The organism is Haloplanus sp. C73, from assembly GCF_051195115.1.
GTDB lineage: Archaea > Halobacteriota > Halobacteria > Halobacteriales > Haloferacaceae > Haloplanus.
On record NZ_JBNTJZ010000003.1, the window covers coordinates 329,230 to 377,051 of the forward strand.

Below are 47,822 nucleotides of genomic sequence, written 5' to 3' on the forward strand. Positions count from 1 at the left end.
AACTGGTCGTTGCCCTTGCCGGTACAGCCGTGGGCGACGGCGTCGCAGTCGTTCTCTTTGGCCACGTCGAGAATCGCCTCGGCGATGACGGGGCGTGCCAGTGCCGTCCCCAGCGGGTAGCCCTGATACGTCGCGTTCGCGCGGATGGAGTCGAAACACTGCTGGGCGAACTCCGCCTTCGCGTCGACGACGTGATGCTCTAGGTCCAGTGCGTCTGCCGTCTCCGCCGCCTCCTCGAACTCCGCTTCGGGCTGGCCGACGTCGACCGTGACGCCGACGACTTCGTCGTACCCCCACTCCTCTTCGAGAAGCGGGACGCACACTGTCGTGTCGAGACCGCCGGAGAACGCGAGTGCCACACGTGTCATTATCGACTTCTCGGCCCTTAACGGACTTAAATTCTACGTTTTTGTAATTGAAATAAAATGCGAAACGGGACGCTCACCGGAAGTCGCTGGTGTCGAACACAGGGGGAAATGAGAGAAAGGTGGGCCTACCGGCCCCGTCGTCGCGGTCGTCGGACCGCAGTGTAGCGGACGTGTGCGGACGAAACTGTCCCGTCCATTATCGCAACAAACCGTGGCTCGCTACTAATATCTTGCGAACGGCCCGCTCGCGGGTCGCGCGCCGGCTTCGACCGGGTCACTCCGTCGGGACTGCGGGGTCGTCGGCTACCGGGCCGCCGGTCGACCGCGCCGTGCCCGCGGCGTTCAGGTACTCCGATACCCGGTCGCGCACCGACACCACGTCGCCGACGACGGTCACGGCGGGCGGGTCGATGCCCACCTCGCGGGCGCGCTCGGTGATGGTTTCGAGCGTTCCCGTCACCGTGAACTCGTCTTCGCGAGAGGCGCGTTCGACCATCGCCACCGGCGTCTCGGGGTCGACGCCCGCCGCTTCGAGGGCGGCGACGTTGTCCGGAAGTCGGCCGACGCCCATCAGGATGACGAGCGTTCCGCCCGCGGTGACCGACCGCCCGAGCGCGTCCCAGTCGAGTGCGCTATCCGCTTTCGTCGGGTCCTCGTGTCCCGTCACGACCGTCAGACTGGACGCGTGTTCGCGGTGGGTCGGCGGCACGCCGGCCAGCCCCGGCCCCGCGACGGCGCTCGTCACGCCGGGCACGATTTCCAGCGGAATCCCCGCCGCCGCGAGTTCTTCCGCTTCCTCGCCCCCGCGGCCGAACACGCAGGGGTCGCCGCTCTTGAGACGCACCACGTCGTCGCCGGCGGTGGCGCGCCGAACCAGTAGGTCGTTTATCTCCGCCTGTGTCGTCCGCTCGCCGTCGCCGCGCTTCCCGACGTCGATGCACTCGACCGATGCCGGGGGCAGGTCGCGGATGGCCTCGCTCACGAGCGAGTCGTACAGCACCACGTCGGCCTCGTCGAGTAGACGCCGGGCTTTGACCGTCAGTAGTTCGGGGTCACCCGGCCCCGCGCCGACGAGAGAGACGGTGCCGACGGGCATGCTATCGCCCTCGCCCTCGCGGGACGTCCTCTCCCGCCTCCGCGTTCGCCGCGTGTCGCTTCAGGTCGGCGGCGAGGCCGCGGGCCTGCTCCGGCGAGAGCGTCAGGCTGTCGGCGTGCGGTTCGACGTGCTCCATGTCGTCCCCGTCGAACTCTATCTGGAGCCGGACCGTCCCCGGCGACTCCGACGGTCGGTCGACGTCGACGACGGCGGCGGAGTCGTCTCTCCAGTCCGGGCCGAAGGCGTAGCCTTCGACGAAGTCGAACGTGGTGTAGCTCGTCACGTCGAGTAGTCTGACAGGCATCAGTCCGAGGAGATTGGGACGTCGTCGACAGTCGTCGGCGCGGGGCTCTCCTCCGTCGAGAACGGGTACCACGACTGCTTGGCGTCGTGCATGTACGGGTCCTCGTAGTCCGTCTCCGTCGGCTCACAGATGTCGACGACGGACTCGATGCCGAAGTCTTCGAGCCACTCGCGGAAGGTCTGCCCCTCCTCGCGGTGGGCGGCGAAGGCGCCGACGAGGCTCTGAATCGCGCCGGGCACCTCGTCCGCCGGCACGCGCTGACTGACCCACTCGACGAACTCGGGGTTGGGACCCATCCCGCCACCGACGCCGATGTCGAGCGCCTCGACGATTTCGCCGTCCTTCTGGGCGCGCATCCCCTGCAGTCCGATGTCGGCGGTGTAGGCCTGCCCGCAGTCGGCGGTACAGCCCGAGTAGTGAATCTTGATGGTGTCGACGTCGTCCGGCACGTCGACGTTCGCGTTGAGCCAGCGGAGCATCCGCGTCAGGCGGACTTTCGTCTCCGTGAGCGCTATCCCGCAGAACTCGGTGCCCGTACAGGCCATGCTCCCGCGCTCGAACACGGACGGCTCCGGCGTGTGCGTATCGAGCAGCGGTTCCTCGAGCAGGGCGTCGACCGCCGATTCGTCGACGTCCATGATTATCGGATTCTGGCGGCGCGTGAGCCGAAGCTCGCCCGAGCCGTACGCCTCCGCGAGGTCCGCGAGCGCGATGGTCTCGCGTGCGGTCATCCGCCCCACGGGCACGTTCAGGCCGACGTAGTAGTCGCCGCTCGGCTGTTCGTGGACGCCGACGTGGTCGGTCTTGCCCGCCTCCGGCGGCTTGCCCGCGTTGTACGTGTACTCGTCGCGGAAGTCCCGGCCGGCCCGGTGGAGTTCGAAGTCGACGTACTCCTCCTGCAGGAGCTCGCGAATCTCGTCGGTGCCGTGGTCGTCGACGAAGAAGCGACTCCGGTTTTTCTGGCGGTTGTCCCGCCGGCCGTGGTCGTGGTACAGTTCGACGAAGCCCCGCACCACGTCGTAGGCGTTCTCCGGCGTGACGAAGACATCGAGACTGCGGGCGCGTCGCGGTTCGCGGCTGCCCGTCCCGCCGCCGACGCGGACGTTGAAGCCGGTGACGACGTCCCCATCGAGTTCCTTCTCGGCGGGTTCGAGGCCGATGCCGTTGATTGAATCTTGGGCACACCCCTCTCGACAGCCCGTGACGCTGATGTTGAACTTCCGCGGCATGTTCGCCAGTTCGTCGTCGCCCCGGAGGTCCTCCTGCAGTCGTTCGAGGATGGGCTGGCTCTCGACGAGTTCCGCCGTGTCCTTGCCTGCGACGGGACAGCCGACGATGTTGCGCATCGTGTCACCGCCCGCGGAGCGGCTGGTCACACCGACCGATTCGAGTTTCTCCCAGATGGCCGGAATGTCCTCCAGTTTGAGCCAGTGGAGCTGAATCGACTGCCGAGTGGTGAAATCTATCCACGCGTCGCCGAACTCGGGGTTGTCGACGGGGCCGGTGGCGTACTCCCGGGCGACTTCACCGATTGTGCGGAGCTGCTCCGCGTTCATCTGCCCGTTGACGTTCGTCAGCCGCATCATGAAATACGACTCCTGACCGTCGCGCTGGTGGAACACGCCCCAGAACTTGAACCGGGAGAACCACATGTCCCGCTCCTCCTCGGGAATCGACTCCCAGCCTTTCTCGGCGAACTCGATGATTTTCTCCCGCACTTCGTCGCCGTACATCCCCTCTTTCCACGTCTCTTTCTTGTTGCTCATGGTCGACCCCCCATCGGACTAGCCATCTGTCCAACTTCGCTCCCGTTCGCTTCAGCAGGCGGAATGTTTGTCACGACTGAGTATCTGTTGATTGGAGATAATAAGGGTAACCGTTTACAAACGCCTATTTTCGGGCGTCTGAGTCGATGGCTGTCCGGTTTATTATGAGATATACCGGATATAAGGTTGTATTTCGTCTACTCAAATCCGAACGAGTGGACGTTCGTTGTCCGAATGCCGAAAATCAGTCGTGCAGTTCGTCCGCCGACGTCGTCGACTGTGCGCCTCAGTCGTCGGCGCTGGCCACGCTTCCCTCGCCGCCGAGTGGCTCGTCCGACGACAGGTCGATTTTGTACGACTCGTTGATGTACCAGTACGCAGCGCCCATCATGACGACGCCCGCGAAGGTGTTGCCCACCGTGACGATGGAGATGTTGTAGGCCATGTTGACCCAGTTGATTGCCGCGGGGGCGGCCTGTCCCGTCGTAATCGTCAGGAAGTTCGCGAGCGAGAGCACGGTCATGTTGGCGACGCTGTGCTCGAAGCCGGTACCGATGAACGCGAGCAGGCACCACCAAATCATCACGAGTTTGGCGATGGCGTTTTCGAGTCGGAAGTTGCTCCACACCGCGAGCACGACCAGCCAGTTACAGAAGATGCCCTGAATGAACAGTTCGAGCGGCGACAGGGTCATCTTCGTCTCCGCGACGGCGTAGACCAGCGTGGGGTCGGAGAAGACACCGCCCCAAGCGGCCATCGCGGCGACCAGCAGGGAGCCGAAGAGGTTGCCGACCCACGACCACACCCACACTTTGCCGAGTGCGCCCCACGTGGTCCGTCCTTCCAGCGCGCCCACACCCATTATCATCGCGTTACCGGTGAACAGTTCGGAGCCAGCGATGATGACGAGACTGAGCGCAATCCCGAACATCGCAGCCATCACGACGCCCCGAAGTGGCTCCAACGGCGTGCCGACCATCGGCGTCCCCAGCGCGAAGATGAGCAGGATGGCGAGGCCGATGTACGCGCCCGCCATCGCCGCGTGGATGAGGTACGCGGGAAGTTTCTTGTCGATGAGTTCAATCTGTGCCGCTGCCGCCTCACTGACGCCCTCAAGTGTGTTGTCGTACATCTTACTGCTCCTCCGTATCTACCGCAGACCGCGCTCGCGGAACGTTCGCTTCCATGCCGAGACTTGGGCGAACCGTCATCTTTGGCCGACGCGAATCTGACATCCGTCCTCCTTTTCCGGGATTAGGTCCATCTCTCTTCATGTTAGGACGAGTAATCGATTTTACTCCCAGTATATAACGCTACTCATTGGACATCTAATTTTTCACCCAACAATACTGCGATATTGGGTAGATTCTCGATTTATCTAGTGTGTTTGTCCAAATATAAGGTCTTGGGCTGAACGAAACGGATATCGGTGTTTCCCCTGCGGCGGGCGGACGCTCCCTGTTCCGCTGTCTGTGACTCCACGACGCCAGATTACGCATCCCCGAGACTCAGCTTATTGCACGAATTTCCAAAATTTCCGCATATATCTAATCTGTTCGCCTAATATATTCGGAAGTATTCTAACGAATAGGCAGATATTCAGGACAAATTCTTTATAGTGGTTTCAATTCGGTCCAGATGGGAGATATCGACAATGAACATCCCAGAACGCGAGAACAAGTTGACCAAATCCGAGATGCGGGCGAAGATTCTGACCGAGAAAGAGGAGCGTGGCCTCACCTACGAGGAACTGGCCGACCACGTCCCGGGGCGGAGCAAGATGTTCGTCGCTTCGAGTATCTTCGACGCCGCGAGTATGACGCCCGAAGACGCCGAGGCGCTCACCGACGCGCTCGACCTCGGCGAACCCGTCGCCGAGGCGCTACAGGAAGCACCGATGAAGGGCATGGAGGACCCGACGATTCCCTCGGACCCCTGTATCTACCGGTTCTACGAAGTCCCGCAAGTGTACGGGCGGGCGATGAAGGCCGTCATCCACGAGGAGTTCGGTGACGGCATCATGAGCGCCATCGACTTCGAGGTGGACGTCCAGCGAGAGGAACACGAGGACGGCGACCACGTCGTCATCACCTACGACGGCAAGTTCCTGCCGTACAAGCGCTGGTAGTCCGACGGCACGGCCCGACACTTTTTCTGCTCACCCGAGTACGCGAAGCACCAGCCAGATACCGACACACGCCGCCGGCGGAATCGTGAGGTTGTCGTCGAGGACGTAGCCGCGCACGACGGGTGTGAACCCGTCGGCGACTGTCGCCCCCGCCCCACCCACCATCGCGGCGGCGACAGCGAGGGGGAGCGAGACGCTCCCGGCCAGTGCTAGCACGCCGAGCGAGACACAGACGACGAACATCGCCGCGATAACCCCCGCTCGCTTGGCGCGACCCGCTTCGTTCGAGCCGAGGAGGCCACTCACGGGGTCGCCGATGGTCAGCATCAACATCCCGGCCACGGCCACGGGCGGGTCGAACGCCGGCACCCACGCCACCGCGGTCATGCTGAACATGTAGAGCGCGTAGCCGGCGACGTTGTCCCGTTCGTACTCCCGCGTCAGCGTCTCGTACACCTGCCAGTTCAGGCCGACGAGGAGCCGAATCGCCTCCAGCACCGCGGCGACCGATGCGGCGAGGAGGAGGAGATAGCGAAGCGCCTGCCAGTCGACGATATTCAGCATGTACAGCGCCGGAAAGCCCACGCCGCTCGCGTGGACGGCCCGCCGCCGGAGTTCCGCGCCGGTCGTCATGTCCGGCCCTCGCCCATCTCAGGAGCGGGTGACGTCGGTGTCGATTCGTTCGTACGACTCCAGCAGACGCTCGAAGCTCCCGCCGCTTTCGAGGACGACCTGTAACTCCTCCGCGAGTTCGTCGACCGGCACCCGGACCTGTGCCGTCGTGTCGCGGTCCCGCACCGTCACCGTCGTCGGGTCGTTCTCGACGCTCTCGTGGTCGACGGTCACCGACAGCGGCGTGCCGACTTCGTCCTGCCGGCGATAGCGCCGGCCGATGTTCCCCGAGTCGTCGTGAGCGACCGACAGGCCCGCGGCCCGAAGGTCCGCGACCACGTCGTCGGCCAGCGTCTCCAGCGCCTCGTCTCCCACCAGCGGGAACACCGCCACGTCCGTCGGCGCCACCTCCGGCGCCAGCGAGAGGTAGGTGCGCTCCTCGTCGTCAATCAGGTCCTCGTCGTACGCGTGCGCGAGAAGGGTGTAGACCGTCCGGTCGACGCCGAAGGAGGGTTCGACCACGTGTGGTGTGACGTGTTCGCCCGCCTCCGTCTGCTTCTCGACGCGGAAGTTGGCCACGTCGGCGTCGACGGTCACGTCCTCGCCGTCGACGCTGACGGTCACGTCGTCGCCCTCGAACGCCGACGGGTCGCGCTCGGCGAGCGCACGGAGTTCGTCCGCGATAGCTCCCGCCTGCCCGCCGTACTCCGGTCCGAGCACGCTCATGTCGGGGTCGACGACGGCCCGTTCGACCGTCTTCGGCTCGTCGTACTGCTCGAAGACGGTGAAGTCGTCGTCGCCGTGGGTGGCGTGTTTCGACAGGTCGTAGTCGCCGCGGTAGGCGAAGCCGGCGATTTCTATCCAGTCGCCGACGGTCGGGTCATCGCTCACCGCGCCGCTCACCTCGCTCTCGGCGTCCCAGCAGTCCGCCGCGTAGTGGGCACGCTCGCCCGGCAGGTGCTGACGGAACCGGAACCGGTCGCCGTCGACGCCGATGCGGTCGTACCACTCGCGGGCGACGCCGAGGTAGTACGCCACCCAGTCGCTGGTGATGATGTCGTCTTCGACGGCCTCGGCGACCGTACACTCGACGTACCCGCCATCCGGGTCCTCCTGTTCGTCGGCGGGGTAGAGCCGGAGCGAGACGTCGGCCACCCGGTCGAGGGGTGGCTCGTCCGTCTCGGGGTCGATGAACTGCTCCAGTTCGGCCTGCGTGAACTCCCGCGTTCGGACGATGCCTTTCCGCGGGCTGATTTCGTTGCGGTAGGCGCGCCCGATTTGGGTGATACCGAACGGGAGTTTGTTGCGGGCGTACTCCTTCAGGCGCGGGAACTCGACGAAGATACCCTGTGCCGTCTCGGGGCGGAGATAGCCCGGCTGGCCCGACCCCGGGCCGATGGCCGTCTCGAACATGAGGTTGAACTCCTCGACCGACCGCCCCGCGAGCGGGGCGCCACAGGAGGGACAGGCGATTTCGTACTCCGCGACCAACTCCTCGACTTCCGGAATCGGCAGGCTCTCGGCCTCCTCGATGTCCGATGCGTCCTCGATGAGGTGGTCGGCGCGGTGGCTCTCGCCACACTCGCCACACTCGACGAGCATGTCGTCGAAGCCGTCGAGATGGCCCGACGCCTCGAAGACGGGTTCCGGTGCGATGGTCGGCGCCTCGATTTCGTCGTTGCCCTCGCGGACGGTAAAGCGGTCCCGCCACGCGGCCTCGACGTTGCGCTTGAGCGCCGCGCCCTCTGGACCGAACGTGTAGAATCCCGCGACGCCGCCGTAGGCTTCGTTCGCACCGAAGAAGAAGCCGCGACGCTTCGCGAGTTCGGTGATGGCGCGTGCCTGACTCATGCTCAGATGCCCCGCAGCAGGTCGATATCGCGGACGATGCCCGCGAGCGCTCCACCGTCGACCAGCGGGACCTGTTCGATGTCGTTCGAGAGCAGGACTCGGGCGACTTCTTGGGCCGTCTTGTGGCCCGAGACGGTCACTACGTCCTCGGTCATGAACGTCGCGACGGGTTCGCGCGGAATCTCGACGTTCCGGGTCGGGAAGTAGCGGTTGCCGACGGCCTTGATGCCCTCCCACATCCACTCGTCGTCCTGATTGGCGATGCTCTCGCCGGTGTCGTCTTCACCCTCGACGACCCGTGCCACCTCGATGATGTCGACTTCGGTGAGCATCCCCGTCATCTCGCCCTCGTCGTCGAGGACGACGGCGTAGGGGACGTTCGCGTAGTTTATCTCGCGTTCGGCGACCGTGAGCGGCGTCTCGCGGTAGGTGGTGTTGACCTCGCGCGTCGCCAGCGACTCGACTGCCGTGTCGCCGTCGACGTTCCCGCGGGCGATGGCCCGCACCACGTCCGTCACGGTGATGATGCCGACGAGTTCCTCCTCGACGACGGGCACCCGACGGGCGTTCTCTGCCTGCATCACTTCGGCGACGTCGACGAGGCTCGTCTCCGGCGTCGTCGTCGGCACCTCGCGCATCAGCATCGCCAACTGGTCTTCGTCGGGGTTCTCGATGAGGTCGTCCCGCGAGATGAGACCGCGGTACGTCTCCCCGTCGTCCGTCGGCTTGACGACGGGAATCGAGGAGAAGCCCCGCTCCTGCAGATATTCCAGCGCGTCGTCCCTCGTTCCGGGGAGAGCGACGGTCACGACGTCCGAACGGGGCGTCATCGCGTCGGCTACGTGCATGTGACCCGTTCCGCCGCCCACCCTCTAATACTCTGCGAACGCCGTGTCGGCTGGCCGTCGTATCGATGTTTTTATATTCGGTTGTGAGTATCTAACACACATGGCGCTCGACGTGACCGCTGTTGGGGGGCAGAGTTCGGATGTCATGGCTTCGGTCGACGACGGGACTGGGGCTCCCGAGTTCGTCATCGCGGACGTTTCGTGTGACGACGCGTGGCTGTCCATACAGCTTCGCGACGCGTCCGGCCTCGACGACTGGCGGTAGCTCCACACCGATTCGCGGCCTTTATTCGCACGACACACCGAGAGGCTGGCATGTCGAGCGACGCCCCCGGAAACGTCCTGTTCGTCGTCATGGACACGGTTCGGGCGGACCACCTCACGCCGTACGGCTACGACCGGCCGACGACGCCGGGGCTGGCTGACTTCGCGGACGAGGCAACCGTTTTCGAGGAAGCGGTCGCCCCCGCCCCGTGGACCCTCCCCGTCCACGCCTCACTCTTCACCGGTCTCTACCCCAGCCAACACGGCGCCGACCAAGAGAACCCCTATCTCGAAGGCGCGACCACGCTCGCCGAGACGCTCTCGACGGCGGGGTACGACACCGCCTGTTACTCCTCGAACGCTTGGATTACGCCCTACACCCACCTCACCGACGGCTTCGACGCCCAAGACAACTTCTTCGAGGTGATGCCCGGCGACCTGCTCTCCGGCCCCCTCGCCCGCGCGTGGAAGACGATGAACGACAACGACCGCCTCCGCGCTATCGCCGACAAACTCGTCAGCCTCGGCAACGTCGCCCACGAGTATTTCGCCGGCGGCGAGGGCGCCGACTCCAAGACGCCTGCCGTCATCGACCGCACCCAGTCGTTCATCGAGGACTCAGACGACTGGTTCGCGTTCATCAACCTCATGGACGCTCACCTCCCTTACCACCCCCCGGAGGAGTTCGCCGAGGAGTTCGCTCCCGGCGTCGACACCACCGCCGTCTGCCAGAACTCCAAGGAGTTCAATTCGGGCGCCCGCGACATCGACGACGACGAGTGGGCGGACATCCGCGGCCTCTACGACGCCGAAATCGCGCACATCGACGCCCAACTCACCCGCCTGTTCGACTGGCTCAAAGAGCGCGGCGAGTGGGAGGACACCACCGTCATCGTCTGTGCCGACCACGGCGAACTCCACGGCGAACACGACCTGTACGGCCACGAGTTCTGCCTCTACGACCCGCTGGTGAACGTCCCCCTGCTGGTCAAACACCCCGAACTGTCCGCGGACCGCCGCACCGACACCGTCGAACTCGTCGACCTGTATCACACCGTCCTCGACGCCCTCGACGTCGACGGCGGCGACCCGGCCACGCCCGGTGACACCGCCGTTCCCCGCGACCCGACCCGCTCCCTCCTCGCCGACGACTACCGCGCGTTCGACGGCGTCACCGACCCCGACCCCGGACAGGCCGCCGCGCCCGGCGGCGACTACGGCTTCGTCGAGTACTCTCGGCCCGTGGTCGAACTCAAGCAACTGGAGGAGAAAGCCGCCGCGGCGGGCATCGACCTCCCCGAGGACTCCCGCTTTTACTCCCGGATGCGCGCCGCGCGCAGCCCCGACTCGAAGTACGTCCGCATCGACCGCATCGACGACGAGGCCTACCGCCTCGACACCGACCCCGACGAGCGGACGGACCTCGCCGGCACCGACGACGATGTCCTAGCGGCCACCGAACGCGCCCTCGCCGACTTCGAGAGCGACGTCGGCGGGGCGTGGACCGGCGCCGCCGCCGCCGACGTGACCGACGACGCCGTCGCCGACATGGACGACGAGGCCCAAGAGCGCCTGCGTGACCTCGGCTACCTCGAATAACTCACATGAAGTCGTCGAGCCGCGACGGCTTGTTCTGGTCGTTCTGGAAGACACTCTCCAGACTCTTCTCCAGCACTTCGAGTCGCTGTTTCGTGTAGGGCCGGCAGCCGAACTCGTCGGCCACCCGGATGGCGGTGTCCATGTACTTGTTCACCGACCCCTCGTGGACCGTCAGGTTGACGCGCCCGCCACACTCCCGGCAGTCGCCCGAGAGCGGCATCCGCCGGTAGGACTCCCCGCAGTCCAGACACCGCGTCTCCTGCCGGGAGAAGGCTCGGAGGTTGCCGATGAGGTCCGGCAGGAAGTGATACTCGATGATGCGCTCGGCCACGTCCGTCTCGTCGACGGCGTGGAGTTTGCGCGCGAGGCCGAGTTGGGCGTCCATCTTGTCCATCATCGACCCCAGCGTCTTGTACGCCGAGAGGTCCGGGCCGAGGGCGATGTTCGAGGTGTCGTGTGTGTGGTCGAAGCCGTGATACTCCGACTCCGTGTCCAGCGAATCCTCCGCGATTTCGATGTCTACCTCCTCGGGGTCGGCCATCTCGCGGGTCGCCTCGTAGAACTCGAGGGGGTACTCCCGGACCACGTCCATGTTGTGCGCCTCGTCGTCGATTTCGGTCGGGTCGATGCGCGAGGACATGACGAGTGGGGCGTCCATCCGTCCGCCGCGCTTGTCCGGCAGGAACTCCCGACTGAAGTTGAGGAGGCCGTCCATCAGGAGCATGACGCAATCTTCGTCACCGTCGCACTGGGCCGTGTACAGGTCGTTCGTGACGAGCGAGTGGGTGTCTGCAACCGTGAGACAGTACGTGTGCTCGACGTCGGCGCCGACGTACGAAATTTCGGCGAGTTCGTCGACGAGGTACTCCCCGCTACCCCCGTCGAAGACGCGTCGACTCCGTAGGTCTATCTCTTCGATTCGTGCCGCCAGTCGGTTCCGCTTCCGCGAGAGATGGAGGTCGACGGCGTCGGCGAACCGGCTTGCATCTTCGGAGGAGATGCGGAGCACGTACGCTTTCGCGGACATCGACTCGCAGTCTTCGTCGTAGAAGTCGGGGAACTGCTCGACGAGTGGCACGGGGTCGGTCGTATCGACGCGGGCCGTAACGCCGAGACGCGTGAGCAACGCGAGCAGGTCCTCTTTCAACTCTCTGCTGACGGTCGTGGCCGACACCTCCAGCCGGCTCTTGTCGACCGTTCCGTCTCCACTGAAGTAGCCGCTGAGATACGCGCTGACGATGTCATCCGGCGCGTCGAAAATACATGCCGGAACCCGCTTGTTCTCGGAGCCGACGCCACAGTCGAGTACCGACTCGAAGAACACCCGCGGCAGTCGTCCCGAGACAGTTACCTTCACGTCGTTCTCTCGATACGCCTCGACGCCGAGTGCCGATTCGAACGCCTCGACGAAGAACTCCCGTGCCTCGGATTCCGCTCCGGAAATAGTCGTCTGATGAACCGTCCCTTTGGACGTCTCTTGGTCGCGGACGAACCCTTCCGCCGCGTAGTACCCCAACAGCGTCGCAAACTCCTCGTCGATATCGACAACGCGGTCGATATCGACCCGGTCCCGCTTCATACCGAGCGTCACGTCGTCAGGGACCCGTTCGACGACGGCGGCTGGCGAGCCGAACACCTCGACGAGCAGAGATGCCGGGATGCTCTCCCGATAGGCGTAGTTACTCAACGCCTTCTTTGCCAGTCCGAGGTGTTCAGCCGTGCTCTGCAGGGGGTAGAATTCGCTCTCCCACTCGTCCGCCAGCGCTTCGGTGAAGAGGTCATAGAGCTGTTCCTTCGCGATTCCTTTCACCATCAGCGAATCGGTCGGCACCTCCTCGTTCGCCATGAACGCTTCGAGAAGGTCGAACTGAGCTACGGACCCAGAGACGTCGACCTGTGTCGGCGTCACCAGCGTATCGGCGGTCGTGAGTTCGCTAGCGCGTTTGGTGACTGTCTCGTCCCCATCAAAGACGTGGACCTCGTGGTCCGGCGTGACCGTTAGCTCGCGCCCACTCCGCGTCTCGATTTCGACGAGATGGTCGGGAGCCCGGTGTTTCGACACCGCTTCGACCGGCTTCAGTACCTGTTCGCCGTCGTCGTCGATACTTGGAACGTGAACGTCGCCGTCGAGTTCTTCCACGAGCGTTCCGAAGTCATCGGATTCGGGGTCGTCGAGACGCTCCTCGACCAGTCGCTCGATTCGCTCGTGGGTCCACGTCCCGTCCTCCCGATACCACACCTTCGTCTCTGGGTGGAAGCAATTCCGGCGTTTCGCGGCGTGAAAGTACGGATGCGCGTAGCCGACGGAGGCCGATGTGAACCCGACGACGCGCCCGACCACCGCCGCCGACGTGTGCGGCGCCATCCCGAAGACGAGTTCGCCGACCAAATCTTGGCGCTCCTCCACGTCGTAAAACGCCGGCAGGTCGTAGAACTCCGTCAGCAGGTCGTCGACGAAGTCGGCGGTCTTCAGCAGGTGTTCGGCGGCGCCGTCCGAGAGGACGATGTCCTGCACCCGGAGTTCGACGAGTTGGTCGTCGAACCGAAGCGGGTCGCCGTCGATGTCGGTGTCGTATCCGAGTTCGCGGAAGTCCTCTGCGGTCACGTCGAGTTCTTCCGGGCGGACGGACGTGACGGGCAGGTCCGTCATGTCGTAGCGGACGGTCCCGTCTTTGAACGCGCTGACGCCGTGTTTGGCCCGGAGGACGCCTTTCTCCATCGCCTCCGGCGTCTTGTTCGCCGAGGTGAGGCCCTTGACGCCCTTGAGAATCTCGAACGCCGCCTCGCGCTCGCCGACGGTGTCGAGCGCCTCCCGATAGCGCTCGCCGAGGTCTAACTGTCGCCACTCGACGCTGGTCACGTCCCGGTCACACCGGTCGCAGTGGACGCGCCCCGACTCGTCGGGTTCGACCACCCGCTCACAGGAGTCACACTCGAAGACGGGGTCGGTGTGGCCGCCGCAGTCGGGACACTTCGGCCGATAGGTCGTGTTGCCACAGTCCCCACACGACCGCCGGCCCACTTGGACGTCGACGATGCCTTGGCCTGCGTCCGTGTGAGCGTGAGCGGCGCTTCCCACGTCGCGCTGGCTCCCCCCCGCCTCGCCGATGGGAAAGAGGGTGTGGACGGCGGGCGAGAGGTCACGGCCCTCCGATTTCTCCGGGCGCCCCATCCGGTTGCCGATGCGGGTCGGCGCCCGTTCCCGGATAGTGACGGGCGCCACCTCGTTGACGGCGCGGATGGCGTTGTCGCCGTCCTCGTAGGTCCGGGCCGCCTCCGAGAGGTCGGCGAGCGTCCACTCGCGGCTGAGGTCGGTCGTCACGCCCAGCGACCGGGCGAGCGGTCGCCACTCGGTGATTCGAATCGTGTCCTCGCTCGCGACGTGTTCGACGAGGAGGCGTTCGAGCGCGCCCCGGACCTCGGGCCGGTCCGTGCAGTCGAGGACGAGGGCGTCGGCTGTCGCCTCGGGGTCGCGAACGCGCGAGACGCCGCCGTCGCCCTCGACGGCGATGACGCTCCCCGAACTGACGGCGTCGGCGAGGGCGTCGACGTCGTCGACGCTCACGTCGTGCCAGAGGTAGGTGTACGCCGGATGGAGCGGGCAGTCGTACTCGGTCGCCCACTCGAACGCCTCCTCGACGCTCGGGGCTTCGAGGTCGACGCGGGGGTCGTCCCGGAGTGCTTGGATGTCGGCGCCGCTCGCTTCGAACTCCTGTATCCACCACTCCATCGTGTAGGAGGCGGGCGCGAGCGGGTGGTTGTTCTCGACGAACTCGCCGTAGTTCACCAGATACTCGCCCAAATCGAGGATTTCCTCGACGCCGTTGCGCACCGCCAGCGCCTCCTCGGGGTCGTCGATGCGCCGCACCTCGCCGTTGGCCAGTCGGACCGTCGGCCCCTCGATGGTGTCGACGGGGACGACGCCCGCGGCTTTCCCCGGTCGCTCAGTCTTTATCTGTGTCCCCGTCGCGAGGAAGTCGTCGACGAGACGCATCGTCGCCGGGTGGACACCCGCCGTCGCGAACCCGTGATTTCGCGCGCGGCCGTATCGGAGTCGGAACCCGCCGGCTTCGGAGGGGTGGCCGAACACCGGGCGCCCCGCAATCAGGTCGCGCAGGAACTTCCCCGACGGCTTGACGCGGGGGGCGCCCGTCGCCGTGTCGTCGCTCTCGTCTTCGCCCGCCTCCGCGTCGCTCTCCTCGTCCGCGTCGGCTTCCTCGTCGTCGCTCTCGCCGATGGTCCCGTCGATGAGGTCCTGCAGCCACGGCCACTCCACTTCGTCCAAGTCGCGCGTGTAGCGCTGAATCTTCGGCGCCTTCAGCGCGATACCCTCCGCGAGGACGAGACACATCCCGCCGCGGGCGGCGTTGGTGTCGATGCGCTCCAAATCGCGAAAGCCCGACACCTCCTCGTCGCCGGTGGCCTCGCCGTCCAGCATTATCGGGACGTGTTCGGCGATGAACTTCGTCTCCTTGTCCTTGGGTGTGTACTGCAGTCCCGTCTCGGAGTCGTAGAGGCCCACCTCCTCGGCGTAGCGCTCGATTTCGTCGTCTCGGGGTTTGAACTGGTCGATACCCAGCAGGGAGCGGGCGTAGTCCGCCACGAGCACCGAGAGCGCCTGTGCCGTCCCGCCCGCGGAGCGAATCGGGCCGGCGTAGTAGACGTTGACGAACTCGGTGCCGTCATCGTTTTCGAGCACTTCGACGCGGTCGATACCCTCGATGGGCGCGGCGACGACCCCTTCGGTCAGGAGTGCAACCGCTGTCCGAACCGCACCCTCGATTTTCCCGGCGTCCGTGTCGTAGTCACCGACCGACCCCTCAACGAAGTCGGTGACGAGCGCCAGCGCCGCCTCCTCGCGGCTCATCCGCCCGTCGAGTTCGCGGACGCGCTCGGCCACGCCGTCGATACCGAGGATGTTCTCGACCCGGTCGGCCATGTCGCGCGCGACGGGTATCTCGACCTCACGGGTCGGGTCGTCGCCGCGCTTGCGGGCGCGCTCCGCGCGGTCGAACGCCTCGTCGAGGCGGTCTTCGATGCGCGCGAAGTACTGCTCGTCGTCCGGTGTCACGAGTCGGTCGTCGCCTCCGTGTTCGAATCCTCGAAACAGCGCAGGTAGACGGAGCCGTCGACGGCCGTCGCGGCGTTGAGATAGCCGCCGACCGCCTGCCCGCTCGGCCGGGTCAGGACGGCGTAGGGCCGCGCCGCGGGGTCGCCGTCCTCGATTGTGACGTGTCCCATGCACGCCGCGACCGACAGCGGCTCGTCGAATCTGACCGCGCGATGCTCCTCCGCACTCGGGTCGTAGTGCCACACGTCCGCGTCGCTGACCGTTCCCGTACCGGTGAACCACGCCGAGGTGACGCCCTCGGCGTCGGCAGCGTGCTCGATGGCCTCCCGCCAGTCGTCGCCCGTCTCGACGGCGACGAGGTACTCCGCACTCACGGCGAGTTCACGAGCGTCCATAGACGCGACACGACCGGGGCGGGATTAAACCTTTCAGTGGGCGCGTGCGCGGCGCGAAAAACGAGCTGTTCGTTCGGCGGCGTTAGAAGGGGGCCTGCGGGCCTTCGTCGCGGCCCTCGGCGTCGTCGCTCGTCTCGCCGGGGAACGACGGCTCCATGCCCTCGTCGTGGGCGCCCTCGCCACCCATGCCCTCCATGCCGGTGTCGGCGTGGACCTTCGTAATCTCGGGAATCTCTTTGACCATCCGGCTCTTGATTGCCTGAATCGTCATCGGGGAGATGCCACAGCCGGAACAGGCGCCGCCGAGCTGGATGCTCACTTCGCCCGTATCGAGGTCGATGTTCTGAATCGCGGCGCTCCCGCCGTGCATCTGAATCTGCGGGAAGTTGCGACGCAGGAAGTTCGTCACGCGCTCGCGGAGGTCGTCCTCGGCATCCGTGTCGGTGTCCTGGGCGTCAGTACTCATAGTCGCAGAAAGGGTACCGACCGGCTTAGGCCTTTGGTTCGTCAGTCTCGTCGACGCCGAACACCGACCGAAGTTCCGACTCGATTTCCTCGACGTAGCGCTCTAGTGTCGTCGTCAACTTCTCCTCGTCGACGACGATGGCCGTCACGCGCTCGGTCGGGTTCTCGGGCAGTTCCACCCGGAACTCGCCGTCCTCGTAGAACGGCTCGGACTCGTTGAGCACCTGCTGGTCGATGGCGTGGACGAGGTCGGAGTCGTATCGCTCGTTCATCGTCTCGAAGGCGTTCTTGTACGCCCGCTGGAGTTCGGTGAAGTAGTGGGCGTACTTGTCCTCGAACTTCTCGGGGTCGAAATCGGCCATGGGCGTGCTTGCCCGTCAGTCGGCAAAAGTCGGACGGTTACGCCTCCTCGACGTGAATCTCGTTGACGGTGACGTGGAGGTAGGTGACGGGCGCGCCGCCACCGCCGGTCAGTTCCGGTCGCTGGTCCGCGAGCACCGTGTCGTAGTGGAGTCTCGACCCACTTGTCACGTCGCTCACCTGACCGATGAGGCCGCCGTACACCCGCGACCCGCCGTCGAGCGTGATGTCCTCGTTGCCGGGCGCGTAGACGACGCCGTAGAATCGGGCGCCGTCCGTGATGGTGACCGTCGAGTCGCTCGTCCCGTAGAGCCATATCTGGTCGCCCCGGTCGCCGACGCTCAGCCACCGCGACCCGCCGCTGATGGTGTAGTCGCCGCTGGCGTAGACGTGTACCTTGCCCGAGCCGACCACTTCGACGTTCTCGCTGTCGGTCACCACGTCGCCATCGACGGCGAGATATATCGGCCCGCCCGTCGTATCGAGCGTCAGCGTCCCCGACGGCGACAGCGAGTCGAGATAGTACGTGCCGTTGGTCAGGGTACAGGGGCAGTTCCCGTTCTCGATTCGGTCCACGTCGCTCCCGGCGTTGTCGTTCGACGCCGCGGTGGTCGAGATTCGCGTCTGGACCGTGGTGTCGATGGGTCGCAGGTTCGGCGGCCGAAGGTCGCGCGCCGCCGAGACGTCGCTCAGGTCCGGCGCCGGCGCGTTCTCGTCCACGTCGCCGTTCACGTTCGGATAGTCGTCCGGCCCGTTCTCGAACGTCCCGCCGATTGTCAGGTCGCCGTTGATGTTCTGGCCGTCCGCCGGGTAGAAGTCGCCGCCGATGTGGACGTCGCCGTTTATCGTCCCGGAACTGCTCCGGTAGTCGCCGCCCGCCACCACGTCGGCGTCGATGGTGGCGCCGCCGCCGGATTCGACGACGTCGCCGCTGACGGTGGCGGGGCTGTTGAGACTGTCGCCCCCGCCCAGTATCAGGTCGCCGTCGGCGATGATGCGGTCGTCGACGGTGACGCCGCCACCCCGAAGGTCAGCGTCGCCGTCGACGATTAGCCGCCCCTCGACCGTGATGCCGCCGCCGGCCTCGAAGTCGCCGTCGACGCGCATGTCGCCTTTGATGGTGCCGCTCCCGCTGTTGCTGAGGTCCTCGCCGACGTAGACGCTCCCGTTCTCCCCCTTCGTCATCGGATAGCTCCCCTCCGAGGAGTTGTAGCTGTCGACGGTCGCGCCGCTTCTCACTCGCACCGTCGGTGCCTCCGACGCGATGGAGTCTTCTACCTCTCGACCCCGAGTCGGGACGCTGAGGACGATTTCGACCGTCCGGTTCGCGTCGTCTGTCGTGACCGTGTCCGCGTCGGTGCGCGTCTCGAAGTACTCGGCCCAGCCGCGGTAGTACTCACTCTGAATGGTCACTTTCACCGTCCCCGACCCCAGCGGGTTCTGCATCCCCGCGCTGGCGTTCGGGAACGCGGCGTTCGTCGGCCCGTCGACGAACCGGAGTTGGTCAGACGACGTCGCCGGCCCGCGGAGAACGACCAGCGGGAACGTCAGCGTGGGTTCGTCGCCCGCGTCGGTCCCCCAGCGATAGTGAAACTCCGGTGGCGATATCATCCGCGCCTGCCCGTTGGGGCTCGCTCGCCACACGCCGCCGCCCTGATACGCGACGGTCGTCCCTCCGGTTCGGTACTTCAGCGCGCCCATCGTCGTGTTCACGAGCGGCGGGCCGGTGGCGTTGGCGCCGGCCCGCTCTATCGTGATGCGGCCCGCCGATTCGTCCAGCGTCGCCTGCTCCTGCCCGCCCAGCGCCACCTCTCGCGAGTTCGCGTAGCCGAGCGCCACCTCGCTCACCTCGGAGTCGACCGTCGACATGGCCACCTCGGCCTGACTCGCGCTCGCCTCGTCGCGGATGCCCTGAATCGCGTTGCTCCCGATTACCAGCACCCCCGCCGTTCCGACGACGACGAGGCCGAGAATCAACACGACACCGATGACGGTGCTCTGGCCCCGGCGGGCCGTCCGGTCGCTCACGCGGCCACCGGGGGCCGGTCTGCCCCCCGTGTCACGACGCACCGAGTCGACGCTGGTCTCATTCGTGATAGCTGTTTGAGTCGAACGCGCTTCTATCTTTGTCTGTCGAGCTGACAGTTCTCACCCGAGCTGTTTCCCGACGATGGCGTCCGCCGCCGCGACGAACGCGTCCCGCTGGTCCGCGGGAATCGTCGCCCCCGCGGCCACGTCGTGCCCGCCGCCGTCGCCGCCGACGGACTGCGCGGCCTCGCGCATCACGACCGAGAGGTCGAGTCCGTCACGGACCAGCGCGTGCGTCCCGCGGGCCGAGACTTTCACCTCGCCCTCGTCGGCGGCGGCGAAAGCGACGATGGGCCGGTCGCTCCGGATGCCCTCCGAGCCGAGCGCCATCCCCGCGACGATGCCGACGATGGTTTCCCGGATGCGCGTCCCGGCGTCGAACCACTGGAGGTTGTCCTCGGCGGTGACGCCCTCCTCGGTCACCAGTTCGATGCCCTCCGAGAGGTTCTTCCGGTGGTTGCGAAGGAGGGTCCGCGCGCGCTCTAACGCCGCCTCGCGGTCACCCAGACAGACCGCGAGGCCGACATCTGCGCGCTCGTAGCGCGCCGTCGCGTTCAAGAGCGTCGAGAACTCGCTCACGTCCCGGAGTTCCGTCCCCTCCGTCTCGGCGAGGAGCGTGTACGTCGTCCCAATCAGGTCGTCGACGCGGGCGGGGGGGACGCCCCGCGTCACCGCGTGTTTGAGGAGGGCGCTCGCGAGCGTCTGTCGCTCCGCGGTGGTGAGGTCGACCCACCGCTTCCACTCCCCGTCCGTCCGCAGGTCGATATCGAGGCCGGACAGAAAGCGCACGGCGCCGGACTCGTCGCCCGTAATCCCCGGCAGGCGCACGTCGCTCGCGTACTCCAAGAGTTTCGGAAGCGGGCGCGTCTGCCGCCCGTACATCGCGAGGTCCGTCCCCTCGCGGACGACGCCCGCGTCGACGCCCTCGGCGACGATGCCCTCGTTGGCGCCGGTGAGACCGTCAGTCCCGGCCTGCATGTCGCCGACGGCGCCGACGACGGCCAGCGCCGCGAGGTCACGGTTGTCCGTCGACTCGTCCGCGAGCGCACGCGCGACACAGTACGCTGCCCCCGCTCCCGAGAGTTCGCTGGCGCCGTCCAGCCCCTCCAGAAGTGGGTTGCAGTGGTACGCCGTCTCCGCATCCGCGGGCTGGTGGTGGTCGGCGACGACCGGCGTGAACGCGTCGTCGTACTCGACGATGATGTCGAGTTGGCCGCTCCCGAAGTCGGTGAAAAACACGGTTTCGTGGTCGGTCGCGGCGATGCGGGCGATGGCCGCCTCGTCGAGTTGTTTCTCGAAGACGACGTCGACCGGAATCCCGGCGCGTTCGAGCGCCGTCGCCGCGATGGCGGCGCTCGTCAACCCGTCCGCGTCGATGTGGGAGGCGAGCAGGACCGTCTCGGCGTCTCGGAGCCGGTCGGCACACGCCGCGGCCCGCTCTGCGAGTTCGGGGACGGGCTGTGACATCACCACCTCATCGGTCGGCATCGCGGATAAACCTTCGACTACTGCGTCTCGCGCAGGCGCGCGACCGTCTCACGCGCCAGCGCCTCGAACGTCGCCTCCGCGGGCACCACGTCGACGTCGATACCGAGCGATTCCGCCGTCTCTCGGGTCGGCTCGCCGATGACGCCGACGACGGCCTCGTTCAATCCCCGAATCGCGGCATCGCGGACGCCCCGTTCTGCCGCGGCGTCGAGGAAGTGTTCGACCGTCAGCGACGACGTGAAACACGCCGCGTCGAGGTCACCCTCGGCGGCGATGGCCGCCGATTCACCCGCGTCGTCCGGTCGCGTCAGTCGGTAGAGCACCGTCTCGTGGACTGACGCCCCCGCGTCGCGGAGGCCGTCGAGCAGGACGGCGCTCCCGTGGTCGCTTCGCGCCACCTCGACGCTCGCGCCCGCGGCGCGGTCCGAGAGGAGGTCGACCAGCCCCGTCGAGGAGTACTCCTCGGGGAGCAGGTCGACCGCGTAGCCGGCCGATTCGAGGGCTTGGGCCGTCCGCGGGCCGATGGCGACCACCGTCGCGTCGCCGGAGTCCCATCCGGCCTCCGCGACGAGTTCCGCCCCGGTCTTGCTCGTAAACACCACGTACTCCGCGTCGCGGGGGGTCGCGCCCGTCGGTTCCACCGCGAGCATCGGGTCCGCGACGGGGTCGACGCCCAAGTCTCGGAGGAGGCTCCGGGCCGTCTCGATTCGCTCGTCGTCCGGCCGGAAGACGGCGACGCGCGCGCTCACTCGTCGGCCTCCTCGCGCGCCCGGTCGATTAGCTCCGCGGCCCCCTCCTCCCGCAGGTCGGCCGCGAGCGACGCCGCCGCGTCAGCGTGCGACGTAATCGGGAGGTCGGCGGTCCGCTCGATGGCCTCCTCGCCGTCGAGCGAGAGCACCTGCACCGACACGTGGACGTACTCGCCCTGTACCGCGGCGTGGACGCCGATTGGTGCGATACAGCCGCCGCCGAGTTCCGCGAGGACCGTCCGCTCGACGGTCGTCCGCACCCGCGTCACCGGGTCGTCGACGAGTTCGCGAACTATCTCCGTCGCGTCCGAATCGTTTCGCGTCGTCACGGCGATGGCACCCTGTCCCGGCGCGGGGACGAACCGCTCTTTCGGCAGGCGCGTCGTCGCCACGTCGTCGAGCAGGCCGCTCCGTTGCAGGCCCGCCTCCGCGAGGACGATGGCGTCGTACTCGATGTCCGGGTCCCGCTCCATCGCCTGCCGCTCCAGTTCCGCCAGCCCGTCGAACCACTCCTCGGCCGTCTGGTCGAAGGCGTCCGGGTGTTCGCCCTCCGCTTCGTCCTCCGCGTCGAGTCGGCGCTGATGCTCTCGCTGGAGGGCGGGCGCGAGCAACTTCTCGACGCGAGTGTCGACGTTACCCCGCAGGGGTTCGACCTGCAGGTCCGGGCGCTCGCGGCGTAGCTGTGCGCCCCGCCGGAGCGACGACGTGCCGACGACGGCACCCTCCGGCAAGTCATCGAGGTCACTCCCGTCCGGCGTCACGAGGACGTCGCCCGCGGGCGCCCGCTCCGGGACGCCGGCGACGACCAGTTCCGGCGGCGACTCCGTCGGCATGTCCTTCATCGAGTGGACCGCGGCGTCGACGTCGCCGTCGAGTACCTTCTCGTCGAGTGCGCGCACGAAGGCGCCCGTCTTCCCGAGGCGGTGGATGAGTTCGTCGCGAATCTCGTCGCCACGGGTCGACACCTCGACCACGTCGACGTCGAGGCGTCGGGCGGAGAGGCGGTCGCTGACGCTCGCCGTCTGGCGCAAGGCGAGGTCGGACCCGCGCGTCGCTAGCCGGATTGTCCCGCGCGTGTTCATGTCCGAGCCGTCGCCCCCGAGCGTGAAAAGCCCATCAGTTCCGTCGGCGCCCGCGAAAACGGACGCCTGCCCGCGACCCCGAACTATTCGTGGGAGAGTCGAGTAGCCGTCCCCGATGTCGAAGATTCCCACATACAACGCGGTCGGTCTCTCCCCCACGGTGTGGGGCGCCGAGGAGCGCAGCGACATCGAACGGAATCTGGAACACATCCACGAGGCCCTCTCCGCGGCCACGTGGCTCAGTGGCCTCGAACTCCCGGTCAAACTCGCCGTCCTCCCCGAGGGCGCGTTGCAGGGCTTTACCGACGAGGTGCGCGACATGGACCACGCCACCTACCGGGAAGAGATTGCCATCGACATCCCCGGCCCCGAAACCGAGACGCTCGGGGAGTACGCCAAGGAGTTCGAGGTGTATCTCGTCGCCTCCGCGAAGGAGAAGGCGCCGGAGTACGACGAGAAGTTCTACAACACCGCCTTCGTCATCAGCCCCGACGGCGACATCGTCCACACCCACCGGAAACTGACCCCCCTGCTTCCGGTCGAGCGGTCGGTGTCGCCTCACGACGTGTGGGACGACTGGCAGGACGAGAACGGCGACGACCTCGATTCCCTCTTTCCCGTCGTCGACACCGATATCGGGCGCATCGGCATCTCGCTCGCCATCGAGGGGGCGTATCCGGAGTACGTCCGCGGCCTCGCCATGAACGGCGCCGAGATAATCTGTCGCATCGCCTGCCCCGAACCGCTGGTGGCAAACGACAGCTGGAAGATTCAGAACCGGGCGCGCGCCCTCGACAACACCTGTTACGTCGTCGCACCGAATCTCGGCACCTACTACGTCTCACCCGACGCCGAGACGCCGGTCGACACCTTCGGCGGCGGGTCGATGGTCGTCGACCACCGGGGGCAGGTGCTCGCCGAACACGCCTACGGCGCCGGGTCGTCGTACTGCGCGGCCCCAATCGACGTCGAGGGCCTCCGCGAACACCGGACGGAGTCGCCGCTCACGAACTGGATTAAGGACCTGCGGACCGAACTCATCCAGCCCATCTACGACCGCGAAATATACCCGAAGAACCTCTGGCTCGACCGCCAGCCGGTCGACCACGACACCTACGCCGAGGAGGTGACCGAGCGTCAAATCGAGAAGATGGTCGAGGACGATATCTTCGTCCCGCCGTATCACGAACGCGAGGACTAGAGCGCGTTCTGGTAGGCGTCCAGCGTCTGCTGGATGTCTTCCTCGGTGTGGGCGTAGCTCACGAACTGCGCCTCGAACTGGTTGGCGGTGAGGAAGACGCCCTGCTCTTTCATCTCCTGCCAGAACACCCGCTCCCAGCGGTTGGTCTCGGCGGCCGCGACGTCGGCGCCGGTCTTCGGGCAGGCGTCGAAGTTCGGGCAGTCCTCGCGCTGGCGACACCCGGCCACACAGCGGCCCTCGCCGGCCTGTCCGTCGCGGGTGAAGATTGTCTTGAAGATGCTGTCGGTGCCGACGACCGTGTACTGGGGCGCCCGCTCCTCCAGAATGTCGGTGATGCCGGCGCGCAACTGCTCGCCGAGTTCGTTCACGTGGTCGTACACGTCGTTCTCGGCGGCGTAGCGCAGGGTTTCGAGGCCGGCGGCCATCGTCACCGGATGGCCCGAGAAGGTGCCCGACTGGAACACGTCGCCGCCGGGCGTGAGGTGTTCGACGATTTCCGCCCGGCCGCCGATGGCGCCGACGGGGAACCCGCCGCCGACGATTTTGCCGAGCGTCGTCAGGTCGGGCGTGATGCCGAACTCGCTCTGGGCACAGCCGAGGCCGCCGACGCGGAAGCCCGTAATCACCTCGTCGAAGATGAGGAGCGCGCCGTGTTCGTCACAGAGTTCGCGGAGCGTGTCGTGGAAGCCCTCGACGGGCATTACCACGCCCATGTTGCCGAGGATGGGTTCGGTCAGGACCGCCGCGATGTCGTCGCCGTGTTCCTCGAAAACGTCGGTGACGGTGTCCGAGTCGTTGAACGGGACGGGGATGGTGTGTTCGGCGAAGGAGTCGGGGATGCCCGGCGAGGAGGGCGTCGCGCCCTCGGGCGACCCCTCGACCAGCGTCGACTCCTGTGCGCCGTGGTAGCCGCCCTGCATCACGACGATTTTGTCGCGCCCGGTGTACGCGCGGGCGAGACGGACCGCCGAGACGGTGGCTTCAGTCCCCGAGTTGACGAAGCGAAGCATCTCGATGGAGGGGACGTGTCGGGTGACGAACTCCGCGAGGTCGACTTCCACCTCCGTCGGGGCGCCGTACATCGGGCCGGCGCTGACGTGTGACTGAATCGCCGCCTCCACGGGTTCGGGCAGGTCGTGGCCGAACAGCAGCGGCCCGTAGCCCATCACGTAGTCGAGATAGCGGTTGCCGTCGGCGTCGACGACGTGGGCGCCGTCACCGCTCTCGACGAAGAAAGGGTACGGCATCGACGCCCGCACCGACGAGTTGACGCCGCCAGCCAGCACCGACAGCGCTCGGTCGTACAGTTCGCGCGATTCGTCGTGGTTCATACCTGTCGGTGTGGGCCACTGCGGAAAGAACCTACGGGAAAAGGAGTCGGTGGTGCTCGGGGTCGGCCGCCGCAGTTCAGACTGCGTCGGGACCCTCCTTGCCCGTTCGGACCTGAATCGCGTTGTCGACGGGCATAATGAAGATTTTGCCGTCGCCGGGTTCGCCCGTGTTGGCGCCTTCGCGGATGGCTTCCGCGACGTCCTCCGCGGGCACGTCGGCGACCACGCACTCGACTTTCACCTTCTGGTGCAGGTCGACCGTGTACTCCTCACCGCGCCACTGGCCCTTCTTCGCGGGCTGTGAGCCGCGGCCGGAGACGTTCGTCACGGTTATCGAGGGGGCGCCGACCTCCGCGATGGCCTGTTTCACGTCACCGAGTTTCTCGGGGCGAAGCATCGCGACGACCATCTTGATGTCGCGCTCGTCTTCGCCGCCGTCGGTGCGAATCTCGTGACCGCCGTCGGTTCGGAGTTCGACGTCCTCGCCGCCGTCAGTGCGGAAGTCGTCGCCGCCGTCGGCGACGACGTCCGGTTCGCCGAATTCGGGGTAGGTGTTGACGCCGTGTTCGGCCACGTCGAGACCCTCACGCTCGTGTTCGGGGGAGACGCGGGCCTGACCCGCGGCCTTCAGGACACCGAACACCAGCGCCGTCGCGACGATGGTCCACGCGGCGATGACGACCACGCCAGCAATCTGCCCGACGAAGCTGACGCCGTAGCCCGGAACCGCAAACAGCGGGAACAGCACCGCACCGAGAACGCCCGCGCTCCCGTGGACCGGGAACACCGCGCAGACGTCGTCGATTTTGAGGCGCTTCTCGACGAACTCGAAGACGACCGGAAGCTGGGCACCGGCGAGGCCGCCGATGACCAGCGCGCCAATCCACGTGATTGCGTTCGTGTTGCTCGTGATGCCGACGAGGCCGGCGAGCATCCCGTTCGCGACGTAGAGCGTGTCGACCTTGCCGGTCTTGGCGAGCGCGGCGGCACCGGCGCCGATTGCACCCGCGGCCATGCCCATCGTCGTGGTGAGGGCGACGCGACCGAGCTGGTCACTGAGCACGCCGGCGTCGCTGAAGATGGCGGACGTGCCCACGTTGAAGCCGTACCAGCCGAAACAGAGGATGAGCGTCCCCAGCACCGCGAAGGTGAGCGAGTGGCCGGGGATGATGTTCACGGACCCGTCGTCGTTGTAGCGGTCCATGCGGGGGCCGAGCACCCACGCTGCCGTGAGGCCCGCGATGCCGCCCATGCCGTGGACAATCATGCCGCCCGCGAAGTCCTGGAATCCCGGTCCGATGGTCGTCAGGAAGCCGCCGGCCCAAGTGAGACCGGTGACGACGGGGTAGATGACCGCTGACAGGAGGATGGTGTACGTGACGTACGCGCGGAGTTTTGCGCGGCCCGCCACGGCGCCGCTGACGATGGTCGCCGCCGTCATGGCGAACACCGCGCCGTACAGCCAGCCGACCCAGCCCGCCGAGCTACCGGTGATGTAGCCGAACGGGTTGGAGCCGCCGCCGACGAGCGTCGAGACGCCCGCGCCGATGAGGAAGTAGACGATGACGCCGACACTCCAAGTCAGCATGTTCTTCGTCAGCTGGTTCGCGACGTTCTTCGAGCGCACCTGCCCCGCCTCGAGCATGGCGAAGCCGGCGTGCATGAAGAATATGAGGAAGCTGACGGTCAGAATCCACGCGTTGTTGACGCCCGAGGTGATGGCCGAGGGGTCGACCTGCAGCGGCGTCAGCATACGGCCACCTCCGCCAGCGGTACTTCGCTATCGGTGCTTGGACAGACGTTCGTGTTTCCGATTACTTCTACCATGTTCGTTCTCCGTGTTGCGATAGAACGTACTGTTACGACATAGTATAAGCATTAGCGTTGACAAATGTCTGTATAATCCGTCTGCCGTGGATGTTCGTCCGGTTTAATAGTAGATATAGGGTGTTTAAGGACGTATATTACTCAATTGCGCACTCGATTTCGACGGATAACTTGACGAATATAGTGTAGAATAGATGTCATTACTTCGCAGACTCTGGCTTCGTCCGCGCCCCGTTCGGGACGACTCGCTTCAGCACTCGGGCGCGACTGACTCCGCGAAGTACGTGACTATCAGGTCGGCGCCGGCGCGTTTGAGCGAGAGGAGCGATTCTTGGGCGACGGCCTCCAAATCCAGCCACCCTTTCTCCGCGGCGGCGTGGAGCATCGCGTACTCGCCGCTGACGTTGTAGGCCGCGACGGGGTGGTCGAACTCCCGGCGGATGTCACGGACTACGTCGAGGTAGGGCAGGCCGGGTTTGACCATCAGCACGTCCGCACCCTGTTCGACGTCGAGACGGACCTCCCGAAGCGCCTCGCGCCCGTTCGCGGGGTCCATCTGGTAGTGTCGCCGGTCGCCGAACGCGGGCGCCCCGTCGGCGGCGTCGCGGAACGGGCCGTAGAAGGCGCTCTCGTACTTCGCGGCGTAGGACATGATGGCCACGTCGTCGAAGCCGGCGTCGTCGAGGGCGGTCCGGATGGCGCCGACCATTCCGTCGGTCATGCTGGAGGGGGCGACCATGTCTGCTCCCGCTTCGGCCTGCGAGACGGCGGTCCGTGCGAGCAAGTCGAGGGTCGCGTCGTTGTCGACGGTCAGCGTCGGGTCGTCGCGAGCCTCGTCCTCCAGAACGCCGCAGTGGCCGTGGTCCGTGTACTCACACAGACAGAGATCGGTGATGACCGTCGCGTCCGTCTCCGCCGTGATGGCTCGCGTCGCCCGCTGGACGACGCCGTCGCTCGCCCACGCGCGAGTGCCTTCGTGGTCCTTCGACTCGGGGATACCGAAGAGCATGACGGCCTCGACGCCCGTCGACAGCACCTCCTCGACGCGGGGGACAGCCTCGTCGACGGGGACGCGCTCGTGTCCCGGCATCGACTCGATGGGGACGCGCTCGTCGGTCGTCGCGTCGACGAACACGGGGGCGACGAGGTCGGTCGCGTCGAGGTCGGTCTCGCTGACCAGCGAGCGCACGCCGTCGCGTCGGAGGCGTCGCGGACGGTCGGTCGGATGCATATCTCACGCTCGGCGCGGCGCGCTCAAAACCTCGTCGCTCCGTGACGTAACCGATATATCGCCGCGCACCGGAGACGCGGACGTGTTCGCGCCGCTTCAGGTCTCACAGCTCCCGACCGCCCTCCGCGACCTGCTGACCGCAGACTACGGCCTGCTCGTTCTCTTCTGCGTGTTCGTCCTCGAAGGGGCCATGCTGCTCTATGTCGTCCCGAGCGAACTCGTGGTTCCGGGGGCGCTCGCACTCCTCGGCGGCTCGATTTCGATGGCGGTGACCGTCGTCGTCGTCGCCGTCGCCGGCGCCACCGTCGGTCAACTCTTCCTGTTTACGCTCGCCAAGCGCGCCGGGCGAGAGCGACTGCTCGAATCCCGCTGGTTCCGCGTCAGCGACGAGGGACTCGCTCGCTTCGAGGGCTGGTTCGACCGCTGGGGGCCGGTTGTCGTCCCCGTGAGCAACACGCTCCTGTTCACGCGCGGGATGGTGACCGTCCCCGCCGGACTCGCCGGGATGGACGACCGACGGTTCGCGCTCCTGTCGGCGCTCGGGTCGCTCTCCTTCCAGTCGATTCTCGCGGCGCTCTATCTCTGGTTCGGAACGGTGCTGTAGAAAGACAGATTACTCGGTGCGGTCGATGTCGATTTTCTCGCGCAGGGCGGCGAGGTCATCGGATTCCGCGAGCTCCTCCAGCCGCTCGCGGAAGTGGCTCTCGCAGAGGCCGACGCGAATGCCCTCCTTCTCCGCGGCGTAGGCGGCCTCGCGATCACAGTAGTGGCAGTGCATACGCTGGCTAGGCGCTCCCTCCGGTTTAACCCTGCGCATCCGGCAGACGTGACGCTATCGGGGCGTACGCCGACGCCGACAGCCCCGCGAGGCCGAGTCGGTCGTCGTGGGCGTCGCTCCCCCCCGTCGCCAGCAGGTCGTGGCGCTCTATCACCTCGTCCAGCCGTGCCGTGTCCACCGGCCGGTCGTAGGGGTAGTAGCGCTCGACGGCGTCGAGCGAGGTGGCGAGGTCCAGCGCCGCTTCCGTGTCCGCGTAGCGAAACGGATGGGCGAGCGAGACGACGGGGGCCGCCTCCGAGATCAGGGCAACCCCCCGTTCGACGCTCGGCACGTCGCGCGAGACGTAACACGGCCCGTCGTTGCCGATGAAGCGCTCGAACGCCCCCGCGTAGTCGCAGTCGGCCTCGCTCTCGTCGACGGCGCGGGCGACGTGCGGGCGCCCGACGCCCGGTTCGAACGTCACGTCGAGCGAGACGTCCAGTCGGTCCTCGATTCGCTCGGTCATGCGGCGCGCGCGCTCGATGCGGTCGGTCTGAATGCGGTCGAGTTCCGCCTGTAGCGCTGTCGTCCGCTCGACGCCGTAGCCCAGCAAGTCGACTCGCTCCGTCGGCGTCTCGACCTGTAACTCCACGCCGCGAACGACCGTCACGCCGTCGCGGGTCGTCACCGGCGCGTCCAGCCCCGGATGGATTCGGTCGTGGTCGGTCACCGCCACCACCTCGACGCCCGCCGACCGCGCGGCGGCGGGGAGTTCCGCCAGCGTCAGCCGACCGTCGGAAACCGGCGTGTGAACATGTAGGTCGGCGACGACGTCCATACGCCTCTCTGGCTGCCTCCGCCGAAAGACCTTGTGCCTTGTTCTCGCGCCACGAATCTTCAATTAAGGATGATTAAAGACCTAGCTCAGACTAATGAAGTGAATGGAAAACCATTATAGTTATCGACCGTGTGGAATACGATGATGAAGTTCAACGGCACTGGCGAAATGATAGACGCCCTGGATTACCCGACCACCACCGAGGAGATAATCGCCAACCACGGCGACCACGAACTCGAACTCCAGCGCGGCACGGAGCGCGTCGGCGACGTGCTCGAACGCCTCGGCGAGGAGGAGTTCGACTCTCCCGAGGACGTGCGTCTCTCCGTTCGCTCCGCGGTCGGTCACAAGGCCATCGGTCGACGCTTCTACAGCGACCGCGACCCGACGGCGCTCGGCGAGTCCGGTCCGACGCCGCTCTCCCTCTAAAGTATCGCGTTCAGTTCTAGCGGCACCGAGCCTTTCGTGTAGCCGTCGACGCGTCCATCTGGTCGCATCCGATAGACGACTGCAGGCCGATGTCCCACGTCCGGTTGCTCGCCGACGACGGACAACCAGTCGTCGTCCGGGAACGACGAGCAGTCGACGAAGAGGACGACACCGCCCGCGTGCGCCGATAGCTGGCCGCTCGTTTTCGTCTGTGCCGTATCCCGAACCGCCGCGACGGGCGTGCCCGCCGACCGGCGATTCGGAGGCAACGGCCGAGTCACCTCCACCAGCGGCTGTTCACCTCTCTCGGCCCGCGCCTGAAAGTCGATGGAGTGGCCCGTCGACACCTCTATCTCCGGCTCCACGTCGTAGCCCATGTCGACGAGCAGTTTCGCCGTGTTGAACTCGCCCATCGACGCCGCCATCCGCGTCAGGTCGAGGCGTTCGGAGGTGCCGAGTTTCCCCGCCATCAGTTCTCGGTACTCGTCGAGGATGCCCGTCGACAGGAACGACTCGTAGAAGTCGAGGGCGTCGTCTTGACTCGCGTCCGGGAAGCCTGCGGCGTGTTCCTCGAAGAACTCACGGGTCGTCCACCGGCCGTCTTTCGAGAGGAAGACGGGGAGGAAAAACCACGAGAGATGCGGGTAGTCCGCGAGCCACGGTGACTGCTCGTGCAGTTCCGCCTGCAGTTCGCGTTCGGCCCACTCCGCGACTGCGCTCGGTATCTCGGTGAAGCCGTACTTCTCGGTGCGCCAGAGACTCGACGGCGTCTCGGTGTTGCCCAGCCAGTAGGCCTCGTTGTCGTCCCAGCAGAAAAGCGCCGTGTCGCCGTTGTCGACGTCGAACCGCCGGGCGTCGTATCCAGCCGGCGGTTTGAACCACGGGCGACTGCTCGTCGCGCCGAGGTTGTCGTCGAGCGGTTCGAACACCTCGGCGCGCACTCGACCCTCGGTCCAGCGACCGGGGGCGTGTCGAAAACGGAGCGGTCGTGCCACGGCGTCGATACGTCCTCCGCCGATTTACACCTTCCGTGTCCATCGCCGCGACCGACACGTCTATGACCCGTGTTCCTAAACTGACAGCACGGATGAGCGACCAGCGGGCGGCCATCGTCGACGGGCCGATTCCACGAACCCTCCTCTCTCTCGCGGCCCCGCTCGTCGTCCAGAACGTCGTCCGCGTCGCCCAACAGGTCATCGACACGCTCTGGCTCGGCCGCCTCGGCGAGACGGCCGTCGCCGCCGTCGGTCTCACGATACCCGTGCTCGGCCTGCTCTTTGCCCTCCTCGTGACGCCTTTCGTCGGCACGCAGATTCTCGTCTCCCAGCGCGTCGGCGCCGACGACGGCGCGGGCGCGCGCCGCATGGTCGTTCACGGCGTCTGCCTCGCTCTCGTCCTCGGCGCCCTTCTCGGCGCCGTCGTCGCCGTCGGCGCCACGCCCATCGTCCGCCTCGTCGGCGCCGGTCCCGACGTGGCGCCGCTCGCCGCGCTCTATCTCGGCACCGTCGCGCTCGGCCTGCCACTCGCGGGCGCGAGCGACGCGCTCGAAGCCGGGTTCGTCGGCCGCGGCGACTCCCGAACCTCGCTCTGGATAAACGTCACCACCGTCGTCGTCAACCTCGCCCTCGACCCGATTCTCATCTTCGGCGTCGGCCCCGTCCCGGCGCTCGGCGTCTACGGTGCGGCGCTCGCGACGGTTGCCGGCTACGCCGGCGGCCTCTGTCTCGCTCTCGCGTTCGCGCTCGGTCCCCGAATGCGTCTCGCGCGCCGGCACCTCACCCTCCGTCTCGACGATATGCGCGAACTGCTCGCCGTCGGCGCACCCATCACCGGCCGACAGGTCGTCAGCCAGAGCGTCCGGGTCGCGCTCGTCGGCATCGTCGCCGTCGTCGGCGGGGCCGCCGGCCTCGCCGCCTACACCGTCGGCGCCCGCGTCGCCAGCGTGGCCGTCCTCCCCTCGCGCGGCCTCGCGCAGGCGGCCCAGAGCATGGTCGGGCAGAACGTCGGCGCCGAGAAGCCGTCTCGCGCCCGGCAGACGACCCGCGTCGGCGTTGCCCTTGCGGCCGGCCTCCTCACCGCCCTCGGCGCCGTCCAGTGGGTCGCTCCCGCCGCCGTCGCCCGCCTGTTCGTCCCCGACCTCTCCGGTGACGGCCTCGCACTCACCGTCCAGTACCTGACCATTCTCGTCTACGGCTATCCCGCCATCGGCGCCGTCGACCTCCTCCTCGCCGGCTTCAATGGCACGGGCCGCACTCGGACGAGTTTCGTCGCCGACCTGCTGAAATACTGGGGCGTGCGCCTCCCCGTCGCCGCCCTCGCGCTCCCCGCGACCGCTTCCGTCTCCCTGCTCGGCGTGACCATCGCGCCCGGTCTCGACCTCGGGATGCCCCTCGTCTTCTGGGCGGTCACGGCGTCGAACGTCGTCGCCGCGGTGGGCGTCGGTGCCTACTACGCCCACGCGGTTCGCGGGGGGCTGTTCGCGGACGCCGCCGGCGCGGGCGCCGACGAGTCGGCCGCCGAGCCGACCGACTGACGCCGCCGACGGAAACGCCTTTGACGCCCCGGCCCCGCGACTCACCTATGCTTCTGTCCGGCGTCTACGTCGCTTGGGAGGTGCCGACGGCGTGAAGGTTGCCGACGCCGTCCCCGAGTTCGCCGACGCCTTCGACTTCGAGGAGTTCAACGCGATGCAGCGCGAGGCGCTCCCCATCCTCGTCGACACCGACCACAACGTCGTCGCCTCCGCCCCCACCGCCAGCGGGAAGACGGCGCTTGCCGAACTCGCCATCTGCAAGACGCTGAGCGAGGGCGGGACGGCCCTCTTTATCGCCCCCATGCGCGCGCTCACCAACGAGAAAGAGAGTGAGTGGGAGCGCTTCGAGGACATGGGCTACTCCGTCTACGTCGTCACCGGGGAACGCGACCTGAACCCGCGGCGCGCGCGCCACGCCGACGTCCTCGTGATGACGCCCGAGAAGGTGGACTCCGCGACGCGCAAACACGACTCCCGGCGCTACGATTTCGTGACCGACGTGGACTGTGTCGTCATCGACGAGGTTCACCTCCTCGACTCCGAGCGCCGCGGCGGCGTCCTCGAAGTCACCGTCTCCCGACTCCGCCGGCTCTGTGACCCCCGGTTCGTCGCCCTCTCGGCGACCATGCCGAACGTCGAGGACGTCGCCGCGTGGCTCGACGCTCCCCCCGAAGCGACCTTCTCTTTCGGCGACGAGTACCGCCCCGTCGACCTCCAGACCGGCGTCAAAACCTACACTCACGGCGAGAACTCCTTCGCGGACAAGTATCGCCGGCTCTACCGTGCGCTCGACTTGGCCGAACCCCACATTCGCGAGGACGGGCAGGCGCTCGTGTTCGTCGCCTCCCGACAGGACGCCGTCAGCGCCGCCGCGAAGACGCGGGACGAACTCGCCGAGCGCGATATTCCCGTCGGGTCCCGCGGCGACTACGACTTCCACACCGAGGCCAAGGAACTGGGAGACGAGAAACTCCACAAGGCCGTCCTCGACGGCGTCGCCTTCCACCACGCCGGCCTCTCGAAAGACGACCGCGACCGAATCGAGCAGTGGTTCCGCGAGGGCAAAATCTCGGTCCTCTTCTCCACCTCCACGCTCGCGTGGGGCGTCAACCTCCCCGCGCGCTGTGTCATCGTCCGCGACACCAAGTACCACGACCCGCTGGAAGGCGAGGTCGACATCAGCCCCCTCGACCTCCTCCAGATGCTGGGTCGGGCCGGCCGTCCCGGTTACGACGACGTGGGCTACGGCTGGATAGTCTGTGACCGCTCCGACGCCGACCGGTATCGCCGTCTCCTCCGCGAGGGGACCGAAATCGAATCTCACCTCGCCGCCGACTTGGACGCCCACCTCAACGCCGAGATTGCGATGGGCACCATCGACGACCTCGACGACGTGCTCTCGTGGCTCGAGACGACGTACTACTACGTGCGCGCCGCGTCCGAACCCGCCGCCTACGACTTCGAGGGGCTTCGCGACCGGGTGCGTGACACGCTCGAATCGCTGGTCGACCGCGGCTTCGTCGAGATGGGCGACGACCTCGGCATCGAGTCGACGCCGCTCGGCCGTCTCGCCTCGAAATACTACCTCCGGCTGTCGACGGCGGCGGCGTTTCACGCGCTGGCCGGTCGCGAGCGCATCGACACCGACGCCATCCTTCAGACCGTCGCCGACGCCGACGAGTTCGACTCCGTGTCGGCCCGCCGGTCGGAGCAAGAGGCCGTCGACGCCGTCCTCGGCGGCGAGGGCGACGGACTGGACGACGGCCCGCGGAAGGTACTCGCCATCCTCCGAGCGTCGACGAGCGACTCCGTCCCCGCCGACCTGCGGAGCGACGCGTGGGTCATCCGGCGGAACGCGCTCCGCCTGCTCGCGGCACTCCGGGAGTTTCTCGCCCGCTTCGCCGGCCCGCGCGCGGCCAACCTCGTCTCCCGCCTCGAAGCCCGCATCGAACACGGCGTCAGTCGCGACGCCGTCTCGCTCACCGCCATCGACGGCGTCGGCGCCGGCCGAGCGCGCAATCTCGCCGCCGGCGGCCTCTCCCGCCCCGCCGATGTCGTCGACGCCGGCGTGGACGAACTCGAACGCGCCGGCCTCGCCGCTGGCGTCGCGGAGCGCGTCGTCTCCGCCGCCGCCGACCTCCCCGCCATCGACGTGTCGTGGGGCGACTTCCCCGACGCCATCGCCGCCGGCGACAACCGGATGTGCGAGGTGCGCGTCCGCAACGACGGCGGCGCCGCCCGCGTCGGCGTCCGCGTCACCGTCAACGACGTCGAGATGCACGAGACGGAAGCGTATCTCTCCGACGTGACGACGGTTCCCGTCGGGGTGTTTGGGGCGGACGCCGACGAACTCGACTTTCAGGTGGAGGTGACGTTCCCGGAGTTGCCGTTGCGTCCGGTGGTGGCAGAGCGGTCGGTGCGGGTGGAGTGAGGGGCTGTAATCGCTAGAGCTCCGCCAACACCGCCCGAAGTTCGTCGGGCGTGTTCGCCGCTCGCTCCGCCAACTCCGTCGCCTCGGAGTCGCCGCCGTACGCGACGGTCAGAATTCCGGCGCGGGTCGCCGCCCGGACGCCGTTCGGCGAGTCCTCGACGGCGACGCAGTTCTCGGGCGCCACCCCGACTCGCTCCGCGGCCACGGCGTAGACGTCGGGCGCCGGCTTGCCCGGGCCGTCGACGTCCTCCGTACTCAGCACCACGTCCACATCGAGGTCGAACCGCTCGACGACGCGGGCAATCCAGTGCCGGGGGCTGGAGGAGACGATGGCGATTCGGCAGTCGCGGGCCCGCAGGTCGGTGAGTAGGTCACGGAAGCCGGGGAGCAGGTCCGTCGTGTCGTAGAGGTCGGTCGCCGCCTCCTCGTAGAGGTCGAGAAACGACTCGCGGTCGAGTGCCATCTCGTAGGTATCGGCGAGGTAGTCGTAGGTCTCGCGGTAGTTGACGCCCCGAATTTCGTCCTGCGACGGATTCCCCTCGGCCACCGCCGCGGGGAGGATGACCTCGGCCTCTCTGGTGCGCCAGAAGTCCTCGGTGTCGACGATTACGCCGTCCATGTCGAACAGAACCGCGTCCATACGTGCCGGCCGCTCGCCATCGCTGAAAGGGCTTCGCCCGAGGGTTTTCATCCGGAGACGGCGCCACCCCGGCGCGTGCCAGACGCCATCCGCGCCTTCGCCGGCGACTGTACCGTCTCGACCGACGACCGCACCCACCGCGGGCGCGTCCTCGTCCTCGTCAAGCCCGACCGGACCGTCCTCGTCCACGACGCCGACGGCTACCAGCCCGTGGCGTGGCTCACCCGCGCCGACGACGTCACCGTCGAACGCGACGGCGACGGGTTCGGCCTGACCGCCCACCTCGACGACCGGACGCTCCGAGTGACGGGCGACCGAATCCGGCGGTCGGTCTACCCCGTCACCGAGGCGGGCGTCCCCGTCGGCACGAGTCCGAAGACGGGTGGGCCGCTGATTCGGGCCGGCGGTGCGGTGGTCGACCTCGATACGGGGACACGCTACCCGCTGGTCGCGGGCGCGACGGTGGTGGACGAGCCGTGTCCGGACTGCGGCTTGCCACGGATGCGCGTCGACCGGGGCGACACGTTCACCGTGTGTATCGACCGCGCCTGCGACCCCCTCGACGACGCGGTTCGCGACCGGTTCGACCGCGAGTGGGCCTGCCCGGACTGTGGCTCTGCCCTGCGCATCATCCGCCGGAACGGCCGTCTGCTCGCCGGCTGTGACGCCTACCCCGACTGCGAGACGGCGTTTACGATACCCGCGGGCGTCGTCGTCGACGCCTGCGCCTGCGGACTGCCGACGTTCGAGACGGCGACGGGACGGCGGTGTCTCGACGGCACCTGTGACTCGTGACTGCACCGCAGGCCATTTACCCGCGCCCCGCCCCCACACGGGTATGCAAGGGACGTTCGAGGCGGGGACGGTCCGCGTGGGTGACGACGCCCGACAGCGGTTCTACGACGCCCGTGGTTACGGTCGCCCGCTCTCGGGCAACCGTATCGAACTCGCGCCCGTCGAGGCCGCTCACCTCCTCTTTCGGGGTGACCTCGACGCCGTCCTCGGCCCCGACGGCGACCCGCTCGACTTCCAGACGTTCCTCGTCGCCACCGACGTCGCCCTCGAGTTCGTCGTCTACAAGGACCTCCGAGACCGGGGATTCTACCTCTCGCCCGCCCGCGAAGGCTGGGTCGACGACCCCGATGACGCCGATTTCGTCGTCTACCCGCGCGGGAAGGGACCGGCCGACGACGCCGTTGCCCATCGCGTCCGCGTCGCCGGCGAGCGCGAAACCATCGCCGCCGCCGCCCTCGGCGACATCGTCCTCGCCGTCGTCGACGAGGAGGGCGAACTCACGTACTTCGAGACGGGGACACCGGGCGCGGCGGGCGAGGCCGACGGCGAGGGCGAGCGATACGACCCGCCGACCGACCTCGACGCCGCCCTCCTCGCCGACCGGGCGGTGGTGTGGGACGCGCCGACCGACCTCCACGACCGGGGGTTCTACGGCCAGCGGCTCCACGGGCGCAACGCCGACGCCGGCCCGCTCCAACTCTCGCTCGTCGAGGCGGCGTATCTCGCCCGTCGGGACGCTCTCGCGCTCGACGAACCACGGGTCGTCGAACGCGGCCGGCAGGTGGAAGGCGAGCGATTCGACCGCCGGCTCCGAACCTACGCGGCGCTCCGAGCGGCGGGAAGCGTCCCCAAGAGCGGGTTCAAGTTCGGCGCCGACTTCCGAACGTACGACTCCTTCACCACGCTCGACGAGATGGACCACTCGGCGCGCCTGATTCGGGTACTTTCCCCCGACCACACCTTCCTCCCGCGGGACCTCTCGCTCGACGTCCGGCTGGCCGGCGGGGTCCGGAAACGAATGGTTTTTGCGCTGACCGACGTGAACGAGGGGATAGACTGGCTGTCGGTCGAGCGACTCACGCCCTAACATGACACGAGACGATTCACGAGACGCCAACCCGGCGTCCGACGACGATTCGAGCGATTCGACGACCGTGACCGACGGCGGAAGCGCCGCCGGCGCCGACGACGTCGCGCTCGACCCGTGGGGCTCTTCGACCGTCTCCGACTACCGCAAACTGTTCGAGGAGTTCGGCATCGAATCCTTCGACGAGGTCATCGACGAGGTGCCGAACCCCCACTATCTGATGCGCCGGGGCGTCATCTTCGGCCACCGCGACTACCGCCCGGTCGCCGAGGCGCTTCGCGAGGGCGAGGACGCGGCCGTCCTCTCGGGATTCATGCCCACCGGCGACCCCCACATCGGCCACAAACTCGTCTTCGACGAAATCATCTGGCACCAGCAGGCGGGCGCCGACGCCTACGCCCTCATCGCCGACCTCGAAGCCCACAGCGCCCGCGGTCTGTCGTGGGACGAAATCGACGAGCACGCCCGCGACTACCTGCTCTCACTGCTCGCGCTCGGGTTCGACCCCGAGGACGGCGAACTCTACCGGCAGTCGACCAACCGCGAGGTGCAGGACCTCGCGTTCGAACTCGGGTCGAACGCCCGTTTCGCGGAGTTCGAGGGCATCTACGGCTTCGACGGCGAAACCTCCGTCTCCCACATGCAATCCGTCGTCACGCAGATGGCGGACATCCTCTACCCGCAGTTGGAGGAGCCGAAACCCACCGTCATCCCGGTCGGTCCCGACCAGGACCCGCACATGCGCCTCGCGCGCGACGTGGCCGCCCGCATGCGCTCGTTCAAAGTGACCGAGGCGTACGCCTCCTTCGAGGCCGACGCCGAGGAGCGCGACCACCTCGCCGCCGCCTACGCCGCGCTGTCGGACGATACCGACACCGTTCGCTGTGAGGACGCCGCCGACTGGCTCGATAGGGAGATGGCGCCCGATGCCGCCCGCGACGCCGCCATCGACAAACTCCGGGCCGCCGGGAAGGAGCCGCTTCGCCCGCGGGTCCGATTCCTCGACCGCAACGCCACCGACGAGGCGTTCGACGCCCTCATCGAGTCGATTCCGGGCGAGAAGCGACGCTACGACGAACACATCGACGCCTTCGACATGGACCGCACCGAGGCGGAGGAACTGGCGCGAGACGTGGAGGTCGACCACGGCGGCTACGGCTTCCTCCCGCCCTCTTCTATCTACCACCGGTTCATGACGGGTCTGACCGGCGGGAAGATGTCGTCGTCGGTGCCGGCCTCGCACATCTCCCTCCTCGACGACCCCGAGGACGGCTACGACAAGGTGAAGTCGGCGACGACGGGTGGGCGAGAGACGGCGGAGAAACAGCGGGAACTCGGCGGCGAGGCCGACGAGTGTCCCGTCTACGAACTGTACGCCTACCTCCTCTCGGGCGATGACGACGAGTTCGCGGCCGAGGTGTACGAGGAGTGTGTCGGTGGCGAGCGCCTCTGTGGCGGCTGTAAGGAGCAAGCCGCCGAACTCATGCAGGAGTTCCTCGAAGAGCATCAGGAGAAGCGCGCGGAGATGGTGGCCGTACTCGACGACCTCGACATCGACCTCGACTCCGACCGGCAGGGCGTCCCCGGCGGCGAGCACTGACCCGGGTCGGAGCTTGCAGAACGCTTTTGCCGTGGGACGCGAACGCTCGTGTATGGTGGCCGAACCCGCCACGACCGACTCGTTCGCCCGCGAAGCGACCGCGTTCGGGTTCGGATTCTTTTTCCCCGTCTGAACGGAGGTCGGCGGACTCCGCCCGCCGCGGGCGGACGAAACCGGCCCGCTCGGCGGGCCACGCTTCGGAACTGCTAACTGACCGGCTCGGATGACTCTGAACAAGAATGCGACTTCCGGAATCACAGGTCGCGGTGTTGGAAGCCGCGAGCGCGTCGGAGCAACGGACGATAGAACAACTGAGCGAAGCGGCGGGGGTAGAGCCCGCGACGGTGACGGGCGCGGTGTTCGACCTCGAAGACGAGGGATTCGTCGCCGTCACGACCGAGGAGACGGTGTCCTACGTCGTCACCGAGGAGGGGGAGACGTACGCCGACGCCGGTCTCCCCGAGGTGCGTCTCTACCGGGCCGCACTGGACGCCGGCGCCGACGACGCGCCCGTCTCGATGGGCGCGGTCATCGGCGACTCGGGGCTCGACGGCCCCGAGGTCGACATCGCCCTCGCCAACTACGCCCGGAAGGGGTACGGCGAGGTGGAGTCGGGACAGATTAGCGCCGACCCGGACGCCGACCCGACGACTGACACCGAGGCGGCGGTGCTGCGCGCACTCGTCGCCGAGGAGGAGTCCCGAATGTCGGGCGAATCTCTCGCCGACGTCGACGTCGCCCACGAGGACGCGCTGGACCACCTCGTCCGCCGTGGCCTCGTCGACCGGGAGGAACACACGGTTCGGTCGGTGACGCTGACCGACGAGGGCGTGACCGCGCTGATGGAGGGCGTCGAGGTAGCGGAGACGGTCGACCGCCTCACGCCCGAGATGCTCGCCTCCGGCGAGTGGGAGGACGTCGACTTCGCCGCCTACAACGTCGAGGCCGACGCACCCGAGCGCCGCGGCGGTCGGGTCCACATCCTCCGCCAGACCGCCGAGCGCGTCAAGGACACCCTCGTCGGCATGGGCTTTCAGGAGATGGACGGCCCTCACGCCGACTCGGAGTTCTGGATTAACGACTGTCTGTTCATGCCACAGGACCACCCGGCGCGCACTCACTGGGACCAGTTCGCCCTCGATGTGCCGCCGATGGAGTCGATTCCGGCCGACCTGCTCGACCGGGTTCGCTCGGCGCATCTGGAGGGCGTCGGCGAGGACGGACAGGGGTATCACTCGCCGTGGACCGAGGACGTGGCGCGGGGGGTCGACCTCCGCGGCCACACCACGTCGCTGTCGATGCGCTATCTCTCGGGCACCGAAATCGGCGACCTCGACCCGCCGGAGCGGTTTTTCAGCGTCGAGAAGGTGTACCGCAACGACACGCTCGACCCGACGCACCTGCTGGAGTTCTTCCAGATAGAGGGCTGGGTGATGGCCGAGGACCTCTCGGTGCGCGACCTGATGGGCACCTTCGAGGAGTTCTACCAGCAGTTCGGCATCACCGACCTGCAGTTCAAGCCCCACTACAACCCTTACACCGAACCGTCGTTCGAACTGTTCGGCACACACCCCGAGACGGGCGAGCTAATCGAAATCGGCAACAGCGGGATGTTCCGCGAGGAAGTGCTGCGGCCCCTCGGCGTCGAATGTGACGTGATGGCGTGGGGGCTGGCGCTCGAACGACTCCTGATGCTCATGTACGGCTTCGACGACATTCGCGACGTGCACGGAACGCTCTGTGACCTCGACCTCCTGCGGACGACGGAGGTGCTTCACTGATGCCCGTCGTCGACGTCGACCCCGACGAACTCCGAGAGTTGACGGGCCACGAGGACAAAGAGGACGACGAACTCATCGACGACCTGTTCGCGCTCGGACTGGAGTACGAGGGCGAGACGGAGGACGGCGACCTGCAGTTGGAGTTCGGCCCAGACCGACTCGACCGCCTCTCCGTCGAGGGCGTCGCCCGCTCGCTTCGCTACCAGTACGGCGACGACCGGGGCGTCTACGTCCCGAACACGAACGACGCCGAGTGGACAATCGAGGTGGACGAATCGGTCCCCGACGAGCGACCGTACGTCACCGGCGCCGTGATTCGCGGCGTCGACCTCGACGAGGCGGCGCTCGACTCCCTCATCCAGTTGCAGGAGAAACTCCACGCGACGATGGGGCGCAAGCGGGCGAAAGGCGCCATCGGCATCCACGACCTCACGATGCTGAAAGGCTCGGTGTTCGACGAGGAGGGCGCGGCACGGCGGTCGCTTACCTACCGCGGCATCGACGCCGACGGCGACCAGTTCGTCCCCCTCGATTCCGACGCGGCGATGACGCCCGCCGAGGTGCTCACCGACCATCCGACCGGCGAGACATACGCCGACCTCGTCCGGGAATACGACCGGTACCCCGCCATCTACGACGAAATCGGGCTGTTCTCGTTCCCGCCGGTCATCAACGGCAGTCGGACCGAGGTGTCGACCGACTCCCGCGACCTGTTCGTCGAACTCACCGGCACGGACCAGTGGACCATCGACCGGATGTGCAACGTCATCTGCTACGCCCTCGACGCCCGCGGCGCGACCATCGAATCCGTCGAAGTCGCGACCCCCGAGGGGACGCTCGTCCGCCCGGACTTCGAGGTGGAGACTAAGACCGTCTCCCACGACCGCATCGAGGGGATTCTCGGCGTCGACCTCTCAATCGAAGACGCGCTCGACCTGTTCGAGCGCTCGGGACTGGGCGTCGACCTCGCCGGCGACGACACCGTGGAGGCGACGCGTCGCTCCCGCGAGGAGAGCGACGCCGATGCCGAGACGGCGTACGAGGTGTCGATTCCGCCCTATCGGACCGACGTCCTTCATCCTCTCGACCTCGTCGACGACGTGGGCCGTGCCTACGGCTTCAACGAACTCGAACCGCGATACCCCGATGTGGCGACGGTCGGCGGCCGACACGACCGCTCGAAACTGGAGGCGGCGGCCCGGACTTCGCTCGTCGGCCTCGGGTTCGAGGACCTCCTCAACTTCCACATGATATCCGAGGCGGAGAACTACGACCGCATGGAACTGCGGCGCGGCGTCGAGACCGACGCCCCGCGCGGCGCCGAACCGCCCGTGACCATCACCGAACCCTACAGCGAGGACTACACCATGCTCCGGACGTGGGCGCTCCCCTCGCTGCTGATGGTGCTCGAAAACAACACGCACCGGGCGTATCCGCAGGACCTCGCGGAAATCGGGCTGGCCGCTCACGCCGACGAGAGCGAGAACACGGGCGTCGCCGAACACCGGACGGTCGCCGGCGTCCTCGCCCGCCACGACGCCACGTACGAGGACGCGAAGTCACGGCTCGCGGCACTCTGCCGTGATTTCGACGTCGACCTCGAAACGCCGGCGACGGAGCATCCGACCTTCATCGACGGCCGCGCCGCCGACATCGTCATCGACGGCGAGACGGTGGGCGTCATCGGCGAGATTCACCCGCGCGTGCTGGTCGAACACGACCTCGAACTGCCGGTCGCGGCGTTCGAGTTCCGCTTGGCCGCGCTCGACTAGCGATTCTGGCGGGTCGCCACCCGGATTTCTCCCGCTTGTCCCGCGCTAACCGAGGCGTTTAACACCGGTCCCTCCGGTAGCGTCAGGCGAGCAATGCCGAGCGGAGAATACGACCCGGAGACGGTCGAACGACAGTGGCAGGAGCGGTGGGTCGAGGAGGATGTGTACGCCTACGAGGGCGGGGCCGTAGACCCGGACACCGTCTTCTCCATCGACTCGCCCCCGCCGACCGTGTCGGGGAGCCTCCACTGGGGTCACGTCTACGGGTTCACGCTACAGGACTTCGTCGCCCGCTACAACCGAATGCAGGGCGACGACGTGTTCTTCCCGTTCGGCTACGACGACAACGGCATCGCCTCCGAGCGACTCACGGAGGACGAACTCGACGTCGAGCATCAGGAGTACGACCGCGACGTGTTTCAGGAGATGTGCCGGGGAGTCTGTGCCAAGTACGAGGCCGACTTCACCGAGAAGATGCAGGCGCTCGGCATCTCCATCGACTGGACCGAAACCTACCAGACCATCGAGCCACGGGTCCAGCGCATCTCGCAACTCTCCTTTATCGACCTCTACGAACAGGGTCGGGAGTACCGCCAGCGCGCCCCCGCCATCTGGTGTCCGGACTGTCAGACCGCCATCTCGCAGGTCGAGATGGAAGACTCCGAGCAGGACTCGCATTTCCACGACATCGAGTTCGGCGTCGCCGAGAGCGACGAGACCTTTACCATCTCCACGACCCGCCCCGAACTCCTCCCGGCCTGTGTGGCCGTGTTCGTCCATCCCGACGACGACGAGAACCAGTATCTCGTCGGCGAGGCGGCCGACATCCCGCTCTTTGGCCAGACGGTGCCCATCATCGAGGACGAACGCGTCGACAAAGACACCGGGTCCGGCATCGTGATGTGCTGTACGTTCGGCGACCAGACCGACATCGAGTGGTATCAGGCCCACGACCTGCCGCTCCGCATCGCCATCGACGAGTCGGGGACGATGACCGACGTCGCTGGCGACTACGAGGGCCTGTCGGCCGACGAGGCCCGCGAAGCCATCGTCGCTGACCTCGAAGACGACGGCGCCCTGTTGGACCGGCGTCCCATCACCCACGTCGTCAACGTCCACGAGCGCTGTGACACCGAAGTCGAGTTCCTCGTCACCGAGCAGTGGTACATCAAACTCCTCGATAAGACCGAGGAGTATCTGGAGGCCGGGCGGTCGATGGACTGGTTCCCCGACAAGATGTTCACGCGGTACAAAAACTGGATTGAGGGGCTCCAGTGGGACTGGGCCATCTCGCGCCAGCGCTCCTCGGGGATTCCGTTCCCTGTCTGGTACTGCGCCGAGTGTGACACGGAGATTATCGCCGACCGCGAGCAGTTGCCGGTCGACCCCCTCTCCGACGACCCGCCGGTCGACCACTGCCCCGAGTGCGACCACGACGAACTCGTGCCGGAGGAAGACGTCTTCGACACGTGGGCTACCTCGTCGCTGACGCCGCTCATCAACGCCGGCTGGGAGTGGAACGCCGAGGCCGAGGAGATGCAGATAGAGCGGCCCGAACTCTACTCGATGGACATGCGCCCGCAGGGCCACGACATCATCTCCTTCTGGCTGTTCCATACCGTCGTGAAGTGTTACGAACACACCGGCGAGGTGCCCTTTGACAGCGTGATGGTCAACGGGATGGTGCTGGACGAGAATCGAGTGAAGATGTCGAAGTCCCTCGGCAACATCGTCTCGCCCGACGAGGTGCTGGAGCAGTACCCCGTCGACGCCGCGCGCTACTGGGCCGCCGGGAGCGCCGTCGGCGATGACTTGCCCTACAAGGAGAAGGGGCTCCGCGCCGGCGAGCGCCTGATGCGCAAACTCTGGAACGCGTCGAAACTCGTCGACGACCTCACGCCCGAAACCCGAACCTCGCGCCCGGACCTCCGGGCCATCGACCGCTGGCTCCTCGCCGAACTCGACGAGCAAATCGAGACGGTGACGGAGCACTTCGAGCGCCGGGAGTTCTCGAAGGCTCGCGACAGCCTTCGCTCCTTCTTCTGGCACACCTTCTGTGACGACTACCTCGAAATCGCCAAACAGCGGCTCCGCGACGGCGACGACCCCTCCGCGGCGTACACGCTCCAGACCGCACACCGCCGTTTCTGTAAGCTGTTTGCGCCCATCCTCGCCCACGTCACCGAGGAACTCTGGCGGGATATGTACGGCGAGGGCAGTGTCCATACCGCCGACTGGCCCGAACCGCTCGGCGTCGAGGCCGACCTCTCCGCCGGCGAGCGAGCGATGGCCGTCGTGGCCGCGCTCCGGAAGTACAAGACCGACCACCAGCTCTCGATGAACGCCGACGTGGCCCACGTCAAGGTGTACGGCGACGTCGAGGCCTTCGCCGACGACATCGAGCGCGTGATGCACGTCGACGACCTGACGTCGGTCGACGAGGAACCGCCGGTCGAAGCCGTCGTGACGGGTGTCGACCTCGACTACTCCCTCGTCGGCCCCGAGTTCGGCAATCAGGTGTCCGACATCGAGGCCGCCATCGCCGAGGGCGACTACGAGGTGGTCGACGACCACCTCCACGCCGCGGGCGTCGAACTCGCGCCCGAGATGTTCGAAATCGAGGAAGAGCGACAGTACACCGGCGACGGCGAGATGGTCGAAGCCGGCGACACGGTCGTCATCGTGCGTAACTGACCGGAAAATTCTTTTCGACCCGCTCGGTCGCGTGGTGCCGTCTCAGAGGTCCGCACCGACGGCGTCGGCGACGGAGTCGAAGCCGTCTCGCTCCAGCAGTTCGAGCAAGCCACGGTTGATGTCGCGCGCGAGACTCGGTCCCTCGTACACCAAGCCGGTGTACAACTGGACGACGCTCGCGCCCGCCCGAATCTTGCGGTAGGCGCCCGCCGCGTCCGTCACTCCGCCCACGCCGACGACGGGGACGTCGGTGCGCTCCGCGATGAACTTGATTGTCCCCGTGGCCCGTTCCTCGATGGGGTCGCCCGAGAGGCCGCCTCGTTCGGCTCGGTTCGGGTTCCTGAGCGTGTCCGGGCGCTCCACCGTCGTGTTGGTGGCGACGACGCCGTCGAGACCGAGGTCGTCGACGACGGCGAGTGCCTCGTCGATGGCGGGGGCCGCGAGGTCCGGCGAGAGTTTGACCAAGAGCGGGTCGGCGCCTGCGTCGACGAGGCCGCCGAGGATGCGTTCCAGCGACTCGCGGTTCTGGAGTTCGCGCAGTCCCGGCGTGTTCGGACTGGAGACGTTCACGACGAAGTAGTCGCCCGCGTCCGCGACACGCTCGTAGGTGTAGCGGTAGTCGTCGACCGCTTCGGAGAGTGGTGTCGACTTCGACTTCCCGATGTTGATGCCGACGGGGGCGTCGGGAAGCGTCGCGTCGTCGAGACGCGCCCCGATTCGGTCGGCGCCCTCGTTGTTGAACCCCATTCGGTTGATGAGTGCGCCGTCTTCCGGGAGACGAAAGAGCCGCGGGCGAGGGTTGCCCGGTTGGCGCTCGGCGGTGACGCCGCCCACCTCGACGTGTCCGAAGCCGAGCGCCGTCAGGATAGACGGCACCTCGGCGTTCTTGTCGAATCCGGCGGCAACGCCGACTGGCGTGTCGAACTCGAGGCCGAACGCCTCGGTCCGGAGTCGGTCGTCGTCGACGGTGTAGTGGCTCCGGAGGGCGTCCTCCGCGGGCGTGTGTTGCAGCGCTTCGAGAACGCGGTGTGTGGCCCGGTGTGCCGTCTCCGCAGGTAACGCGAACAGGAGCGGCTTACAGAGGTCGTACGCCTTCATCGGGTCATCGTCCCCCGTGTGTGACCGGCCATCGGTTCAGAAGTCGTGTTCGACGTCGTCCGGGTCCGCCTTCTGGATGATTATCTTTCCGTCGCGGACTCGGACGAACACCTCGTCGCCGATGTCCATCCCGGCCACGGCGAGCTCGTCTTCGTGCAGGTTCACGTGGACGTTGTGGTATTCGCCGTTTTCGTCCTTCGCACCGCTTGGACTGAGCTTCTTTTTCCGGACCATCGGGGGTGTCTAGCCGCCCTTCACTCCAGCAAGCACATAAGGTTGTCTACTGTCGCGTGTTGGTCGTCGCGTCGCTCGGTTCTTCCCGCTTTTCGCCCCGAATTCGGGTGCCGAACGCCGTTCGAGCCCTCGAATTGCCGATATATTTATGTTGTGCCATGTGCTCGCTTCCCATAGAGGTGCAAAATCATGGTACGAGAGGACGGTAAGCGAAACTTCGTGATGCGTCAGGACGGTGAGGAGGACAGCGTGTTCTCGGGGAACATGCCACGGCAGGCCGCGCTCAAGGCCGCCCGCCGTCTCGACCCCGCGGGTTCGGAGAGTCGCGCCGAATCCGACCCCACAGAGATTCGACTTCGGGAGAAGGGCACGGACAAGGTCCACATCTTCGACGCGTGGGCGTGGGAACAGGACGCCCCCGACGACAAACCCGACTGGATGGGCGACGAGATTACGAAGGGCAACGTCTCGAAGAAAGGCATCGAACACCTCGAAGACTGAGGCTCGACCACGCCGGAGCGCGCTGTCGGCCAGTGCCGACAGGGCTTTGTCTGTGCGTCGACCACGACCGGTCGCGTGGCCGCTCCCCGGCGGGACCGACCGTGCGAGCGAGGGATGACCGACCGGCCTCCAGCCACGCGACACCGTTCTCTCTGCCGCAGTCTATCGTCGACGGGTACCGTCACGAACTGACCTTCTCCCTGCCCACTTCGTTACCGCCTACTCTCGGCTGCACTGGGTGTCTCTCCCATGAAATCCATTGACGTACGGCGGTCTACTTCGACGGCCTTATCTATCACACCGGTTTGTGTTGTAGTACACGCGTCGTCGGCGTCGATTGGCCGACCGGTGTCGTTCCGGTCGTGTCACTAATCGACGGCCGGCGGCGGGACGCTTCCGACGCCCTTAAGTGGTTAAGGGCGTTCGGTGGTAATGCGAAGCGCGGTGAGGGCGGACGGCGCTCTCACCCACCGGACCACACGCTCGATTCGGCGACCCACCACGGCTC

40 protein-coding genes (1 of these 40 running past the window's edge) are annotated in these 47,822 nt (G+C 66.9%); 15 read left to right on the top strand and 25 right to left on the bottom strand.

Annotated elements, in window-relative coordinates; genetic code table 11:
- From ACQUSQ_RS08220 to ACQUSQ_RS08240, 5 genes are all read right to left on the bottom strand, one after another.
- Window positions 1–368, bottom strand: the 5' portion of a protein-coding gene (locus ACQUSQ_RS08220) for an argininosuccinate synthase (protein WP_435068156.1). 823 nt of this gene lie to the left of the window's left edge; 368 of the gene's 1,191 nt are visible here — the first part of the coding sequence; the start codon lies at window positions 366–368; the stop codon falls past the left edge of the window.
- A 274-nt stretch (window positions 369–642) separates the two neighbouring features.
- Window positions 643–1,464 (bottom strand): uroporphyrinogen-III C-methyltransferase, encoded by an 822-nt coding sequence (gene cobA, locus ACQUSQ_RS08225; RefSeq protein ID WP_435068158.1) that lies wholly within the window; start codon window positions 1,462–1,464, stop codon window positions 643–645.
- Window position 1,465: 1 nt separating this feature from the next.
- Window positions 1,466–1,768, bottom strand: coding sequence for a DUF6360 family protein (locus ACQUSQ_RS08230; RefSeq protein WP_435068160.1), 303 nt, complete (start codon window positions 1,766–1,768; stop codon window positions 1,466–1,468).
- Entirely contained in the window at window positions 1,768–3,534 is a 1,767-nt protein-coding gene (locus ACQUSQ_RS08235) for a nitrite/sulfite reductase (protein ID WP_435068162.1), read from the bottom strand. Before ACQUSQ_RS08235 ends, ACQUSQ_RS08230 begins: the two co-directional genes overlap by 1 nt.
- Window positions 3,535–3,820: 286 nt before the next feature.
- On the bottom strand, window positions 3,821–4,666 hold the full coding sequence (locus tag ACQUSQ_RS08240; protein WP_435068164.1) for a formate/nitrite transporter family protein: 846 nt from the start codon (window positions 4,664–4,666) through the stop codon (window positions 3,821–3,823).
- A 522-nt stretch (window positions 4,667–5,188) separates the two neighbouring features.
- Here ACQUSQ_RS08240 and cynS point away from each other — a divergent pair.
- Window positions 5,189–5,662, top strand: coding sequence for a cyanase (cynS, locus tag ACQUSQ_RS08245; RefSeq protein ID WP_435068165.1), 474 nt, complete (start codon window positions 5,189–5,191; stop codon window positions 5,660–5,662).
- Window positions 5,663–5,692: 30 nt separating this feature from the next.
- Here cynS and ACQUSQ_RS08250 read toward each other — a convergent pair whose 3' ends face one another.
- Genes ACQUSQ_RS08250 through ACQUSQ_RS08260 form a run of 3 tightly spaced genes read right to left on the bottom strand, consistent with a single transcriptional unit; the run spans window position 5,693 to window position 8,973 of the window.
- Window positions 5,693–6,295: a dolichol kinase gene (locus ACQUSQ_RS08250; protein WP_435068167.1), complete on the bottom strand. Its 603-nt coding sequence runs from the start codon at window positions 6,293–6,295 to the stop codon at window positions 5,693–5,695.
- 18 nt (window positions 6,296–6,313) lie between these two features.
- The gene (gene glyS, locus ACQUSQ_RS08255; RefSeq protein WP_435068169.1) at window positions 6,314–8,125 is read right to left on the bottom strand and encodes a glycine--tRNA ligase; all 1,812 of its coding nucleotides are present in this window, start codon (window positions 8,123–8,125) and stop codon (window positions 6,314–6,316) included.
- A gap of 2 nt (window positions 8,126–8,127) precedes the next feature.
- A complete protein-coding gene (locus ACQUSQ_RS08260) occupies window positions 8,128–8,973 on the bottom strand; it encodes a CBS domain-containing protein (RefSeq protein ID WP_435068171.1) in 846 nt (281 codons plus the stop codon).
- A 100-nt stretch (window positions 8,974–9,073) separates the two neighbouring features.
- On the opposite strand from ACQUSQ_RS08260, the gene ACQUSQ_RS08265 reads away from it, so the two are divergent.
- Together ACQUSQ_RS08265 and ACQUSQ_RS08270 are read left to right on the top strand one after the other, a co-directional pair.
- Window positions 9,074–9,238, top strand: a complete 165-nt coding sequence (locus ACQUSQ_RS08265) for a DUF7556 family protein (RefSeq protein WP_435068173.1) — start codon at window positions 9,074–9,076, stop codon at window positions 9,236–9,238.
- A gap of 50 nt (window positions 9,239–9,288) precedes the next feature.
- A complete protein-coding gene (locus ACQUSQ_RS08270) occupies window positions 9,289–10,836 on the top strand; it encodes a sulfatase (RefSeq protein WP_435068175.1) in 1,548 nt (515 codons plus the stop codon).
- A gap of 1 nt (window position 10,837) precedes the next feature.
- Here the strand turns inward: ACQUSQ_RS08270 and polC are convergent, their stop codons facing one another.
- From polC to hemC, 8 genes are all read right to left on the bottom strand, one after another.
- Window positions 10,838–15,907: a DNA polymerase II large subunit gene (polC, locus tag ACQUSQ_RS08275; protein ID WP_435068177.1), complete on the bottom strand. Its 5,070-nt coding sequence runs from the start codon at window positions 15,905–15,907 to the stop codon at window positions 10,838–10,840.
- Window positions 15,904–16,302 carry a PPC domain-containing DNA-binding protein gene (locus tag ACQUSQ_RS08280; protein WP_435068179.1) on the bottom strand — a complete coding sequence of 133 codons (399 nt, stop codon included), beginning with the start codon at window positions 16,300–16,302 and terminating at the stop codon, window positions 15,904–15,906. The genes polC and ACQUSQ_RS08280 overlap by 4 nt, the downstream gene beginning before the upstream one ends.
- An 82-nt stretch (window positions 16,303–16,384) precedes the next feature.
- On the bottom strand, window positions 16,385–16,768 hold the full coding sequence (locus tag ACQUSQ_RS08285; protein WP_435068181.1) for a NifU family protein: 384 nt from the start codon (window positions 16,766–16,768) through the stop codon (window positions 16,385–16,387).
- A gap of 25 nt (window positions 16,769–16,793) precedes the next feature.
- On the bottom strand, window positions 16,794–17,129 hold the full coding sequence (locus ACQUSQ_RS08290; protein ID WP_435068182.1) for a DUF5783 family protein: 336 nt from the start codon (window positions 17,127–17,129) through the stop codon (window positions 16,794–16,796).
- 37 nt (window positions 17,130–17,166) lie between these two features.
- The gene (locus ACQUSQ_RS08295) at window positions 17,167–19,155 is read right to left on the bottom strand and encodes a DUF7289 family protein (protein WP_435068184.1); all 1,989 of its coding nucleotides are present in this window, start codon (window positions 19,153–19,155) and stop codon (window positions 17,167–17,169) included.
- A gap of 120 nt (window positions 19,156–19,275) precedes the next feature.
- Window positions 19,276–20,682: a DHHA1 domain-containing protein gene (locus tag ACQUSQ_RS08300; protein ID WP_435068185.1), complete on the bottom strand. Its 1,407-nt coding sequence runs from the start codon at window positions 20,680–20,682 to the stop codon at window positions 19,276–19,278.
- 38 nt (window positions 20,683–20,720) lie between these two features.
- Window positions 20,721–21,452: a uroporphyrinogen-III synthase gene (locus tag ACQUSQ_RS08305; RefSeq protein ID WP_435068186.1), complete on the bottom strand. Its 732-nt coding sequence runs from the start codon at window positions 21,450–21,452 to the stop codon at window positions 20,721–20,723.
- Window positions 21,449–22,534, bottom strand: a complete 1,086-nt coding sequence (gene hemC / locus ACQUSQ_RS08310; protein ID WP_435068188.1) for a hydroxymethylbilane synthase — start codon at window positions 22,532–22,534, stop codon at window positions 21,449–21,451. Before hemC ends, ACQUSQ_RS08305 begins: the two co-directional genes overlap by 4 nt.
- Window positions 22,535–22,649: 115 nt before the next feature.
- On the opposite strand from hemC, the gene ACQUSQ_RS08315 reads away from it, so the two are divergent.
- Window positions 22,650–23,735, top strand: coding sequence for a nitrilase-related carbon-nitrogen hydrolase (locus ACQUSQ_RS08315; RefSeq protein WP_435068190.1), 1,086 nt, complete (start codon window positions 22,650–22,652; stop codon window positions 23,733–23,735).
- On the opposite strand, the gene hemL is transcribed toward ACQUSQ_RS08315, so the two are convergent.
- The 3 genes from hemL to hemB all read right to left on the bottom strand — a co-directional run bounded on the left by hemL (window position 23,732) and on the right by hemB (window position 28,124).
- A complete protein-coding gene (gene hemL, locus ACQUSQ_RS08320; protein ID WP_435068191.1) occupies window positions 23,732–25,066 on the bottom strand; it encodes a glutamate-1-semialdehyde 2,1-aminomutase in 1,335 nt (444 codons plus the stop codon). The genes ACQUSQ_RS08315 and hemL overlap by 4 nt on opposite strands.
- 76 nt (window positions 25,067–25,142) lie before the next feature.
- The gene (locus ACQUSQ_RS08325; RefSeq protein WP_435068193.1) at window positions 25,143–26,819 is read right to left on the bottom strand and encodes an ammonium transporter; all 1,677 of its coding nucleotides are present in this window, start codon (window positions 26,817–26,819) and stop codon (window positions 25,143–25,145) included.
- 324 nt (window positions 26,820–27,143) lie between these two features.
- Entirely contained in the window at window positions 27,144–28,124 is a 981-nt protein-coding gene (gene hemB, locus ACQUSQ_RS08330) for a porphobilinogen synthase (protein WP_435068195.1), read from the bottom strand.
- Between the two features lie 82 nt (window positions 28,125–28,206).
- Here hemB and ACQUSQ_RS08335 point away from each other — a divergent pair, with 82 nt between their 5' ends.
- Entirely contained in the window at window positions 28,207–28,728 is a 522-nt protein-coding gene (locus ACQUSQ_RS08335) for a DedA family protein (RefSeq protein ID WP_435068197.1), read from the top strand.
- 9 nt (window positions 28,729–28,737) lie between these two features.
- On the opposite strand, the gene ACQUSQ_RS08340 is transcribed toward ACQUSQ_RS08335, so the two are convergent.
- Window positions 28,738–28,902, bottom strand: a complete 165-nt coding sequence (locus ACQUSQ_RS08340) for a DUF6757 family protein (protein WP_169719066.1) — start codon at window positions 28,900–28,902, stop codon at window positions 28,738–28,740.
- Between the two features lie 25 nt (window positions 28,903–28,927).
- Complete coding sequence (locus ACQUSQ_RS08345; RefSeq protein ID WP_435068199.1) at window positions 28,928–29,719, bottom strand: PHP domain-containing protein; 792 nt, start codon at window positions 29,717–29,719, stop codon at window positions 28,928–28,930.
- Window positions 29,720–29,863: 144 nt separating this feature from the next.
- Between ACQUSQ_RS08345 and ACQUSQ_RS08350 the strand changes: the two genes are divergently transcribed.
- The gene (locus tag ACQUSQ_RS08350; RefSeq protein ID WP_435068201.1) at window positions 29,864–30,148 is read left to right on the top strand and encodes a DUF5789 family protein; all 285 of its coding nucleotides are present in this window, start codon (window positions 29,864–29,866) and stop codon (window positions 30,146–30,148) included.
- On the opposite strand, the gene ACQUSQ_RS08355 is transcribed toward ACQUSQ_RS08350, so the two are convergent.
- Window positions 30,145–31,143 carry a DUF5784 family protein gene (locus ACQUSQ_RS08355; RefSeq protein ID WP_435068202.1) on the bottom strand — a complete coding sequence of 333 codons (999 nt, stop codon included), beginning with the start codon at window positions 31,141–31,143 and terminating at the stop codon, window positions 30,145–30,147. The two genes, ACQUSQ_RS08350 and ACQUSQ_RS08355, sit on opposite strands and share 4 nt — an antisense overlap.
- A gap of 92 nt (window positions 31,144–31,235) precedes the next feature.
- Between ACQUSQ_RS08355 and ACQUSQ_RS08360 the strand changes: the two genes are divergently transcribed.
- Together ACQUSQ_RS08360 and ACQUSQ_RS08365 are read left to right on the top strand one after the other, a co-directional pair.
- Window positions 31,236–32,681, top strand: a complete 1,446-nt coding sequence (locus tag ACQUSQ_RS08360; RefSeq protein ID WP_435068204.1) for an MATE family efflux transporter — start codon at window positions 31,236–31,238, stop codon at window positions 32,679–32,681.
- A 91-nt stretch (window positions 32,682–32,772) separates the two neighbouring features.
- Window positions 32,773–35,112 (top strand): DEAD/DEAH box helicase, encoded by a 2,340-nt coding sequence (locus ACQUSQ_RS08365; protein ID WP_435068205.1) that lies wholly within the window; start codon window positions 32,773–32,775, stop codon window positions 35,110–35,112.
- Window positions 35,113–35,125: 13 nt separating this feature from the next.
- On the opposite strand, the gene ACQUSQ_RS08370 is transcribed toward ACQUSQ_RS08365, so the two are convergent.
- On the bottom strand, window positions 35,126–35,752 hold the full coding sequence (locus tag ACQUSQ_RS08370; RefSeq protein WP_435068207.1) for an HAD family hydrolase: 627 nt from the start codon (window positions 35,750–35,752) through the stop codon (window positions 35,126–35,128).
- 75 nt (window positions 35,753–35,827) lie between these two features.
- Here ACQUSQ_RS08370 and ACQUSQ_RS08375 point away from each other — a divergent pair, with 75 nt between their 5' ends.
- From ACQUSQ_RS08375 to ACQUSQ_RS08400, 6 genes are all read left to right on the top strand, one after another.
- Window positions 35,828–36,547, top strand: coding sequence for a DUF91 domain-containing protein (locus ACQUSQ_RS08375; RefSeq protein WP_435068209.1), 720 nt, complete (start codon window positions 35,828–35,830; stop codon window positions 36,545–36,547).
- A gap of 43 nt (window positions 36,548–36,590) precedes the next feature.
- A complete protein-coding gene (gene endA / locus ACQUSQ_RS08380) occupies window positions 36,591–37,634 on the top strand; it encodes a tRNA-intron lyase (protein ID WP_435068211.1) in 1,044 nt (347 codons plus the stop codon).
- A 1-nt stretch (window position 37,635) separates the two neighbouring features.
- Window positions 37,636–39,234 (top strand): tryptophan--tRNA ligase, encoded by a 1,599-nt coding sequence (locus tag ACQUSQ_RS08385; protein WP_435068213.1) that lies wholly within the window; start codon window positions 37,636–37,638, stop codon window positions 39,232–39,234.
- Between the two features lie 239 nt (window positions 39,235–39,473).
- On the top strand, window positions 39,474–41,015 hold the full coding sequence (locus ACQUSQ_RS08390; RefSeq protein ID WP_435068215.1) for a phenylalanine--tRNA ligase subunit alpha: 1,542 nt from the start codon (window positions 39,474–39,476) through the stop codon (window positions 41,013–41,015).
- Window positions 41,015–42,787 carry a phenylalanine--tRNA ligase subunit beta gene (gene pheT / locus ACQUSQ_RS08395; RefSeq protein ID WP_435068217.1) on the top strand — a complete coding sequence of 591 codons (1,773 nt, stop codon included), beginning with the start codon at window positions 41,015–41,017 and terminating at the stop codon, window positions 42,785–42,787. Before ACQUSQ_RS08390 ends, pheT begins: the two co-directional genes overlap by 1 nt.
- Window positions 42,788–42,880: 93 nt before the next feature.
- Window positions 42,881–45,481, top strand: a complete 2,601-nt coding sequence (locus tag ACQUSQ_RS08400) for a valine--tRNA ligase (protein ID WP_435068219.1) — start codon at window positions 42,881–42,883, stop codon at window positions 45,479–45,481.
- 42 nt (window positions 45,482–45,523) lie between these two features.
- On the opposite strand, the gene ACQUSQ_RS08405 is transcribed toward ACQUSQ_RS08400, so the two are convergent.
- Both ACQUSQ_RS08405 and ACQUSQ_RS08410 read right to left on the bottom strand, forming a co-directional pair.
- Window positions 45,524–46,579 carry a quinone-dependent dihydroorotate dehydrogenase gene (locus tag ACQUSQ_RS08405; RefSeq protein ID WP_435068220.1) on the bottom strand — a complete coding sequence of 352 codons (1,056 nt, stop codon included), beginning with the start codon at window positions 46,577–46,579 and terminating at the stop codon, window positions 45,524–45,526.
- 36 nt (window positions 46,580–46,615) lie between these two features.
- Window positions 46,616–46,813 (bottom strand): hypothetical protein, encoded by a 198-nt coding sequence (locus ACQUSQ_RS08410; RefSeq protein WP_049937926.1) that lies wholly within the window; start codon window positions 46,811–46,813, stop codon window positions 46,616–46,618.
- Between the two features lie 189 nt (window positions 46,814–47,002).
- Between ACQUSQ_RS08410 and ACQUSQ_RS08415 the strand changes: the two genes are divergently transcribed.
- The gene (locus tag ACQUSQ_RS08415; protein WP_435068221.1) at window positions 47,003–47,314 is read left to right on the top strand and encodes a non-histone chromosomal MC1 family protein; all 312 of its coding nucleotides are present in this window, start codon (window positions 47,003–47,005) and stop codon (window positions 47,312–47,314) included.
- Window positions 47,315–47,822 lie beyond the last annotated feature (508 nt).

Bases quoted from the DNA above. Each gene is read 5' to 3' on its own strand.
- cobA (WP_435068158.1), bottom strand. From the start codon at position 1,464: ATGCCCGTCGGCACCGTCTCTCTCGTCGGCGCGGGGCCGGGTGACCCC.
- ACQUSQ_RS08230 (WP_435068160.1), bottom strand. From the start codon at position 1,768: ATGCCTGTCAGACTACTCGACGTGACGAGCTACACCACGTTCGACTTC.
- ACQUSQ_RS08235 (WP_435068162.1), bottom strand. From the start codon at position 3,534: ATGAGCAACAAGAAAGAGACGTGGAAAGAGGGGATGTACGGCGACGAA.
- ACQUSQ_RS08240 (WP_435068164.1), bottom strand. From the start codon at position 4,666: ATGTACGACAACACACTTGAGGGCGTCAGTGAGGCGGCAGCGGCACAG.
- cynS (WP_435068165.1), top strand. From the start codon at position 5,189: ATGAACATCCCAGAACGCGAGAACAAGTTGACCAAATCCGAGATGCGG.
- ACQUSQ_RS08250 (WP_435068167.1), bottom strand. From the start codon at position 6,295: ATGACGACCGGCGCGGAACTCCGGCGGCGGGCCGTCCACGCGAGCGGC.
- glyS (WP_435068169.1), bottom strand. From the start codon at position 8,125: ATGAGTCAGGCACGCGCCATCACCGAACTCGCGAAGCGTCGCGGCTTC.
- ACQUSQ_RS08260 (WP_435068171.1), bottom strand. From the start codon at position 8,973: ATGCACGTAGCCGACGCGATGACGCCCCGTTCGGACGTCGTGACCGTC.
- ACQUSQ_RS08265 (WP_435068173.1), top strand. From the start codon at position 9,074: ATGGCGCTCGACGTGACCGCTGTTGGGGGGCAGAGTTCGGATGTCATG.
- ACQUSQ_RS08270 (WP_435068175.1), top strand. From the start codon at position 9,289: ATGTCGAGCGACGCCCCCGGAAACGTCCTGTTCGTCGTCATGGACACG.
- ACQUSQ_RS08280 (WP_435068179.1), bottom strand. From the start codon at position 16,302: ATGGACGCTCGTGAACTCGCCGTGAGTGCGGAGTACCTCGTCGCCGTC.
- ACQUSQ_RS08285 (WP_435068181.1), bottom strand. From the start codon at position 16,768: ATGAGTACTGACGCCCAGGACACCGACACGGATGCCGAGGACGACCTC.
- ACQUSQ_RS08290 (WP_435068182.1), bottom strand. From the start codon at position 17,129: ATGGCCGATTTCGACCCCGAGAAGTTCGAGGACAAGTACGCCCACTAC.
- ACQUSQ_RS08300 (WP_435068185.1), bottom strand. From the start codon at position 20,682: ATGTCACAGCCCGTCCCCGAACTCGCAGAGCGGGCCGCGGCGTGTGCC.
- hemC (WP_435068188.1), bottom strand. From the start codon at position 22,534: ATGAACACGCGCGGGACAATCCGGCTAGCGACGCGCGGGTCCGACCTC.
- ACQUSQ_RS08315 (WP_435068190.1), top strand. From the start codon at position 22,650: ATGTCGAAGATTCCCACATACAACGCGGTCGGTCTCTCCCCCACGGTG.
- hemL (WP_435068191.1), bottom strand. From the start codon at position 25,066: ATGAACCACGACGAATCGCGCGAACTGTACGACCGAGCGCTGTCGGTG.
- ACQUSQ_RS08325 (WP_435068193.1), bottom strand. From the start codon at position 26,819: ATGCTGACGCCGCTGCAGGTCGACCCCTCGGCCATCACCTCGGGCGTC.
- hemB (WP_435068195.1), bottom strand. From the start codon at position 28,124: ATGCATCCGACCGACCGTCCGCGACGCCTCCGACGCGACGGCGTGCGC.
- ACQUSQ_RS08340 (WP_169719066.1), bottom strand. From the start codon at position 28,902: ATGCACTGCCACTACTGTGATCGCGAGGCCGCCTACGCCGCGGAGAAG.
- ACQUSQ_RS08345 (WP_435068199.1), bottom strand. From the start codon at position 29,719: ATGGACGTCGTCGCCGACCTACATGTTCACACGCCGGTTTCCGACGGT.
- ACQUSQ_RS08350 (WP_435068201.1), top strand. From the start codon at position 29,864: ATGAAGTTCAACGGCACTGGCGAAATGATAGACGCCCTGGATTACCCG.
- ACQUSQ_RS08360 (WP_435068204.1), top strand. From the start codon at position 31,236: ATGAGCGACCAGCGGGCGGCCATCGTCGACGGGCCGATTCCACGAACC.
- ACQUSQ_RS08370 (WP_435068207.1), bottom strand. From the start codon at position 35,752: ATGGACGCGGTTCTGTTCGACATGGACGGCGTAATCGTCGACACCGAG.
- endA (WP_435068211.1), top strand. From the start codon at position 36,591: ATGCAAGGGACGTTCGAGGCGGGGACGGTCCGCGTGGGTGACGACGCC.
- ACQUSQ_RS08385 (WP_435068213.1), top strand. From the start codon at position 37,636: ATGACACGAGACGATTCACGAGACGCCAACCCGGCGTCCGACGACGAT.
- ACQUSQ_RS08390 (WP_435068215.1), top strand. From the start codon at position 39,474: ATGCGACTTCCGGAATCACAGGTCGCGGTGTTGGAAGCCGCGAGCGCG.
- pheT (WP_435068217.1), top strand. From the start codon at position 41,015: ATGCCCGTCGTCGACGTCGACCCCGACGAACTCCGAGAGTTGACGGGC.
- ACQUSQ_RS08400 (WP_435068219.1), top strand. From the start codon at position 42,881: ATGCCGAGCGGAGAATACGACCCGGAGACGGTCGAACGACAGTGGCAG.
- ACQUSQ_RS08405 (WP_435068220.1), bottom strand. From the start codon at position 46,579: ATGAAGGCGTACGACCTCTGTAAGCCGCTCCTGTTCGCGTTACCTGCG.
- ACQUSQ_RS08410 (WP_049937926.1), bottom strand. From the start codon at position 46,813: ATGGTCCGGAAAAAGAAGCTCAGTCCAAGCGGTGCGAAGGACGAAAAC.
- ACQUSQ_RS08415 (WP_435068221.1), top strand. From the start codon at position 47,003: ATGGTACGAGAGGACGGTAAGCGAAACTTCGTGATGCGTCAGGACGGT.